This is a genomic window from Endozoicomonas sp. OPT23, assembly GCF_009653635.1.
In the GTDB taxonomy this organism is placed as follows: domain Bacteria; phylum Pseudomonadota; class Gammaproteobacteria; order Pseudomonadales; family Endozoicomonadaceae; genus Endozoicomonas_A.
The window spans coordinates 865,072-922,742 of the sequence record NZ_PPFD01000003.1 but is presented as its reverse complement, the minus strand read 5'-3'; the positions used below and the strand labels follow the sequence as shown (position 1 = coordinate 922,742).

The following is a 57,671-nucleotide window of genomic DNA, read 5'->3' as shown; positions in this document are numbered from 1 at the left end:
GGCACTTAGTCATAGAGCCAGAAACCTTCAGCTTTCCTATCTTAAAGATGTTATCGATCAGTACGACCATGTCGTTCTTATGGGCGATATGAATACCCATGCGGAACAACTGCTTAATAACTCTCCGTTAAAAAACTCTGCGCTTGTCGCTGCCCACGCTGGTATGGGGACCTTTCCGAGCTGGAGGCCGAGAAAGTCTCTCGACCATATTCTTGTCAGCCCATCATTAGATGTTCAACGGGTTGGGGTTCTTAATTTCCCTATGTCTGACCATCTGCCCGTGGCAGTAGATATAAAGTTGCCGGACAGCATCAACCTGATCGAAAAATAGAGCTACAGATCAGCCTGATTCAAATCATTACCGAGTTTTTCAGGTGAGTATTGGTGCTTTCAGGGAGAGTTGTTTAGTGACAGATGGTGTAGAGAGAAGAAAAGAAAAAAGGTCTGATATCAGAGGGGAAGGAGGAGGGTAGACATCAGACCTTACAAAATTCCAACCAGAAATATAGTCAGAGAGTAATTAACCGAGTTCTATATTACTTTCTATCGAAATATTTTGTATTAGTACTTAACAGGTTAACTATACGTAGTCTGACGGATACCATAGCCTTTGTAATAGTTTACAGCTAAAAATGGAGTTTCTTTTTTTTGATGTTTTTAGTGAGAATTATGCTATTAATATCGGTTTTTCGAGGATGTTTGTTCTCTTTGGTCAGGTTTGTTTCTTGATGTTCTGATGTTTTTACTTATACGGTTTTCGTTTTTCGCTGTTTTCAGACTTGACTGATTTTCTCCAAAAGACTGCTTCAGGGTAAACTATCGCTGAGCATCCATGATGGAACAGAAACATATGAAGTTCGGGCGAATCGGCATTTTTGGTTCTGCGTTTAACCCCCCTACACTTGGCCATCTGGACGTTATCGAGCAGGCGGCGAAAGAGTTCGACTGCATATTATTGATGCCCAGTGCGGCACACGCTTTTGCCAAAGACATGCAGCCCTTCCAACACCGACTTTCTATGGCTGAACACTTCGTCAATGAAGCCGAGGTTGATGAATGCCAGCTGGAAGCCAGTGCCATAGAAGCTGAACTGTTGAGAGCTAACCCTGACAAGCCAGTCTATACCTACGACCTGCTTTGTTATCTGGAAAAGCTGTATCCGGAAGCTGAACTGGGTTTTATTCGAGGTCCGGATAATGCCGCACCTGAGACATGGAATCGCTTCTACAAAGCCGCGGAAATAGAAAACCGCTGGCAACTGTTTACAGCCAGCGAGCGGCTGAATATAAGAAGTACAAAAGTGCGAGAGCTTGTGGCAGAAGGCATTGTGAAGAACAAAGAAGCACTCAAGCCCCTTTTGTTTTCCTCTGTCTACCAGTACATTCTTGATAATGGCCTTTATCAACAGGCTTGAGCAATCAGAAGTTCCGGTGACAAATACACCGGTGTATGTGTTGGCACAAGTAATCGAATATATCAATGTCTATTTGCCCGCCGAAGGCAGGCAAATAGACATTTAATTCGTTATGCCAGAACACTTAAAGGTGTGTTATGAAACTGTCCGGTCTTGGTTTTGACGATGTTTGTGTCGAAGAAAAAGAGAAAGCCTATAACGGTTTTCTGAAACTTGTTCGGTACAAGCTCCGGCACGCTTTGTTTAATGGTGGTCAGGGACCAGTACTGAGCAGAGAGGTTGTCCTCAGAGTGCCATCCGTTGGCGTACTGCTCTTTGATCCTGTCGAGGATAAGGTTGTTCTGGTTGAACAGTTTAGAGTAGGCCCGATGGCTGCCGATGATGACCCTTGGTTACTGGAAATCGTTGCCGGTATTTCCGAACCTGGCGAAACTCTGGAGTCAGTGGCTCTAAGGGAAGTGGAAGAAGAAGCCAACTGTCAGGTTGATAAGCTGATGCCTATCACCAATGTTTATCTGAGTCCGGGCGGGTGTAATGAGAGAATGATGCTTTACTGCGGCATCACTGATTCAAAAAATGCAGGCGGTGTCCATGGATTGGAGGAGGAAGGCGAAGATATCAGGGTGCATGTATTTCCTGCATCAGAAACCTTTCAGATGATAGAGGATGGACGTATAGCGAATGCCCCCGCAGTTATTGCTCTGCAGTGGCTCAGGCTAAACCATCAGTCGCTCAGGGGAGAGCAAGGGAAAGATGCTTAGAAAAATACTATTCAGTGTATTTGCCATATTAGTGTTGTCGGGTTGTCAGCAGTTCGGCATCGACAGAATTGGATATATCGGCAAGAACAGTCAGGGGAGCTTGTCTGGAAAGGCAGCGTCTGCCGGGCTTTATAAAGAAGGGCTTCCCGGCACTGCTTCATGGGGTGTTTTGCCCTTTATTAATAACAGTGAAGCGACGGGTGTAACCATTCAGGTTGAGCGTATTCTGATGGTTCAACTGCCATCAAAAGGTGTTACTCAGGCCAGGCTTTACCCTGAATCAGAAGTAACCACCGCTTCAAAACGTTTAGCGGATGCTCACCGTCTTCAAAACGGCAAGCAGTGGGCAAGACTGAATGAAGTCAGTTTCTCCATCTCGGGCGAGATTGATCAGTGGTTTTATAATGATGCCGGTAAGCCTGTAGTGACTCTCAGTGTTGCTGTTACCGACGTTCGTAATGGAGAGGTGATCTGGAGTACCCGAGGGACAGGTGAAGGTAAACAGGGAGATGATTTGTTCGATGCTTGTCGGACTCTGCTCGCTGACTTACTGGATTCGCTGCCGGTTAATGGTCAGATTTGATTGGACTCACGGGAAGGCTCTTCAGTTTTTCAAGGGTCTGCTGACTAATCACTGATAACCGATAACTCTGTTTGTTTTGGAGTAACAGGCTATTGTTCAGCAGATGAGCAGCAGCCTCATTGCTCATGTTATTGAGAGCTTCAGTCCAGTTGAATTTTTCTACGGCCATGACAGCCTCGGGAAGGCAGTTTGCCAGCCTTTCTGCAGCCTCAAGCTGTCGTGACAAATCATAAGGTCTTTGAACGGTAACTTTATATTTTCCACTCGATGACTTTTTCATAGTCACCAGTCCAACTTGTTCAAGGACTCGACAGAACTTCAGCTCGGATACTTCCAACTGTCTGTTTATTTGACGTTGAAAAGGACTGGCAAAAGTAAGTGAGTTAAAAGGTATTGGAAACCTGTTGGCTATTTCCTGAAGTTCAGCCTTAGAAGGCTTCAAATGCAGCCTGATGGCCCAGCGGGTAAGAAAGGGAAGTTGTGGTCTTAGCTGTTTCAGGGCGCGCTTTTTCACTGCCTGGTTCGGTTTAGAAACGGCTGGCCTGATGACACTTGTTGCTCGTTCATGACGGTTAGCTTTAACGCTCCGTTCTGTCAGCGATTTATCATCTACTTGTGTGCCTGCACTCAGAGCAGTTTCTGCAGCAGCAAGCCTCTGGTGAAAATCTTTCGGAAAGGCATATTGAACTTCAAAGTACTCTTTATCTTCAGATTCTACATAAGTAGCCAAACCCTGCCTTACTATCTCTTTTGCTATCTTTGCCTGATCATCATGGATATGAGCTCGGAAGCCATGGGCAGTAAAATTGAACTGTTTTAAGCTTGCTTTTGATGGCTGCTCATTGACCAGAGACTGAAACTGCTGGAAAACAACTTTGTCGATATCGAACTTCAGACTTTTCTTTGGGAGTGCCGGAGTGGTCGACCTTTCAGCAATCGACTTATCAAGCTCACCTTGATGGTTTTTCAGATATTTATTGGGATGAGTTTCATGGGCGCTGATTTTGACTCCACTTGTGGATACGCCTTCAGTGGTTTTGGCTTCATGGTTATTCTCGGGTAATGAGAGAGGAGGTCTTGAACCCTTGCCGGAGTCAGCTTTAAGAGGCATTGGCATCCCTGCTCAATTTAGTGGCCATATTCACTAAGTATTGGAAGCAAAGCTCTGGCTGTCCACCTATTACAGCCGCAGTAGCACATAACTTTTGATCCAGCGCCTGGTTATCTGTTCGCAGACAGCTGCCCTCTTTCTGTATTTCGGGCACTTTCCGTAGGCCAGTTTTCTGCCCACTGTTCCTGATGGAGAATGGCTTCATGGGGAATAATCAGGCTTTTGTCATCAACCCGCATGGGAAAGAGGTAGCCGTTGAGGTGATCAAGTTCATGCTGCATAACCCGCGCAGGAAAACCTTCAAAAGACTCTTCTTTCCTCTGGCCATGCTCATCATATCCAGCCAGAGTAATAGCTGCAGGGCGCTCTATCCATGCTCTTACGCCAGGCACTGAGAGGCAACCTTCCCAAGTCCAGTTCGTTTCTTTGCTGACTTCAATGACTTGAGGATTAATCCAGTAACAGAAAGGGATATAAGGTGCCTTGGGGTATCGCGCATGATTCTCTTTGGAAATTCCGATACTCATCACTCTGACTTCCCAACCAATCTGTGGAGCCGCCAGACCAATCCCTATGGAGTCGAACTGGCTCTGTTTCATCACTTCAAGGTTGTGCTGAAACTCTTCAGAGTGAATCTCATCAATGGTTACCTGACGCTGAGATTTGAACAGTAATGGATGACCCATGATCAGGACATCCGGATTGTCGGGTAACCTTGCCATAGCTGACTCCGTTTTATTGTAAATGTATGCCTATCATAGCAATTTAAGAAGACACTTCTTGCCAATGGGGTATTTGGTATGGGGAGCTATACTTTTGAATAAAAAATGACTCTAGCAAGGATGTGAAAGGCATGCCAAATACTATCCCCCCTAATACCGACCCCGTTTCAGCAACATTATATAGTACACCTGAAAGCTCTGAAAAAAAGAGTTCAGAGACTAGGTCAGCTATTCCTAAAGCGCCTGTTCACACCAGACTCTGGGAACGGAAATCCCTGAAAGATAGAAAACTGACGAAGCTGCAACATTTTGTAGTCTTCTTGAACCGTATTCTTCTCAAGCCATTAAGGATTTTTCAAGGAACCTTCAATGCCTTGATGCCTGATTTCAATATCACTAAAAAAATCACCGAAGTCAAAATCAATAAGTATTGGAAACGGTTTAATGATCCCAATAAGGCTTATGTACTGTTATTTATGAATCCATACGGTGAAAGTGTTCAGCATGCTGCGATAGTGCTGGGGTCTTCTGAAGGAAAACAAGCGGATGATAAATCCAATTACGCTTCATGGAGTTTTGATGATAAAAAAACGGTCGTAGGCCCCTTCCTTGCTTGTTCGAAAAATAATGACTTCAAAAGTGATTTTTTTAATCATGGAAAGCCCGTGATCATAGAATTACCCAATGTAGATACTCAGGCGATGAAGCATAAATGGAAGTTAATTCAGAAACGACATGAATATTATCAGTTAATCGGCTTTAACTGCTCATCAGTTGCAGCAAGATTAATCAGAGCAGGGATTAAGGGGAAGGGGTTGCAGAATGTTTTTAGAGACGTTAGCCCAAAAGGCTACTGGACACCTCGCGATGTCTGTAACCTTGCCGAGACACTGAAGCTCTCTCTGGATGAGAGTTAGCTCCTAATTATTTCTGTCTGAAAAGAGAGGTTTATATACCCAAAGGATCTGGAGATGTGAATAGGTGGCAAACGAATGAAGCCCCATGAGCCTGTAAATAGCAGGTGACTGATGTGAACGAGAGCAGCTAACGACCTCATATCTTCAAAGGCGACGGGTATATATCAATGTTGTGCCGGGTTTGGTGATGCTTGCCATGTTGCGCTATGCCCTTGATGAAGAGCCTATGCGTCTTGATCTACTGAAACAGGCGGATTGGGCCGGTATTGCAACCCTTTCCATTGGTCTTGCGTCATTGGAATTTGTGCTGGAAGAAGGCAACAGAAATAACTGGTTTGAATCCCACGAGATTGCTTTTATATCTGTCGTGTCAGCGGTTTCTCTGGTCAGTTTCGTCTGGTTTCAGCTGACACGGGACAACCCGTTGTTGAACCTGAGAATACTGAAAGACAGACAGTTCTTTCTTGGTAATCTGGCCAACTGTGCTATTGGTCTGGGTATGTATGGTTCGGTGTTTCTGCTGCCCATGTACCTTTCAAGTATTCAGAACTACAACGCGCTGCAGATTGGTGAAGTGATGTTGTGGGGCGGGCTTCCGCAGCTGCTACTGATTCCCCTGATTCCCCTGATTCCACGATTGATGCAATTTATTGATAAGCGCTGGCTCTGCCTGTTTGGATTGCTGATGTTTGCCATCAGCGTCTATCAGAATGCTTTTATGACAGCAGATTACTCCGGTGACCAGTTCCGTTTCAGCCTGGTTCTCAGGGCGATTGGGCAACCGTTCATTATGGTGACTCTGTCGGTTATTGCTCTGGAAAAGCTGGAGATGAAAGATATCTACTCGGCTTCCAGTCTCTACAACACCAGTCGTAACCTAAGTGGTGCTGTGGGAATCGCCATCCTTTCGACCATGGTCGATCGCAGAGGTACGTTGCATGAGTTGCGTATCAGCGAAGGCATTTCACTGTTTGATGCGAATACACAAGAATATCTGTCCAGACTGAAAGAGGCGCTTCCCTCTCTGTCCCAGCAGCAGGATCTTGCCCTGCTGATGGGGAAAGTATCAAAGGATGCAACCATCATGGCTTTCAGTGATGCTTTTCTGGTGATAGCTGTATCGTTGTTTATGGGGTTTCTGGCAGTAATGGTTATTGGTTCAGGAACTAAAGAAAAATCCATGGGGTGATGCGAAGGAACCTGCGAATAAGTGCCTTTCTATTGAATGGATGAATGCCGAGTTCAGGCACGATAGAGAGGCATTAATCCGTTTTCTTTGAGTTTTCCATTGAGCAGGCTCTCTGTGATTGATATAAAGCCGTGGGCTCGAAGAAATATCGGGGTCGAGATAATAATAAACCCAGGGAATAACCATGCGAAGATTACTAGGCGGTCTTGTTACAGCCGTTGCTCTGATGACTACCTCCATGACTGCTTCTGCAGGAACCACGCTGGACGACATTGCTAAATCAGGCGAATTACGCGTTTGTTTTGACGCGGGTTACATGCCATTTGAGATGAAAAGTAAAAATGGTTCCTATGTTGGCTTTGATATCGACATGGGAAAAATGATGGCACGTCAGATGGGCGTGAAATACGTTCCGGTAAACACTGCATGGGATGGAATTATTCCAACGCTGCTGACTGGAAAGTGCCATCTGATCAATGCTGGCATGACCATAAATGCAAAGCGTAATATGCGTGTTAACTTTGCAGAACCGTACATCGTTATTGGCCAGAGTATTCTGCTAAGTCCAAAGCTTGAAGGTAAAGTTAACAACTACCGTGATTTGAATGACTCAAAATACACCATTGCCGCAAAGCTGGGCACTACAGGTGAACAGGCAATCAGTCGTATGATTAGTAAAGCCAAAGTGAACCTGTTTGAGACTCAGGCAGAAGCTTTACTTGAAGTTCAAAACGGTAAGGCCGACGCTTTTGTCTATGACATGCCATTTAACGCGATTTACTCCTCACAGAACGCAGGGGAGTTGGTTCATCTGGATCAGCCGTTTACCTATGAGCCACTAGGCTGGGCAATTGCCCAAGGTGATATGGATATGCTGAACTTTTTGAATAACTATCTTCGTCAGGTCAAAGGCGATGGCAGTTATGACCGTATTTACGCAAAATGGTTTAAAAGTGATGCCTGGTTGAAGCAGGTACAATAGCAGGTACAAGAAAAGTGCATGGGGTATGTATGAAGCATACCCTGATCTATTTATTTGTGTATCAGGCGGATAGAGCCAATGCTTGCTCATCCTGATCAGAAACCGCCAACCACTTTTTATAAGGACAGCGGTTTCGTTTCATAATGCCGCGCAGCTCAACATAACAGCCACAGGCACGGCAGAGTCCTTCGTGAAGGTGATCACAACCTTTGCAGATATCCAGACGCGCCTGATAAGTGATGTCTGTCACTTTCAGTTCATCATCAATCTTTGCGATATACGACTGAAGATGTTTGTAGTGCTCGGCACTTACTTCTTCAACCAGACATCGCTTGCAAAAACGGTTGTTAGGACTCTGACTCATAGTTTTATTCCAGAACCGCTCTGACCATCAGAGCGGTGTATTTCACGATTAAGACTGAATTACTTAACGATCAGGCACACTACGGAAGTAGCAGGCATGGTCAGTTTCAGACCTTTTTCGGTGATTTCGAAGTCGGTGAATTCAACCGTCTTCACAACTTCTGGCTCATCGAAGGTATTATGAGCGTCAACCGTACCGGTCAGAATGGTGGCTTCTACGCTTTCTGGCTTGAACGCTTCGAAGGCAATTTCCAGTGACTGGGAATCTTCCAGAGCTACGTTAGTTAGCGATACAGTGTAGGAACCGTCTTCAGCCTGAGATACGGACTCAAAGATTTCGTTAACGAAGTGATCTTCGTCTTCATCACTGATCTGCTTGATACCTTCCAGCGCAGACTCGATCAGAGTCGCATTGTGGTGCCCCTTGAACATCTTGAAGGCATGGAATGTAGGCGTCTTGATCATCTGATCGCCTTCAGTCAGTACCATGGCCTGCAGTACGTTCACCATCTGGGCAATGTTGGCCATGTGAACACGGTCAGAGTGCTTGTTAAAGATGTTGAAGGTCAGGGAAGCTACCAGTGCATCACGGATAGTGCTCTGCTGGTACAGGAACAGCGGGTTGGTGCCTTCCAGAGCGTCGTACCATGTGCCCCATTCGTCAACCATCAGACCGATGTTCTTCTCTGGGTCGTACTTGTCCATGATGGCGCCGTGCTTAACGATCAGCTCTTCCATCCAGGCTGCTTTGGAAACAGTCGCGTAGTACTCTTCTTCGTCAAAGTCGACGGAATCACCACGGCAGGTGAAGTCACCCGGAATCGCGTAGTAATGCAGCGCCAGACCGGATGGAACACCACCCAGGAAACTTGCGAAATCACCAAATTCGCTACGACCAGCATCAGTACGGGTGATGCCTTCCATTACGGTGTCAGTCCACTTGTAATCATCGCGGTTAGGACCAGATGCGATACGCTTGATCTTGGTATCGGAAGTGAAGTTCATCCAGTCGTAGTCTTTGACAAAGTTATTGTAACGACGGAATTCGCTGGCGTAATGCTCTGGCAGCATATTACCGCCACAGCCCCACATTTCGTTACCGATGCCGAAGTAGTTTACGCGCCATGGCTCTTCGCGGCCGTTCTTACGACGAAGTTCAGCCATTGGAGAAGTAGAGGTGTCAGTCATGTACTGAACCCAGTCCTGCATCTCCTGAACAGTACCACTGCCCATGTTACCGTTGATGTAGGTCTTGCAGCCCAGCTGTTCGCACAGCTCGAAGAATTCGTGAGTACCAAAGTGGTTGTTCTCGATCAGGCCACCCCACAGGGAGTTAACCATAGGAGTACGCTCTGCTTTCGGGCCTACACCTTCCATCCAGTGGTATTCGTCTGCAAAACAACCGCCAGGCCAGCGCAGAACCGGTACACCCATCTCTTTCAGGGCTTCAACCACGTCGGTACGCATACCATTTTTGTTAGGGATCTCGGAGTCTTCGCCTACGTAGATGCCTTCGTAGATGCAACGACCCAGATGCTCAGCAAACTGCCCGTAGATATCTTCGTTAATCTGACTTTTTTTCTTCGATTCATTAATTCGAAGTGTCTTCATGCCGTCCACCTTGATTCGACTAATCGGTAATAGCTTTATTCGGTATACGTCGTCGTTAAGTTATTAAAGACATAACAAACTCAACGATTTAAACAGTTCGCTCATGCACTTTGCGGGGCGTTGTTTGGTCAGCCTCTTGATAGAGAGTCAAAAGAGACATGTTAATAAACAACAGAGCTTGAGGCTCATTCTGGTAAAAATCAGGGAAGCGTTAAAGTGATTTAAATCATAAACGGTCGATCTAACATTTTTGTCCATTTATTTAGCTGATAACGCCATACATTGAGAGGCCTTATCAAATAAAAACGGAATTAATCCATATTTATTAGGCTTATTCTCAGCAATTAAAAGATAGTGACAAAACTTAAATCATTTGATCATTAGCGATTCCATCCATGTTTTCAGCCTGACCAAACATGCCATTCCCTCGCTCATATAAGCAGAATGAATATCAGAAAATTTTTAATGCTTCATAGATAGAGACAGACCATGGGTGAGATGGCAGAAAGCTATGTAATTGGCCTGGACTTCGGTTCCGATTCCGGCCGCGCAGTGATCGTAGATACACATACTGGCAAAGAGCTGGGCTGCGGTGTCTGCAACTATCCACGCTGGATGGAAGGCAAGTACAGCGACGCGGCTGAATCCCGTTTCCGTCACCACCCGCTGGACTATATCGAGTCCATGACTGCCGCTATCAAGAGCGCTTTGCTGGAAGCCGGTGAAGGCGTTGCTGATAAGGTTGTCGGTATTGGTGTTGATACGACGGGTTCTACCCCGGCTCCAGTAGACGAAAAAGGTGAGATTCTGGCGCTGAAGCCAGAGTTCGCTGAAAACCCGAACGCCATGTTCATCCTGTGGAAAGATCACACGTCTGTAGAAGTCGCTGATCGTATTAACACACTGGCGAAGTCCGACAAGTTTGAAGATTACACCAAATTCGTTGGTGGCATTTACTCCTCTGAATGGTTCCTGTCCAAGGCGGCTTATGTTTCCGAACAGGACGAAGCCGTAGCGAAAGCAGCTCACACCTGGGTTGAACTGTGCGACTGGCTCCCTGCCCTGCTGTCTGACAATCTGCACCCACAGAGCATCAAGCGTGGTATCTGTGCTGCTGGTCATAAGGCTTTGTGGCACGAAAGCTGGGGTGGTCTGCCTCCTCAGGAATTCCTGAACGCTATCTCCCCAACTCTGGAAGGTATGCGTGCGAATTACTCCGAAGAGGTTTACACCTCTGAAGCTGTAGCGGGTCGTCTGTCGGCTGAATGGTCTGAAAAGCTGGGTCTGAAAGAAGGCATTGCCATTGCGGTTGGTGAATTCGACTGCCACATGGGCGCAGTCGGTGCTGGCGCTCGTGCCGGTGACCTGGTGAAGGTTATGGGTACATCCACCTGTGACATCCTGATGGTTGAGCCTGAAGAGCTGGGCGATAAAACTATTGAAGGTATCTGCGGTCAGGTTCTGGGCAGTGCCCTGCCAGACATGGTGACTCTGGAAGCCGGTCAGTCCGCTTTCGGCGACATTTACGCATGGTACAAACGTCTGCTGGCATGGCCAATGCAGCAGTGGGCGAAAGATCATCCTGAAGATCAGCCAACCATGGAAAAGCTGGAAGAATCCCTGCTGCCTATGCTGACTCAGGCTGTCAGCCAGCGCGAACCTTTTTCCGACGGTGCTCTGGCTCTGGATTGGCATAACGGTCGTCGTACACCATACGCCAACCAGCGTTTGACCGGTTCCATCAACAAGCTGAATCTGGGTTCTGACGCACCGGAAGTGTTCCACGGTCTGGTTGAGTCCACAGCGTTTGGTGCCAAGGCGATTACTGAAAGCATGAAAGACCAGGGAGCTCCGATCAAGCGTGTTATCGCTATCGGTGGTATCTCCAAGAAGTCTTCTTTGGTTATGCAGATGTGCAGTGATGTCATGGGTTATGAGATTGCTGTCGTTGATTCCGAGCAGTGCTGTGCACTGGGTGCCGGTATCTTTGCTGCGGTTGCTGCGGGTACTTACGCGACAACAGAAGAAGCTCAGAAGGCAATGGCCAGCCCGATCTGTCAGGTTTATCACCCACGTCCTACACGCATGAAGCATTACCAGCGTCGTTACAACGCTTACCAGCAGCTGGGTCAGGCGATGGAAGTTCTGACGATGACTCAGGCTGAAGCTTTTGCTGAAGAGATGGCAGAAGAAAAGGAAGAGGCTCTGGCATGATCAGCGATTTCGTTAAAACTGAAGAGCAGGCTCAGCGCCTGCTTCAGCTGAGAGAAGACGTCTACAAGGCCAATATGGCGTTGCAGGAATACGGTCTGGTGACGTTCACCTGGGGCAATGTTTCCGGCATCGACCGTGAAATGGGTTTGGTGGTGATCAAGCCAAGTGGTGTTGCTTACGAAGAACTGAGCCCTGCCAATATGGTGGTTCTGGATCTGGATGGCAATAAGGTTGAAGGTGAAATGAATCCTTCTTCCGATACCGCTACGCATCTGGTTCTGTACCGCACTTACGAGAACATGAGCGGCGTCGTTCATACTCACTCTTCTTACGCGACTTCATGGGCGCAGGCGAGCCGTGCTATTCCGGCACTGGGTACGACACACGCTGACTATTTCTACGGTGAGATTCCTTGCACCCGTGCTCTGACCAAAGAAGAAATTGAATCCGAGTACGAACTGAATACCGGCAAGGTAATCATCGAGACTATTGCAAATGGTAGCGGTGATGCGATGGCTGTTCCGGGTATTGTGATCAGTGAGCATGGCCCGTTCAGTTGGGGTACTTCTCCAAAGAATGCGGTTCATAACGCGGTAGTGATGGAAGAAGTGGCCAAGATGGCTTTCCGCACTGTGCAGCTGAACCCTGAAGTGACCAATATTCCTCAGCGTTTGCTGGATAAGCATTACCTCCGTAAGCATGGCGCTAATGCTTATTACGGTCAGGGTAAGAAGTGATTCTTTCTTAGCAAATAGATTTTCGCCCTGAAGGGTATTGGTCTTTCCGCTCAACTGACCATCCATGGTCAGATTCGCTAGCAGGCCAATCCATGGCCTTTGAAAGACCAACACCCTTCAGGGCTTTCGCATAAAAAAACCTGCCCTTTATTGGTGGTGGGTTGATTGAATGGAATGAACAAATGAAAGTTTTTGAAAAGCAGGTTTGGTTTGTAACAGGTTCTCAGGATCTCTACGGCCCTAAGGTTCTGGAAGCAGTAGCTGAGCACTCTGAAGAGATGGTTCAGGGTTTTAACGGTTCTGCCGCTATTTCTGCACCTTTTGTTAACAAGGGTACCGTGAAAAGTGCTCGCGAGATCGCCCTGGTTTGTCGTGAAGCGAACAACGACGACAACTGTGCCGGTCTGATCCTGTGGATGCACACTTTCTCTCCAGCCAAGATGTGGATTGCTGGTCTGAAGCAGCTGAACAAGCCTTTCGTTCACCTGCACACTCAGTTCAACGCCGGTCTGCCGTGGAATGAGATCAACATGAACTTCATGAACACTAACCAGAGTGCTCATGGCGACCGTGAATTTGGCTTTATCGGTACCCGCATGAAGCAGGATCGTAAGGTTATTGTGGGTCACTGGCAGGACAGTGAAGTCCATAAGGAACTGGATGACTGGTGTCGTGCGGCTATGGGCTGGATGGAGTCCCAGACTCTGAAAGTGGCTCGTTTTGGCGACAACATGCGTCAGGTTGCTGTTACCGATGGCAACAAGGTTGCTGCTCAGATTCAGTTTGGCTTTGAAGTAAACGCCTACGGTCTGGGGGATCTGGCTGCCTACGTTGATGCCGTAACTGATGAGCAGGTTGCTGCTCTGATCGAAATCTACAAGACAGAATTCACTCTGGCTCCTGAACTGCTGGAAGACGCTGAAACCCTGAAGATCATTCAGCAGGAAGCGCGCCTGGAAGCTGGTATGGAAGCATTTCTGGTTGAGCATGACAGCATGGCATACACCAACTGTTTTGAAGACCTGACCGGTCTGACTGCTCTGCCGGGTCTGGCAACTCAGCGTCTGATGGCTAAAGGTTACGGTTACGGCGGTGAAGGCGACTGGAAAACTGCTGCAATGACCCGTATCACCAAGGTGATGGCTAAAGGTCTGAATGGCGGTACTTCCTTCATGGAAGACTACACCTACAACTTTGCCGAAACTGATCAGGTGCTGGGCGCACACATGCTGGAAGTTTGCCCAACCATCGCTGCTGACAAGCCAAGCGTTCAGGTTCACCTGCACACTATCGGTTGTCGTGCAGACGTTGCCCGTCTGATCTTCACCGGTCAGGAAGGCGACGGCATCAACCTGTCTCTGGTTGAAATGGGTTCACACTACCGCCTGATTGCTAACACGGTTAAGGCTGCTACTCCTGAAGAGATGCCACACCTGCCGGTTGCTTCTACCCTTTGGGAGCCAATGCCGAACCTGAAGACTGCAGCTGCAGCCTGGATCTATGCTGGTGGTGCTCACCACACTACTTACACCCAGGCGATCAGCATGGATGTAGTGAACGACTTTGCTGAAATGGCTGGCATTGAGCTGGTAACCATCGACGAAGACACCAAGGTTAACGAGTTCAAGAAGGAGCTGCGTCACAACGAGATGTACTACAGATTTATGTAATTCCTTGAATGACCAGAATTGATTTCATTAAAAATGGCCGGCTTTAAGTCGGCTATTTTTTTATTTAATAATTAATCATGGATTAAATCTCTATCATCTATGGATTTAATTGTTGTGAAGATTTTTCTTCGCTTTATTAATTACTTTGTGAATTTCTTATTTGAAAATATTTGTTTGATTTTTGAGCAGTATTTTTTAGATATATGTCAATTTTTGGTAAGAATAAATAGAAAATGAAACATTTATTGGACTATGTGAAATATTTACACTTAATGGTTGCCCGTATACTGATCGCAGTTCTCAGATATGAACAGCGAATTTAAAAAAACTCACACAGAGTTTTACAGACCTTCTCGTTTCAAAAGAAATTTATTCCATTTCTTATCATTTATACGATAGCCATCGCTGAAACATATCTGAACAGACCAGGACTTAGCTTTTGCAGTATCAGGTCTTGAATTTTCGGGGGCGTAAAGCAGAAATTCAGAACTGAAAAAAGAATTTAAATCCAGACTGGCAGTATAAAAGGGGCTGTTGGACATGAGCACTATTCGTAAGTTTGCACTGGGGGCTTTGGCCGCATCTATTTCTATGGGTGTAATGGCTGAAGATGCAGCGAAAACCGCTAAAGATGGCAATGCCAAGATTGATGGCGCTCAGTTCAGCATGCCTGCCGGACCTATGTACGATCCGGACTTTGATTTTGCAGTTGCAGCTATTCCAACCATGGTAAATCAGTTTGATGAAGGCTCACGTCCTTCTTTTACTAAATTCACCATGGTTTACGGTTCCAACGATAACTGGAATCTGGGTTTTGAAACTGACTACTATTTCCTGAATGATAACTGGCGTTTCTTGAACTATCTGGGCTATACCGATGCAGATTTCACGTTGTCAGCTGAAAATGGCCAGCTGAACCCCTTTAATACTGTATCAGTGACTGACTGGGGTAGTCTGACCTACAAAGTGACAGACAGTATGTATGCTGGTCTTGCATGGAAATACAGCCAGTTGGAAATGGGCGGACGTGATCCCTCGGATTATACAAATCTAACTAACTATGCAACAGACGATACAACGGTTCAATTTGGCCCTGAGATCAACTACAACACCAGAGATAATAAGTTTTACCCAACCTCCGGTGCTTACGTAAAAGTTAACCTCTTCAAAACCAAACTGGATAAAGAAAAATCTTTGCTTGGTATCAGAGACGGTGAGTTTGAGTACGAGACAGTAAAAATCGATGCTCGTCATTACACGCCACTTTCCGAGAAAACAACACTGGCATTCCGTGGTGGTCTGGAATACAACACCAGTGAAGCCCCGGATAAAGCTGTAACATTGAATGGCACAGTACGAGACTTTCAGGGACTTTCCCGTGAAGGTACTGCTCACAGTGCTGTAACAGGTGAAGCCTACGTTCGTCACTGGTTCAATGATAAGTGGGGTATGTCTACAGGTGTTGTTGTTGCTAAAGGTTTTGGCGGATTTGATGACCAGGTTAAAGAAGCTGGCACAGACAAGACATATATGGCTGGTGTCGTAGGTGTTCGCTACATGCTGATCCCTGAATCCAAGCTGTCCCTGCGTATCGACTTCTCCTACAACAACCAGGAAGATGAAAACAGCCTGCTGTACTTCCGTGTAGGTGAAGCTTTCTAAGCTAAACCAGAACTGATTATCACCTGAAAGAGAGCCGGGAGACCTGCTCTCTTTTTTGTTTACAAAAAAATTAACAATAGAAAGTAGAAGCTGAAGCTCGCATCTCATCAGTGCCAAATTATTACCATAAAAGTACGCAGACCCAGAATATTCACCTATACCTTCCCATATTAATAAAAAACTGGAATGTAGAAGTGAGTAAAAATCGCGAGCTATTGCTGGTTAAGTCCAGTCTTCTGAGCTTTGTACTTTTGTTTAATACTTCTGTGTATTCCCAGCAGAGCGACCTGCCTTTAGATAGTCTGCTCCAGCTACTGATTGCCGGGTATTTATTGGAGACATACCACCAGTCATATAATCCCGTTGATTATGCTGAGTTTCATAATGACTTGCTCGAAGCGACTACAGTGATTGCTGGGAAAGATGCTCTGGATTTAGATCAAAACTGTATTCAGAAAGTTCATCCTAATGATGCTGAAGACATGATAACGAAACTGGCCTCTCCTGATCACTGTCAGCTTATGTTAACGGGAGTCTATTTTATTGATCATAGGGTTGAGATAACAAAACCTCTGACTTCTTCATCCAGTGCTACCTGTGAACTGAGTCTGAGATATGGTCTGGATCAGTCCCTTAAATCGACAGTTATAGACACAGAGACAGGTTTGTATGCACTTGAGTCCACACACTATCCACATAATTTATGTCCTTCGGCAGTGCTGGTTTTTGCCGAGAGAGATCATCTGGGTAGTGCTCTGGTCAAAGCTGGAGTGCAGTTGGACAACGTAGGTGTTGTTGGGCAGGAAAATTTTGCTTTTGAGTCTGATTCCAAAGAGCCAGTAGCGATTGTTACTGCTTTATCTGTTCCAAAAACGACGGAGCTTGCTGTTTATTCAGAAGCCCCTAAAACCATTGTATTCTCGGGGCGGGGGAAGCCTGGCACACCATTTGGAGGAACTACAACCGGTGGGCAGAGTCGGGCTGCAAAAATACAGACTGGGAATCAACTACATGGAATGGCTACAGCAAAGGTACTGGCACGATTCGAAAAACCGCCAGAAGCTTCACTGCCTGGTGGTGCTGGAGATGATGATCCCAAAAAAACAGTGAAAACTCCCCTGGAGGAATTAGAAAGCTATTTCAGTGCTTTCACGAATGATAAAGATAACCCTGTGGCCAGAAAGAGTTTCATAGATGCCTTTAATGGAGCATCTTATATTATTCAGAGAGACTTTGTTCAGGCTCACAAGAGCAACAAAAACTACAAGTCAATCAAGGGGAAACTCATACCAAGGAAAGGTGTTATCCTTTGATTCAAAGTTAATCAACAACCTCACGAGTAGCCTTACTGTCTGGGGTTGCATTACGTAATCCAGTTTAAAAATAGTTACGAAGAGTGTTTCTTCCGATATTCCGAAGGCGACATCTTCATCTGCTTGCGGAAACACCGTGAGAAATACATCTGGTTCACATACCCTAGCTCATCGGCGATCTGGATAATGCGTTTACTGGTATGAATCAGTTTGTTGCAGGCTTCAGCCATACGTTTCTCTTCCCGCCACTGCATCACGCTTACACCGCAATGTTTTTTAAACAACAGTGACAGTGCAGAAGGTGAAAGGCAGGCCGCTTCGGCAATCTTCTCGATACAGAGGTCAGAGAACAGGTTGTCCTCGATAAAACGCACAGCGGTCTGAACCCTTGAATCAATGCGGTGGTAGCCGCCGGATTCGATGATCTGGTTACAGCGTTGCATCAAGAGCTCAATGCAGATAGCTCGAGCTTTAACTTCAGCTGGTTCGACTGACCAACCCTGGCTGGACATAAAATCGATAACGTCTTTAACCTTTTTAAGGTTCTCGCTGCTGCCTGCTTTTATATGGTGAATGCCCGAAGCGACTTCCGGCCAGTTCAGCATTTCCATAATATGGCTGTCAGCCTGAAACATGGTCCAACAGAAGGCCCATTCTTCAGAGTTCTCCGAGCGCCTGGCATCTAGGTAAGCCGTCGGGCTGAACAGCATAATATCGCCGGGTTTTGTGTCCATGGCGGTTCTTACGCAGTTGTAAGTACCAGAGCCTTCCAGAGTGACGTGAATAGTCCAGCCGGCTTTGGCTTCAGGTCTTAGAACGATGTAGTCGTTCCAGGTATCACGGACAAAATGCGTATCACCGGCAACATTTTGGTAATTAAAAAATCGCTGGTCATTTTCCAGCGTGTTAAATACTTGAACCAGAAACTGTTGAGCCTCTTCGTCACTTAACTCCTCATCGGACTCCAGTCTGTCCTTCCATTTCTGAACGACAGGTTCTGCTTTCATGGAAGCCAGAAACTCTTTCATTCTGGAGCCTAAAGGCGTGCCTGTAGTTGAGGTTTCTGTGACTTCTTTTTGAGCAAACAGTCTACTGACAGCCGGACGTACCTGTTCCAGACTGGTATCGCCGCTGTAATACTTAAAAAGAGATCTGGCCACATGCGCCAGTTGCGTTTCCATGAACAGACTCCCGATAGTAAACGACAATGACTCTTCTTTACGAGGTGCAAAAAGAGTCAAGAAATTGAAGCCATACGATAGCTTATTAAGTCACCTGATAAATTCCGTTAATTTACTTATTATTCGCTGATCGATCAGGACTCTTTATGAGGAAGGAATCTGTGCAGCGCTACCTTCACTCGAGGGCGTGAAGGTAGCGAATATGGAAATTATTTCAAGCGTTTCTGTGCTTCAGCAAAACATTTACGAGGAATTTGTGCGTGAATGATCGACCCGCGTAGCGGTCATACTCTTCAACCAGCTGACCATCCTGCATAAACTTACGGTCGTAATGGACGAATACGATTACCAGGCAAATAAAAAGGCCCACCAAAAGGCAGGCTGTAAATTGAATCCGCTTCGTCTATCAGAAGATACTCGGCAGGTTGTCCTGAGTATGATATTCAATGGTCTCCAGAATGGCTCCGGTCCAGTGACGGACAAAGCTTGCAGTAGTCGTTTGGTAGCTCAACCACCCCAGCTTTGGGCTGCCGGAAGTGGAGAACTGATAATACTTGTTCGTGATGATAGAGCTTAACTCTTCGCTGACAGGAAGAACGGTACTTTTTACGGGAGCCGTATTTTTCACCAACGCTCTGGCAAAATGATAACTTTCACCATTAAGTGATTCACCTTCTACATAGCTATGCTTCACTCGATCTCCGTCCAGTTCTGATGACAGAGATGGGTGCAGGAATTCACTGTTAAATACGATGGCAGAGGTATTTTTAGTGTTACTGACAACGTATTGGGCAATCGCTCCGCCCTGTGAAGCTCCGGTAAGTTCGATGTTATAACCATCGTATTTTTCCTGCAGATCTCTCACAACGAATAGAGCTGTCAGAGCTGCGTCCGATGCGGTGCCATTGGCCAAATTGTATGCAGACGTGACACTGGTTATAAAGGCCGAGGGTGAAAAATCTGTGCCTGCGATGGCAACGACTAACTGCTTTTTTGAGTGATGGCGATAGAAGCGCATTTTCAAGCTTACAGAAGGAACTACCAAGCGTTGCTGGGTCTGTTCTTCAAAATACTTTTGCCAGAACGCAGGCAATTCTGATTGGTCGGTGAGAGGAGAAAAACCATCATCACTGAGTAATTCAACACGCTTTTCCAGAGCCGCTTTTTTATTTGCTTTGCTGCTGTCCACTTTGTGCATATCAGCAAAGTAGCTCATCAAAGCGTAAGGGTAGAGTTCAGTCATGGCAGCTTCATCTGCCACATCATTCAGCTCTACCGCTTTATAGCGGTGCTCGATGACTGAGGCAGTTGCATTTGCATTTGTAGCTGAAAAATGGAGGTCGCTACTGCTTAACAGCGATGAAGGGTTTGCTTGTGAAGCAGGTGTTGCAGCCAGAAAAACTGCAGTTAAGACTAATCCTGATAATGTCTTTTTCATTTCCGTCTCCCTGGAAAATTTAGTGCGTATAAATTTTGACCATTGGTGATGCAGGGAGGTTCAACTATAGGAAAACATATTAGAGATAAATATTAATTTTTTTATTTCTAATAGTTATTTACTGCGTGTTGAACGCCTTAACCGCGATTCATTCTAATTGTTCCCAGTTGAATTGATACGGGTCAATGACTGAGTAGTTGTTGATCGGCTCTGATTTTATGTGTGAAAGTGAGGTAAAAAAATATATAGACGATAAAAAGAGATAAATATTAATATCGTAATTAAATTATGTCAGCAGTTTCCACGTTAGAGCAGCAAAACAAGCACGACTCAGAGCATGTGTAGAAAGAGAAAATAACGTACTAGAGTCTTCAATGCTGTTCCGCTGTAGCTGAGCGAGTGTTAGTTAGGAAATTCGTCTTTTCTTCAGAATTTTTAGCTCTCTTGTCCAGCTTTAATGTTGAGAATTCCAATACAGGCCAAAACTTCAGTGCATTTTGGTCATTGAAAAAATCTAAATATAAATGGCAATTCCCAGAGGGGCAGTGGGTATGAAATGTACTCTGAAGTCTTTTGTTGTGACGACTCTTGCAGCAGCTGTGTCTTTCAGCACTTTTGCGGCGGACGATACAAAGACCGTTGATAGTGAGAAAATTGAAGGGATTGAATGGGGGATCGGTGGTGGTCCCATGTATGATCCGGACTTCGATTTTGGTGTAACAGTTACCCCTTCTCTTGCTTACCTGTTTGATACTTCAAAAGCGTCTTCTACCAACGCGATGGCTGCGCACGGTTCTAACAAGAACTGGAATGTTGGTGTTGATAACTACTGGTACATGTTTGATGACAGGGTAAAGGCACAGTTTTATGCTGCTTATACAGATGCAGCTGACCTTACTTTCTTTGATCCGTTTGTAACAAAAAGAGTTCAACCTATAGCTGTTCAGACAATAAGTAGTCGCGGCCATCTAGTTTATCAGGTCTTTGAAAACGCCTATATTGGACCTAGCTTCAGATTTAACAAGCGAACTAATGAGCGTGACTCATCAGAGCCAGGTTCTCTGGGTAATAGTTCCTCTTGAGCAGTTTGGTATTCTTTTTAATTTTGATAATAGAGATTATCAATACGCTCCAACCAAAGGCTTCTTCTTTGAAGCTGAATACTTAAAGTCTAAAGACAGAAAGTATGGCTCTACAGCTACCAGCTGCAACGGGCTATAGCGGCAATGACTGCTTGACTAGCCCTTATGTTCCCGATGAAGGCAGGCAGCAGTGTGTAAACTTGATCCAATCCAGTACTAACACAGAATCTGACTACGAACCCCTTAAGCTGGATGCCAGAACCTACAAAGCGTTCAGTCCAAAAACTACTCTGGCTCTGCGTATTGATCTGACCCAAAGCAACCAGGACGACGAAGCGACACTACTTTACTTCCGTATAGGCGAGTCTTTCTAAGTCTGAACTATCCTCGTGTTATCTTAAATGCTGCCTTCTGGCAGCATTTCTGTATCTGGAACTTTATAGCCACTGATTGGTCAAACCTGCATTTATAATAAATAGAAAGATGCTTGACGCATGATGAGACTTATTTCAAATAAACTCCTATTTATTCCATTGCTTCTTCTCTATGGTTTGGCTGGAATTATTACAGTTGTTGACGCTACTCCAGAACTCCCGGTTTTAAACGATATCAGTCGTTCAGACACGGCCTGGCTTGATTTTAATAGAGTCGATACTGTGGTATTTCCAGTGAAAAGTGCTGACCTTATGAACGGGAAGGGGATAGATAATGATCCTGACACGTTCACAACCGCAGGCATATCAGTTTCCATTAGCGGTGAGCCTGTAATCTTCTATCTTCGGTGGATTCCTAAAGCTAGAGAAGATAAATGCATAAAGCCTGTCATTGTTGCCAAAGGAAAAAACTGGAAATCGTTGGGAGAAAATCTGAAATTCTGGGAAAGAAATTACATCATAGTACAGCAACTTTTGGCTGGAATGAGTCATCGTAAAATGCTGGAATTTATAAGTATAAACTTGAAAAAAATGGAACCTTTCGATCTTTATAAAGTTGATGATGACGAACACGTAATGCTTGATGCGCTGGAGTATCCATTCCGACTGTATCCCAGGTATACAATGAAGCTGTCTGAGGCATCGATACAGACAGGCTGGAAAAGAAAAGAAAAGCTGATGTCATTAGTAGTGACGGATGAATCCGGTGAAATGCAATATGCAGAACTGCCAACTATTAGTTTCCTTGAACAAAACAAAAATTACCTGTACGACGGATTTGAAATGGATGGAGCAAATCTGAGAGCTTTTAAAAAAAGGTTCGGGAATAATGAACTGAACAGTTCAGAACAACTTCATCAATATGCAAGCGATCCAGTGTGTAATAGCTCAATAGAAAGAAATAGATTTAACACTCATTTCTGGAGACAGATTAACAGTGTATTGAGAAGTGATAATAGCCCTGAAACACTCTATTTCAGACTAACTCTCTACCCCTGACTTCTTTCCTCTGAGATTTAACTGCTGATTGTTGTATTGGTCAGATGTTGCTTACGAAAATCAGACGGTGACAATTTCATATACCGCCTGAAGCAGCGAGAAAAATACATTTGGTTAACATAGCCGAGTTCTTCGGCGATCTAGCAAACACGCTTCTCGGTATGAATCAGCCGGTAGCAGGCGTGGGCAATTCGCTTTTCTTCCCGCCACTGGATGGCAGTGACACCGCAATGTTTTTTGAACAGGCGGTTAATGCCAGCTACTGACATGCAGGTGACACTGACAACCTTTTCGGAAGAAAGCTTTTCAAACATTTCTTCTTCCATGTATTTGATAGCAGCGAGTACTCTCGAATCCGTTTGATGAAAATCGGCAGATTCAGCCAGCTGACTGCACCGCAACAATATATGAGTAATGCAGGTACCACGAATCTGTACTTCTATTGGGTCGTTGCTCCAGCCCTGTTTGATCAGCAGATCAATAGCATCCGTTATTTTTTCAAACTCAGCATCATTTCGAGCTTTAAGGTGATAAATACCATCGGCGACCTTGGGTCAATTGATACGATCGATCAGTTCATTGGCCTGAAACAGAATCCAGCTGTAGAACCACTCTTCTGAATTATCGGCTCTGCGGCATTCAAGATAGGCATCGGGACTGAACAGCATAATATCGCCAGCCTCTACCTCAAGGTCGGTTCGAACACAGTTGTAATGGCCATGCCCTTTACGGGTTATATGAAGTACCCAGCCGGCTTTCAATTCAGGCCTGCAGGCAGAATTATCTAACCAGTGGTTTATTTTTTTGTGAGTATTATTGGCAACATTACGGTGATCAAAAATTTCCCGATCTTTCATTTCCAGGCAAAAAAACCTGACGAACAAACTCGGTTGCCAGACGTTCATCCAGTGATTGCGAGGGAGAGAAAAGAAACTGCCAGTCCTTGATCAGAGGTTTAACGGAAGGCTGATCGGCAAAGTGTTGAATCAGGTTTTGAAGATCATCTCCCATTGGAGTTTCATCAAGATTAATGACAGGTCTTCACCAGCGAAGGGTAGTGAAAACTCTCTCTGATTAGTTCTATATCCCTATCACCCGACAGGTAACGGAATATCTTCCTGGCAGATTCAATCATATTCCTCAGGAATATATTCAAGCGGCGGCTCGTGCTTCCATGCAGGCTTTCCCGGTAGCGAACACTCATGCTCATACCAACCCGATTCTTGGTTACCTGCACTTGTGTGGTGTTGGCATAACGCCTGAATGCACACTGAAGATTGGCAAAGGCTCCTACTTTGAAAGTCAGAACCTGTGCATTAATGAAGACGGTTCAGGCTGGATCAAGGCGGACCATGAGATCACCGTTGAATCTGTGAACGGTAAGTTTACTGGCAAGGGTATCGTGAAGTTCTGATCGAATAGATCGTTGTTTTGAAGTTTAATCCCTCTCCCGAAAGGCTTAGGGACTAAACTACTTCCCAGGTTTGTGCAGATAAGTGGCTGATCAGTGTATCGATACCTCTTATAAAATTGGCCTTCTGGGCTTCAATCATTTTCGGGGTGATTTTGTCTCTGTGTTCTGTATCTTCCGGCATAATACAATTCTCCAGATCAATCAGTGTTACCATCTGATCTCTAGCATCAAAACTGAGTAATACGCTACAACCGACAAAGCCGACACTGCAAGCTTCCACGGCATTTTTGAGTCCTTTAAGCTGATTGATCATTTCAACAATTTTGTCTGACTTTGCCAGTTCGTTAAGGCCAGTAAAATCTGCTTTGCCAAAAAGCAATGGAATGAAATCTTTGTCTTGTTTTAATTCACTGAGCTCACGGCCAAGTTTCTTATTGGTGGTTTGAATGGTGACAGCGCTCTTATTAGTTCTCTGTTTGAAACCATGCCAATAGCTTTTCGTGTACCGTCCCCATGAATTTTTGCCATGGAGGAGGTCTCCTTCATAGCAGATCAAATCGCCCAACTTTACATCCAGCGCAGTACCACTGGGAGATGCATTGGTCATTGTTACAGTCATTTCATGTCTTGAGTCGGCAAGATCCAGTATGTCCATGTCTGTGTCAGAAGGCGTGTGCTTTCTCAAGTCGTAAAGGGTGCCGGGCGATGAACCTTGCCATTTCACCTCTGCTGGCAGGTATGCGGTAAGAGGTTCGTTTTGAGGCTCTTGTATTAAACGTGTGTAATTTAAAACTTCCCACTTGGTCATTCTTTTTTCTACATATTCCGAGTCACAGACTTTTACAACACCACGACCCGCCTCAGGTTGGGTAAGTGAGGTAGTAAAGACGTTCGTTTGAGTGGTGGCTGACCTTTGTTTATTGGCTGTATTTTGAGCAGCAGATTGGCGCTTAAGCTTGCCTCGAGCGGCATTGGTTTTTGAAACATCCCACCTGTTCAGCTCTCCTTTGGCTCTGCTATCACTATCTGTAGAGGGGGAGTCATTTGTTTGTCTACCTGCCGAGGATGCACCAGGTCTGGAAGTTGGTTCCATGGAACAGTGCTCTTGCTGTTATTCTTTATTATTGTCGCTGTGCTGGCGATGATCTTTAGGTTCTCATAGCCCAGAGAAAAAGCGGTCACTTTTGTTGATAGAAAGTGACCTGCATTGGGTCAGGCGGCCGACTAATCGAGGCACCGAATACTATCAAAGTTAATATTTTTTCTAGACCATCTTTTGTAAGTCCATTTATCAGCCAGAAGGCTCTTGCATATCTGGCGCCTTGATTTGATAGTGGACCAGGCTCTCGGTTCATTCTCAGGAGCTTCCCAGACAGCACAACCTAGTGAGTCGGTAATCATCAGTTTGCCCTGGCTGGAAATTCCCAGCACGTTGCCTACCTGAACATCGTGCATCCAGTTGTAACTACCCCAGACGAAGTAAGGTGCACCGTTATAGATAGCGAGGGTGCCATTGCCCTGCCAGACAGGTCCGCCCGCCACTTTGGGCTGCCATTCAGGTTTATCGCCACGATAAAAAGTCAGTATTCCGTTATGCCACTCGAGGCGAGCTGTGCCATTGCGAAGCAAAACCAAAGTGTCCGAGCTTGTCTGCCAGTCGAGATTACGGGTTTTGGAGTGGATGACTGAGGTCGGTGCTTTGCTGTCAGAGAGTTTATCTTTCAGTACGTTGTCTGCTTCTGCCATAAAGGTGCCGGTTTCCCAGATAGTTTCACCATTCTGGTTCTGGGCTGTCAGGTTTCCGTTTTGGCTGAGGGTCAGGGTTTTAATAGAGTGCGTGTCATCAGAACTTTGTTGAGTCGAACGTAGGTGGCTCGTTAGCAGCTTTTCTTCAAGGCCCTTGAATTTAAAGTGGGTGCCAGATGGTTTTTCAGGATTATCGGTCAGTTCAAGGTGCCTTCCGAGAGATTGCCATACTGGAATGTAGCCATGATAGAGCCATAAACTGCCTCCACGACCAGTACGAAGATAGGCTTGGCCATTTTTCAGAATCACCCCCTCACTGACAGCAAGAAGTTTATTAGCACTTAGAGTGTGGATGCCATTTGTGTCAATGACTGTTTTGTCGTCAACAGGCTCCAGCTTACGGGCAAGTAGCTGCAAGGAACTATTAAGAATTTTCGTTTGGCCGTTAATGCAGGACTCACTGGAAGTCTCATCCGGCTCTTCATCGTAAGGTATAGGTGCAGCCATCAAGTTGGCAGAAAAATATATAGAAAGGAGGGGGAGAATTCTCTTCATAATCAGTGTCCGTACCGATAGAAATTCAAAAGTGATGAAAGCACCCGCTCAAGGTGCTTATGCTATTGAATTAGCTTAGTACAGCAGTAAAAGAAGAAACGTCAGGCTTGGCCTAACGCGCTGTGGAGCTTTCGATACTCTGAAGGCGACAATCGATCTGGTGGTATTCCATAGATTCAACCAGTTGGTTGCAGCGCAGTAGAATATGCTCGATACAGGTCGATCGAATTCTTACCTCGCAAGGGTCACTGGAATGCCCCTGTTCGCTTTTTGCCTTTATATGGTAAATACCTGTCGCAATTTTCGGCCAGTCCAGCAGAGGAGACAGTTTTTCATCAGGCTGAAACATTACCCAGCTGTATTGCCACTCTTCCTCCCGTATGGGTTCTCCACTGAAGAGGTAGCCAAAACTTAGCTTAACCTGCTCAAATTCAGTCAGACCGGCAAAAAAGCGGTAAACATCTTTTGTGGCAAGTGCCAGATGACTTTCCATAGAAACACCTTAACAACAGTAAACCGTGCAGCGCATAAAGCGACTGTTTTATTAAGTCCATAATCAGACAAGTTAAGATGTCCGATTAAACCCATACTGACGTCGAATTTCAAAACTTTTCATTTCACCTGATCACTTTTGTTGTCAGGAGAAGATAGAACGACAGTCATAGGGGCGATTCTAATGACAGAGAAGACTTTCGAAGGTAACAGCATCTACGGCCAGTGGATGACGAAAGATGACCTGCCAGTGTTTAACTACACTGCAAACCCACTGATCATGCCGGAAGCCGAATGGCATCCTCTGCCTCACCCAAAGACTCGTCGTCACTATCACTTCATTGGTAATCGTGCGGTTTCCTTCCTGATCATCAGGAAGGCGGCACCGGCTTCTCCATCATTGAAGAAGATGGCACGACCTGGAGCACTCAGTTGAAGAACTCACCAGACAATGGTGCTGAAGGAACTAATGTTCCTGAGCGTCATTTTGGTCCTTTCTTCTACTCCGTACACTGCAAAACCAACGGTCTGCGTTTTGAGCGTGACATGACCATGCCTGAAGGTGACGCACCATGGGCGTTTGTCCGTGTTCGTCTGTCTCTTGATGAAGACCAGCCAACCCGTCGCTTCAAGCTGTCTGAAGAGTGGGCACTGAAAACTCTGTACGTTGCCCTGCTGATGGTGCCGGAAGATCGTGAAGAGCTGGCTGAAGAAGTCACCTACGAGCAGGAAATTAACGATGGTAAGGTTAAGGCTCAGGAAGGTATCGACGACGCTGATTTCGCCGGCTCTCCAGCGACAATGATGATCGAATCCCTGAACCAGACTGAATTTACTGCTACCAGTGATGAAGCTCTGCACCCAACTATCACACTGTCTGCTGACGTGGTTCTGGAGCCAGGTGAAACCAAGGAATTCTACTTCCGCTTTGGTCGTTTCTATGAAACTCCTGTTGAAAAGCCTGAAACTTTCTATCAGGAAAATTTTGCAGCCACTAAAGCACGTCTGCCAAAAGCCCACAGCAGTGTTTCTCCACTGACCACTGGCGAGATTTCATGGCACGGTGCTGCTCTGTACGGCATGATGTTCAAAGACAGCGTTCTGGGTGAATACACCATCAATCAGGGTTGTTCCTACGGCTTTGATATCGGTATCAATGGCGCTGCTCGTAACGGTCGTCAGGACTGGGCGTGGAAACATCTGGAAATGATGAGCAACCATACAAAGACTGACGCTTATCCAAATATCTGGGAAGGCGTACTGTCCGGACCGGATGCCTAGAACGCGCCAGAGTCCAAGATTGTTCCTGGATCAAGCTGGGAAGGTTGGGACGTTGAAGTAGCCAAGTACATGTCCATGCAGGCATTCCCTGTGTGCAACGCTCACGCTCACACCAACCCGATCCTAGGTTATGTGCATATTCTGGGCCTGGAAGTAACACCTGAGTGTACTCTGCGAGTGGGCAAAGGCGGTTACTTTGAATCACAGATCCTGTGCATCAATGAAGATGGTTCAGGCTGGATCAAGTCCGACCACGAAATCACCATTGAATCTGTGAACGGTAAGTTTACTGGGAAGGGTGTTGTGAAGTTCTGATGAGCTGAGTAACCCGTGTTAATAAAACCCTCTGCTTTCGGGCATGAGGGTTGTTTTGCTTTGAAGATTTATAGCTCGGACAATCTGTCCCTGAATATTTTTGGACTGACTCCTGCGATTTTCTTAAACACTCGGGAAAAATAAAGCGGATCAGAATAACCGGACATTCTGGCAATTCGGTTCACGGAAATTTGGCTGGTGGTCAGTAGCTGTTTGGCATAGTTAATACGCTGGTCGTTGCGCCACTGAATAATCGTGGTACCCATCTCTTCTCTGAACAGGTGAGCAAGCCGGGAAGCCGACAGGTAAACATGCTGTGCCAGTTCTTCAATGGTGAACTCTCGGCAGATGTCGTCTGTCATCAGGTTGATGATCTGAAGAATACGTGGATCCAGAGCACGGGTCATATTCTCAGGTTGCAGGGTTTTGCAACGAATCAGTAACTGTTCCAGCAGGTTGGTTGCCAGGTCGCGGCTATAAGGCGCTTCACTCTTTGTTGCAGACGCTACATCACAGAAGAGGTTTTCCAGCATTTCATAATGATCAGCTGCCTGGTGACGAGTGACGTATACACCGTTCTGATCATCCTGCCAGTTCATTAGTTCACTCCAGAACCCGCGAGGACGGAAATAGATCCAGCGGTGGTGCCAGGAGTTGTCATCATTGTGTCGGTGGTAGAAGTGTTCGGCATGAGGGGGAAAAAGTAACAAGTCACCTTTACCAACATCAAAGCGCTTATCGCCTCTGAATATTGTGCCTCTTCCTTGAATGGTGATGTTGATGATATAGCCTTTCATACCGTTAGGACGATCGATGATGAAATCCAGGTCGGAGTTTTCTTCGATCGGTGTCAGGCCTGCGACCAGATGAGCATCAAAGTCGTAATCGGGGAGTAGAGGGTTATCAAGCTGCATGGTACACGAGGGGGGTTACATAAGCTGAGTGAATTAAGATTATATCACTCTATTGCCTCAATATCGTAAGTCCCTGTTCGATAAGTGGCAAAAGGGGTGATGTCTAACCGAAGACAGTGAATTATAATGCCGCATCCATGATGTAAGGTCACAACCATGACAACAAGAACCTATCGCCTTTTGATTTCCTGCCCTGATGCCAGTGGTATCGTTGCGTCAGTCAGTGATTTCATTGCCAGCCATGGAGGCTGGATTCTGGAAGCTAATCATCACTCTGACCCGGTGACAGGTCGTTTCTACATGAGAAACGAAATTAAGGCTGACAGCCTGCCGTTTGATCTGGAAGGATTCAGAGACGGCTTTCAACCTATTGCTGAGCGTCTGAATCTGGAATGGAGTATTAATGATTCTGGTAAGCCTCGTCAGGTGGCACTTCTGGCCAGCAAACAGGCGCACTGTTTGTCAGATTTATTGTATCGCTGGAGAAGCGGTGATCTGAACATGGATATCCCCTGTGTGATTTCCAACCATGATGACCTGCGCAGCTACGTAGAGTGGCATGGTATTCCATACCACCATGTTCCGGTGAATAAAGATAATAAGGCTGAAGCCTACAGTCGTATGACCGAACTGTTGGCTGAACACTCTGTGGACACTGTTGTTCTAGCCAGATATATGCAAATCATTCCTCCAGAACTGTGTGATATTTATAAGAACCGGCTGATCAATATTCACCACAGTTTTCTGCCTTCTTTTGTCGGTGCCAAGCCATATCATCAGGCTTACTCCCGTGGGGTGAAACTGGTCGGTGCAACCTGCCATTATGTAACGGCAGAGCTGGATGCAGGTCCAATCATTGAGCAGGACGTTATCCGTGTTGGCCACAACCATCTGCCAGAGGACATGGTTAGACTGGGTAAGGATGTTGAGAAAACAGTCCTGGCTCGTGGACTGCGCAACCACCTGGAAGATCGTGTAATCGTTGATGCGGGTAAGACCATCATTCTTGATTGATCAACCGGATTTCGGATAACTTGTTATCAGTACCCGAATATAAATCTGCAAGGAGGCAGTATGCGATTAGAACCCTGCCCCTGTTGTCTGGGTAAACCTGAAGTGTCTGATATGAGAGTGGCCGGAATACATATGTGGCAAGTGCATTGTACGGTTTGCGGGTTGGCTTCTGAGCTGGATGATGATCGGGTATTTTCTATTCAGAGATGGAATAGAAGGCTGGAACGAGCTCGAATGAAAACCTGGGTAACGTTCCTTGCTGGCGTTCTGCCTTTTTTAGTCGTGATTGCGTTTCTGATTGGCAGCTATACCGGAGCTTTTATTTTCCGGTAAAGCCGTGTAAATATCCGAACATATGAATTCATAGGCTATATCCCCGCCAACGGCAGGGATATAGCCATTTAATATTCGATTATGTGCATCTACACACTTACTGCATTACTTCAGGCAGGTAATAATGTTGCTGACCATACGGTTCAGGAAATTTATGTAGCCGGTAGAGTCGACCCTTATCTCTGTTGCCAGAGGGTCAAGCACTGCCACATTGGTGTTGGTTCCGTTAATAATCTTGTCTATGTAAGCTGGTTGAAACTGTGGTTCTCTGAATACACAGCTGTTGCCAGCCTTAATTAGCTTGTCTCGTAACTTAGCCAGATGTTTCGCGCCTGGCTGTCTTTCCGGGTTGATCGTAAAGTGATCAACAATGTTGAGCTTATAGTGTGCTTTCAGGTAGCCATAAGCATCGTGGAAAACAAACATGGGTTGGTCATGATAATTTTCCAGACGGGCAATATTGTTTTTATCTGCCTGCTGGAGGTTAGTTGCAAACTTTTTGAAGTTTTCCTGATACTGTTTTTTATGTTCAGGATCGACACTGATCAGCTTTTCAGACATGGTTTTTGCCATGGCCAAAGCATTATCCGGACTTAACCAGATATGAGCATCGTATTCACCATGATGATGGTGATGTCCTTCTTCGTGTTCATGAACCTCCCCTTCTTCATCATTTTTTCTCAGGCTCAGACGGGACTGTTCCATTAAAGGGACAGACAGAGTTTTAGGGGCGCCGGCCAGCATCTTTTCCAGAAAGACTTCCATATCCGGACCAATCCAGAACATCACATCAGCATCATACAACTTGCGTGCATCAGAAGGCTTCAAGCTGTGGCTATGGGGTGACGCACCTGGTGGCAAGAGTACATCAGTCGTTGTGACGCCTTCTGTAATAGCCTGAGAAATCAGTTGAATAGGCTTAATAGAGGTCAGAACTTTAAGGGGTTCTTTGGCTGTAACCAGTTGCGGTACTAACAGTAGAGTGCTCAGAAGCCCACAGAAGAGCTTGGTTCGAAATAGTTGCTTCATAAATGCCTTGTCCAAAGTTGTAATGTTATATTATAACTTTTTTTCCGTTTGTGCTTTATCAAGTCAGCGTCTTTCAGCAAATTTTGAAAGTGTATCCATATTCTCTATGCGTCAGTATAGGTAGCTTTGAGATAATGAAGAGATTAATAAGTGAGTGTAGTTATGGCAGAAAAAAAATCAGCCCTGAAAAGGGCTGATTTTATAGAAATGAATGTTTATATGTAGCAGTCTGGTCAGATGTCACTCCAATACTCGGTACCGAAGAAAGTGCTCAGGCGTTTTGTTTCTTCCATGTCTTCAAGCGCCCTACGAATTTTCAGTGCTCTTTTGGAACCACGGTTCGGTAGATCTTCACGATGAATTTCATCTGACTGCAGAAAATCTTTTTTCAGCTGTTCGTCTCTGGGTTGCATGCCCGCACCTCTTTTTTGTAGTTTTTATTTATGATGCTTACAGACTATTTAGAAAATATGAAAAATAGTCTGATTGGGCAAGAGATATTTACTTTTTATGTTGTGGGAAATATCTTACACGGTCATTTAACAGGTAGTTAAATACTCAAATATTCGAATTCATAAGCTATACCCCCGTCAGCAGCGGGGGGGTAGCCACTTAATATTCGACTACGTATGTCTACACGCTTAATCGTCCTTAACCCTGGCGTTATTAAGCCTCTTTTTAATGTTTTTCAGTTGCTGGCTTAACTCTGGTTCTTTCTTCATAGCGACACCCGTCGCCAATACATCAATCACTACCAGATGAGCGATTCTTGATGTTAGAGGTGTAAATAACTCGGTGTTTTCTTCTGCTGCTATTGCCATAGGTTGAGTGCACAGCTTTGCTAAAGGTGTGTCTTTCGGGCAAATACCGATCACGCAGGCTCCCTGTTTTACCGCCACTCGAACACTCTGCAGCAATTCTTTGGAGCGGCCTGATTGGGAAATAGCCACGACAACAGAGGTTTCATTCATGGTTGAAGCAGAGATCAACTGAATATGTGGGTCTGTGATAGCCATGGAAGAAGGCTGAAGGCGGATGAACTTATGTCTGGCATCTTCAGCAACAGCTCCTGAAGCACCAAAGCCATAAAACTCGACCCTGTGTGCTGCCGCAAGAGAATCAATGGCAGACTCTAGCTCGGTGGGGTTCAGTAAATCCCTGACGTTTATCAGTTCTCTGACTGTGCCGTTGAATACTTTTCTGGCGATATCATTCGTGGTGTCCTCTTGATTGAGTTTGAGCTCTGCAAACCGGGAACCACTGCCCAGGCTTTGTGCCAGCTTTAGCTTAAATTCCTGGTAACCATTACAGCCAATAGCTCTGCAAAAACGCACAACGGTTGGTTCGCTGACTTCTGCTTTTTTAGCCAGTTCTGCAATGCTGTACTCCAGGCTTGTAGAAGGTGACTTGAGAATAAAGTCAGCTACTTTTTTTTCCGAGCGGCGAAGTGAAGCATATCCCTGCTTCAAGGCTACAAGTGGATCTTCAGGAAACATGTACAGAGTCTTGTTGTCGTATTTATTATGTAATCAGGACTGAACGGTGCAGCTAACCTTCGCGATTAGTTTTGATGTGCTTACTCAGTTTGTCTTGTAGTTATACTACAAAACTCTGTCAGTTTGACAGAGTGGCTTGATAGTCAGACAAAATTCTAACCAGTTGCCCTTCAGGAATAGGTGGACTGATAAAGTGTCCCTGCACTTCGTCACAGCTGTATTCCTTGAGCAGATCAATCGTTGCCTGTTTCTCAACGCCCTCAGCAACAACCTTCAGATCCAGCTTATGTGCCATGGAGATAATACTTTCCAGTACAGCCCTGCCTTTAGAGCATTCAGTGACGTCTCTGATAAAGGATCTGTCGACTTTGAGGCTGTCTACGGAGAGGTTTTTCAGATAACACAGTGATGAATAACCGGTTCCAAAATCATCAATACTGGTTTCAAGCCCCAGTTTTTTAATTTCCTGCAGTGTCTTCATCGCATCGTCAAACTGTTCGATGAGCACTGACTCAGTCAGTTCCAGCTCAAGCGAACCGGTGCAGAGACCTGTTTCATTCAGACTATTCTTTATTTGTTTTATCAGGCGTTCGCTATGAATGAGCTGAGTGGTAGACAGGTTGACGGAAACCCCTGTATCAAAGCCTAATTGCTGCCAGCGACTGGCATCACGACAGGCTGTTTGAATAACAAATTCGCCCAGCTGATGAATAAGCCCGGTTCGTTCAGCCAGAGCAATAATATGAATAGCAGGAATATAACCAAAATCAGCATGATGCCAACGAATAAGGGCTTCTGCTTTGGTAATCTGTTGCTGCTTAAGGCTGTATCTGGGTTGGTAATACACTTCCAGCTGGTTGTTATCCAGAGCTGTTTTCAGGTCGGCTTCCAGTTGATTTTGTTTACTTTGGTCGTTTGCCTTGGCTTGAGGTGAACGCAGTTTACTGGCGAAGCCAATGGCACTGAGAGCAACCAGCCAGCCTGCAATCCAGCTTAGAGGGATTGCTTCTGAATGCAGACCAATAAACAGAGCAAAAGGGCTGGCGAGGGCACCCGTATAGCCAACAATACTACGAAAATCGGGTGCAAGAAGCAGACTGGCACAGGCAGAAAGAGCGGTAATAACTAACGGAATAATAAACAGCTGCTGCACATCGAGTAATGAGAGGGTTAGTACCGGAGCCGCTCCCGTGAAAAGGCCTAGAGCGCAACTATGCAGAAGTCGTTTGTTGGATATTTCCAGTGTCAGTTTTGGAGAGAGCCATTCAAAAAGAGTAAAGCCGGCAACCCAACCCAAAAGAATCAGAGGGTTCAGGCTGCCTAAAAACAACATGGCTAGTGCCAGTAAAGCTGAAGAGGAGAATAGTGATAGTTGGCGATAGCCGTGCGCGAATTTTTTTTCATCGCTGTGATTGTCACCCCTGTTACCAGTAGATGACGGAAGACTTATGTTATTCAGATGGGTGTCTGTATAGAATTTGTCCTGCTGTTTGATTCCCATTAATGCAATATCTTCAGCGTTCGGCAGCTAGGACCAGGATTCATTCCAGGGTCTGGGTGCGCAATGTTAAGTTAAGTGTCTCGACTGGCTGCGTCCTGCAGCGAATGAGTCATCTTTCACCCAAGGCCGCACAGTATCAACTGACTGCATACCAGTTTCAATACTCCTATGTTCACCAATTAGGTAAACTGTGATTTTATTCAGTGATTTAACGGCTGAATGTTGCAACTCACAGCCATAATGCAAGTCGTTGTGGCGAACATCTACCAGTGGAACCCTCATATCCGGCTATGGACGTAACTCCCATTATCGACTCCCTGAACGATGCCCAGCGTCAGGCAGTAACCAACCCACCGGGCTCCATGCTGGTGCTGGCGGGAGCTGGTAGTGGTAAAACCAGAGTACTGGTTCATCGAATTGCCTGGCTGGTTCAGGTAGAGGCTATGTCGCCATACTCTATCATGGCGGTAACCTTTACCAACAAAGCTGCAGCAGAGATGCGTTCCCGTATTGAAGAGCTGTTGGGTATTCCTCCCAGAGGTATGTGGGTAGGCACCTTCCACGGTTTGTCTCACCGTCTTTTACGGGCTCACCATGCCGATGCTGGTTTACCAGAGAACTTCCAGATACTGGACAGCGATGATCAGTTGCGGGTGATTAAACGACTGATGAAAGCTATGAATCTGGACGATCAGAAATGGCCGCCCCGTCAGGCTCAGTGGTATATCAACGGTAAGAAAGACGAAGGTTTACGTCCGGATTACATTGATCCCGGTTATGACCCTTTTGAACGAACCATGCTGGACGTTTACCGAGCTTATCACCAGTACTGTGATCAGGTTGGTGTCGTAGATTTTGGGGAATTGCTGCTGCGTTCTCACGAACTCTGGCTGAAAAAACCGGATATTCTCAAGCACTACCGTGAACGCTTCCGCTATGTGCTGGTGGATGAGTTTCAAGATACCAACGCTATTCAATACGCCTGGTTGCGAATGCTGACCGGTGATGAAGACAAGATGATGGTAGTCGGTGACGATGACCAGTCTATCTATGGCTGGCGTGGTGCCCGTATCGAGAATATTCGACAGTTCTCAAGGGATTTCCCAAAAGCCGAAACCATACGACTAGAGCAGAATTACCGTTCGACTAGTAATATCCTTCGTGCGGCTAACGCTGTCATCGCCAACAACCCGGATCGTCTGGGTAAAGAACTCTGGACTGAAGGCAATGAAGGCGAGCCTCTACAGGTTTATGCTGGCTTTAACGAGATGGACGAAGCCCGTTTCATTACTGATCGAATCCGTGATGCAGCCAGTCAGGGAATGGCTCGCAGTGATATGGCCATTCTTTATCGCTCCAATGCTCAGTCACGTGTGCTCGAAGAAGCCATGTTGCGCTCATCCATTCCTTATCGAATCTATGGTGGTCAGCGGTTCTTCGAACGGGCAGAAATCAAGAATGCTCTGGCTTACCTGAGACTGGTGAGTTCGCCGGAAGACGACACTTCTATTGAGCGTGTTATCAATATTCCCGCTCGTGGTATTGGTGAGAAGACGGTTGAAAAACTGCGTGAAACAGCACGTTCTCAAGAGTTGAGCCTCTGGCAGGCTATCAAAAGTGTGATTGCCGCCAAGGCTATTGGCGGTAAGGCTGGACGATCACTGGCTGAGTTTGTCGAGATGATTGAATCTCTTGGCAAGTCGGGCGAAGAACTGGATCTGGGTGAACTGACTGACCATGTTATTGCGGTATCGGGTTTGATCGAACATCACCAGAAAGAAAAAGGCGAGAAAGCCAGAGCAAGAGTTGAAAACCTTGAAGAACTGGTTAATGCCTGTGGCGAGTTCGACATAGACGACTTTGAGCAGGATGAAAACAGTGTTCCTTTGTCGACACTGGATGCCTTCCTTGCCAATGCAGCGCTGGAAGCGGGTAATAATCAGGCCGATGAATTTACCGACAGTGTTCAGATGATGACTCTGCACTCTGCCAAAGGCCTGGAATTTAAACTGGTATTCCTCTGCGGTATGGAAGAAGGTTTGTTCCCTCATAAAATGGCGTTGGAAGAAGGTAATTTGGAAGAAGAGCGCCGTCTTTGTTATGTAGGCATTACCCGTGCCATGGAAAAGCTTTATATCACCTATGCCGAGAATCGCAGACTCTACGGCAATGACACAATGAATCGCCCTTCCCGCTTTATTCGGGAAATTCCTTCAGAGCTTCTGCAGGAAGTGCGGCTGGGTGGCAGCATTACTCGCCCGGTTGTGGCTAAACCTTTGGGACAGCCTGACCATGGTTTGTCACTGGGGCAGCGGGTTCATCACGATGTATTCGGTGAAGGGATTGTTCTCAATTATGAAGGAGAAGGTTCTCAGGCCCGTGTGCAGGTGAACTTTGACTCTGAAGGATCCAAGTGGCTGATGATGGCTTATGCCACTCTGACAGCACTGTAAAAATCTACGATGCACGACAGAAGAATCCGAATCCTGTCGTGCAAACTTTCCCACTTATTCCAGCGGCAGTCACGTGCTTTGCTGTTTTCTCCAGTAAACCACAGATGCCAGCAAGGCCAGAATGACGGGAATGGTTACCAGCAGTAAACCGTTCCAGCCTAACCAGTGTAAGACTACTCCTGATAATAATGCACCACTGGCCTGAGTGGTGAACACCAGTACATCGTTCAATCCTTGTGCCTGATGTTTCTCGTCCGGGTTATAAGTACTGGGTAGCAAAGAGGTGCCAGCAATAAAGAGAAAGTTCCAGGCAACTCCCAAAATCAGTAAAGCCCACCAGTAATGCATAAAGCTCCGATCTATCAGTCCAACAATGATGCAGATTCCGAGCATCATCAAGCCTGTGACAATCATCGTGGCATGACCCAGTCTTTGGATTAGATACCCTGAAAACAGTGATGGCAGGAACATAGCGGTTATATGGCTCTGGATTACCCACTTGGTGTCTGTGAGAGAAAAGTGATCCATGTCGTGCATACTGATGGGCGTTGCCGTCATGATAAAGCTCATAACACCAAACCCGACTGCTGCACTGGCAGATGCGATCCAGAATCCCTGACGTTGAAGCAGCTTACTTGTGTGAAGAGGCATCAGTTCGGCTGATATTTTTATCTCGGCCGGGTTTTGAAAACCACTGGCTATGATGATAAACGACAGAATAAAAAGCCCGGCTAGCAATAGAAAAGCACCACTAAATGTGTCGTTCAGCAGTGATTGACCTATTGGGACCAGTTCAGGCCCTACCCAGGCTGAGATAAGCCCGGCGACCATCAGCCTTGCTGCCGCTTTTGGCATTATGTCTGGAGACACTGACTCCATGGCAGCAAACCTAAACTGCTGGCCAACAGCAACGACGACACCCATCAGGGTGCTGGAAAGAACGAAGCCGAAAAATGATTGTTCCTGCAACGACAACATAGCCAGGAGTGATGCACAACAACCAATCAACATGCCTGTCATGAACACTGTTTTTCTGCCCAGAATTTTTGAAAAATACGACGCAGGGTAAACAGAGCAGGCTGTACCAATAACCAGGGCTGCTACAGGCAGTGTGGCCCAAATGGATGACTCGACAATTTCCCGACTGGCCAGAGCGCCTGAAAAAACCATGAGAGGTGCTGCGCACATGGCAAGCGCCTGTGCAAAAAAGAGTGTCCATACGTTGGCAGGCATGCCGTTAACTTCCTGTTGGTTTTTTCGGGATTATGCCCACTATTTCCGTGGTACAACATCATTATCTATCCAGACGTCTTGTGCCTGTACGTATAACCACCTAACATGCGAAGAGTCTGAAGTACCAACAAAAAATAATAAAACAACAGAGAGCAGGCTGACATGAAACGCCGTAATCTTCTCGCATCGATGGGACTCGCAGCTGCCGCTGTCGTTCTGTCCGGATGTAATCAATCTGAAAAGCAAACAGCTGCCGCTGAAGCTGCTCCTGCACCACAGCAGCAAACCTATGAGTGGAAGCTAGTCACCTCATGGCCGAAGAACTTCCCTGGTCTGGGTATGGGGCCTGAACGCTTTTCGTCTCTCGTGGATGAAATGAGCAATGGCCGAATGAAGATCAAAGTATACGGCGGTGGTGAGCTGGTGCCACCTCTGGAAGTCTTTGATGCAGTGTCTAATGGTACCGCTGAAATGGGCCATTCCGGTGCCTATTACTGGAAAGGTAAAACAGCACCTTCCCAGTTCTTCGCAACCGTTCCTTTTGGCCTTAATGCTCAGGAAGTCAGCAGCTGGATTCATTACGGCGGCGGTCAGGCACTCTGGGACGAGCTCTATCAGCCATTCAACTTGAAGCCTTTCGCTGGTGGTAACAGTGGTGTGCAAATGGCAGGCTGGTTCAACAAGGAAATCAACTCTCTGGATGACCTGAAAGGTCTGAAGATGCGTATTCCTGGTATGGGTGGTGAGGTATTCAAACGTCTTGGCGGCGTTCCTGTGAATCTTCCTGGCGGTGAACTGTTCACAGCTCTGCAGACCGGAACTATTGATGCTACAGAGTGGGTAGGCCCATATAACGACTTGGCCTTTGGTCTCCATAAAGCGGCCAAGTACTACTACTATCCGGGTTGGCACGAGCCAGGCACTATGCTGGAATTCACCATGAATCTGGATAAATGGAACGAGCTGCCTGCTGACCTGAAGGCCATTGTTTCTACAGCGGCACGTGCAGTGAATCAGGACATGATTGATGAATACACCGCTCGCAATAACTCAGCGCTTAAGCAGCTGGTTAATGAACACGGTGTTCAGTTGAAGCGTCTTCCCGATGATGTTCTGAAGCAACTGAAAGAGATTTCTGCAGAAGTGGTTGCTGAAGTTCAGAATGACAGTGATGTTGCCAAGCGTATTTATGACTCCTACGACGCTTTTCGTCAGCAGTCTAATGAGTACCACAACATTTCAGAAGTTGCTTACTACAAGGCTCGTGACCTTTAAGTAGCCTTCAAGCTGTAGGTTGAATTGCAAGATTTAACCTACAGTTCCCTCACTTCCTTAAAACCCAGTTTTTTTAGTGCAGGTTCCAGACCTTCAACCGTATTCTGGTCACCGCTGTACACGAAAATGTCGGATTTCCCTCTATCTTCAATGTCTTTTCTTTCAAGCAAGCTGTCGACTCTGCGAGCAATAGCCTCCCCTGAATCAACCCATCTCACAGGTAAGGGTGATGCTTCTTCAAGCAATTCTTTCACCAGCGGAAAATGAGTGCAGCCCAGAACTATGCAATCTGGTTGCTGCTTGCCAGAAAAGAAGGGAGAGATAATATCCTTGATAGCTTTGAGTGATACCGCTTTTCCTCGAAGGTGATCTTCTGACAGCTGAACCAGTTCGCTACTGCCGACTCGGACTACTTCACAATGATTGGCAAAATCTCGAACCAGTTGGTCGGTGTACTTTCTTTTCACGGTCCCCGGTGTTGCTAAAAGGCCGATGCAACCATTTTTAGAAGCAACTCCTGCAGGTTTAATGGCAGGAACAACACCAACAACCGGAATATCCAGAAGGTTTCTGGCTCTAGGCAATGAAATCGTACTGGCGGTGTTACAGGCAATGATAGCCAGCGAAGGTTGATATTGATTAGCCAGTTTTTCCAGACAGTGAAGAGTACGGTCAACGACTTCGTCTTCAGGGCGTGGACCATAGGGGAAGCCTTCGTTATCCGAACAGTAAACAATAGGCAGACCGGGAAGCTTCTTTTTAACTTCCTGATAGATACTCAGTCCGCCTATGCCGGAATCAAAAATAACGATGGGCTTTTGCATTGGCTCTCTTATTAAGTCTCTTTGTTAAGGCTGGAACTTTCATTCCAGCAAATAGCATAGATTAGGCAATTCTCAAGGCTTTGCAAATCACTGCTGCAACATAGAGCCCGATTTACCTGTTTGATAGTTTATTTATTAAGTACGTCTCGTTTTGCGAATGTTTGATAAGCGGAACTGCTTACTGGACACCGCTACAGATTAAAGTATGGTTATTTTCCGTACATTATTGTAATGGTTATTCGCCATGCAGACACAAGCCGTCTTTCAGGAAAGAATTTCCGCATTTCCCGCTGAAGCCACTGCCATTCTGGCAGACATCACTCGTCAGGAAGGTATGCTGACGGCTGAGCAGGTCTCGCAACTTAAATCCATTCTCGATTTCTCCACGACAGCTGACCTGATGGTCAAACTGTTGCCCGTTGCTGCTGCGATCAGCGTAGCTCCGGTGTCCGAATTTTACGTAGGCGTTGTCACTGAAGGTGTTTCCGGAAACCTTTATTTTGGCGCTAATATCGAATTTCTTCATCAGCCATTGAAAGTGACCCTGCATGCCGAGCAATGTGCAGTTCTGAATGCCTGGCATAAAGGCGAGAAGAGGCTGGTTCGTTTGGTAGTGAATGAAGCTCCATGCGGCCACTGTCGTCAGTTTCTTAATGAACTGAACTCGGCTGATTCTATCGAAGTCATTGTTCAACACGCTTCTGAAGGTGTGGTAAGACAGTATTCCATGGAAGATCTGCTGCCTAAATCTTTTGGTCCTGCAGACCTTGGCCTGACCGATGCGCTGATGTCTCCCGAGCAGTTTGATCTGACCCTGCCGGAAGAGCATGCAAACGATGATTTGGTTAAGGCAGCGTTTGAGGCAGCCGTAAACTGCCATGCTCCTGTGTGCAAAAGTCCTGCTGGTGTCGCTTTCAGACTGAAGAGCGGAAAAATTGTTGCTGGCCGATATGCTTCTAATGCAGCTTTTAATCCGGGAGCTACGGCTATGGAATCAGCCATGGTGAACTGGCGCCTCTCACTGCTTAACTCAGTGCAGGATGATGTGGTTGAAGCTGTTATGGTTGAGCAGCCTGCCAAGGTTACCCAGAAAGAACTGGCTGAGTCTCAGTTGAAAGACTACGGCGTAGAGCTGCGTTATATCTCTGTCTAGAATCAGAATATAGAGCGCTGGGTTAAAGAACACACAAGGTACAGCAGGGACGCTTAACCTATGAAGATAGAACCTCCAGTCGCGGCAGGAATGCCTGATTACAGTGAAGAGAGTGACCAGCAGTCTGGTGAGCAGAGAAAGGGTTCACAGCATCAGAAGGCTGACTGTAAGCCTATGGTTCCCCACGGTTCTAATACTTCAGAAACAGTCAGAGACCTTAAGTCTCGTAAGGCATCCCGCCGTAAGGAAAAAAGTAAGAGAAGAAGAAAAATTGCTGAACGAAAAGCTCGGCAAGAGCGCAGCAATGAAGAGTAAATAAGAAAATATAAAAAACTGCTTATAAGACCTTTCTATATATCTCGATGAACTAACCCTGCCATTTTTTGTCTACAAATAAAGGACCAACTTGTTCAGAAATAAAGGAAGGCAAAGGAATGGACGGGAAAAGTAGCAAGTGCAGTTTGATAATCTGTAGTACTGTCACTTTGTGCCTGATGCTTGGCAGTGGAAAGTTGATGGCAGAGCCACAACCATTTGTTCAGGGCAGTATTGTTAGCCCTGCCGGCTCCCCTGGTACGGAACTTATTGTTCCAAATCGCACAATTGAACCTGTCGTTACCCTCTCGCCTATATTGTACAGCTACCCTTCATTTCTGCTTAAAGAAGCACGAGGTAGCGACAGTGTAATAGATTTTCTGATGCAGCCCTTTGTGGATACAGCGATAGCTTCAATTCTGGCCACCATTAAAAAGTCTGGTCTTGTCTATGGCAAATACCTGTTCAGTAATGAAACGTATGCCGCTTATATTCAGGCAGCTGTAGGCTTGGTCGGGGCTTATTTTGGCTCTGCTAAAATGCCTGTTGAAACAACACTTGAAGCATCTATTGTTGAAAGCAGTATTCAAAGTTTTGCTGTGCTTAGAGACAAAGGTTTTCAGTTTCATAACACCGACAGTGAACCAGTTCCCCCATCTATTACTGATAGCATTCTTACTGCTCTTTCGCCTGAAAAGAGTATCAATCTGATTGAAGACTCGGCAAACCAGGTAGAAGGCTACGGTAGTCTGATGAAAAGATATCTTCCTAAATTAGGTTTGTTGGGTCATGCGATCACAACCGGTAAAGCAATCTATACAAGAACTCAGGAGCAAATGTATGCGCTTGGCTTTACAGGTGACAGAATTCAGTTGCTTGATGATGACGGTAGCACGGAAGAAATTGCAGATATTTATTTTGTTATACCATCAGGCAGTAAACCAAGCCTTTTTCCTTTTGCCAGTCACTCAGACGAATCAGGGAAAGAATCTTCTTTTATCCCTGAGAGCTTTGAAAGGCGAAGCCTTTATCAACCACATATTGAAATTAACCCGGTTGTAAAAGAAGTGAGTGAAGAGTCACATGATTACGGAAATTCTTTTATTAAGGCTCTGAACAATCTTACTGATGTGATACCTGAACATCACTCGCTTTATTTATTTCCTGAGGTGGATCCACAAACGGCAAGACTGACCTTTGTGCTCGGTCTTTTAGACCTTGATAGAGTTGGTGACAAAATTGATATCAAGTGGTTAACCATTGAAGGTGACTGGAGAGACAGTACGGAATATGAATGGCTTACGGAGCGTTTGGCTCGTCGCTCATTAGTGGAAGTCAGATCAAAGTCTATTTTTTATGACTATGTCTGGGGTGATGAGAGAAACAGCCTTCCAATTCTAAATCCGCTCAGTGCTGAGATGCTGAATAATATCACTGCCGCGCTTGAGCATTATCACAACACGGGTGAACTCAATACACTGGCCGCTGAAGATGTCTCACCAGCTGTTGTTAAGCAGTCAGGCAATTATCTGGCTGCGGTAGATTCAGGAGAAATGGTGTTGTACGTAGATACTTTTGCCTCCCAAAAAACAGAAAGCCCACGGATGGTAATGAAAAGAGCTGATATTCAGGATGTAGATGAGGATCTGTTGGCTACATTGGATAGTGAAAGAATTTGGCGATATTCAGAAGTTATTATGGGAGAAAAGCCATTTGATCCTGCCCGTTGGCAAATGGAACGACTTCTGTTCCGAGTACTGGTTGGTGAGGCGGTTGGTAACTATGCTGATGCGATAGCCAGATATACTACGGGTATGGAAAAGATTCAGTATGGTGACTCGTTTGGAGGTCCTCTAGGCAGTTTGATGTTTTTTAAAGATTTTTCAAAAAGGTCTCAATGAGTCGGACAATTTGTTAACAGATCTGAGTGCTGGCCCTCTTTGTTTGTCTCTTATAAACAATTCAGTTAGAACAACCTTTAATGACGACTTTGATGCGTAGATAATGGCTCGCATAGTTCTATTTAATATTCGATTGCGTGTGTCTACACACTTAAGCATACAGGCAGGATGATGACTGAAGTCAACGGTGCAGAGCATTACGAAGTGCTGATAATTGGTGGTGGTATGGTGGGGTCTGCCATTGCCTGTGCCCTTGGCCAACAGAAAATCAGAGTTGCAGTATTTGATCGTTTGCAGCCAGAAGTATTTGATAAATCCCAGCTTCCTGACTTGCGAGTTTCTGCCCTTAGTTACGCATCTGAACAGTTCTTACGAAACCTGAATGCCTGGCAGCATATCGAACAGATGCGAACTTGCCCCTACCGTCGAATGGCAGTCTGGGAAAAGCTGCACCTTCCAGGAGGTAAAGAGCTGGATAAACGGCCTAATCAAACCCTGTTTGATGCTTGTGAAATAGACCATGAACAGCTGGGGTTCATTGTTGAAAACAGAGTCACTCAATTAGGTCTTATTAAATCCCTGCAGCAACTGGAAACCGTTGGCCTGTATTGCCCAGCCACTATTGAAAGCATGAGTTTTTCCGAACAGAACTCAAGTATTACTCTTTCTGATGGCAGAACATTCACAGGTAATCTTGTGATTGGTGCTGATGGTGCAAACTCGCAAGTTCGTCAGCAGGCGGGCATAAGGCTGGATTACCGTGATTACGAACAGCAGTGTATGGTTGCAACCGTTGAAATAGAAGGCGGTGTACAGGATATAACCTGGCAGGCATTTACGGAAACAGGCCCAGAGTCTTTCCTGCCACTTCCGGATATAGACGGTAAAAGTTATGCGTCTGTCGTCTGGTATAACCTGCCTGAGAACATCAGTCGATTGATGAAGTTGTCCGATCAGGAATTTATCGACGAGCTGACTCGCACTTTTCCAATAGAGCTTCCCGGTATTGTGAAACTGCATGAGCGAGGCTTCTTTCCTCTGGCTCGACGCCATGCTCTGGAATACCACAAGAATGGTGCAGTTCTGGCAGGTGATTCAGCTCACACCATAAACCCCCTGGCTGGACAGGGAGTAAACCTTGGCTTTCAGGATGCTGCCTGCCTTGCAGAAATACTGATTGAAGCCCACAAAGCCGGTGAAAGTCTTGGCGATTCAGAAGTGCTTGGGCGATACGAGAAAGCTCGTAGACAGGGTAACCAACTGATGATGAGCACTATGGACGCTTTTTATCATGCATTCAGCAATGATATTAAGCCCCTGAAGATGGTTCGAAATCTGGCATTGGGACTGGCGGGTGCAACCAAGCCAGCCGTTAAGGAAGTAATGAAATACGCTATGGGTATTTCAGGCGACTTACCATCTCTTGCTCGGAAAAAATAAACAACGCACCATTAAAAAAGCGGCCAACAAAAGTTGACCGCTTTATAGTGTTCCCCGGTTTACTTCTAAGTCTTACAAAGCTTCAAAAATAACCGTTTCGGTAAAATCATAAGACTTCTTGTTGCCAGCCTTATCGTACAGAGTCATCTCTGTCAGTCCCCAGGTGCCCGGTGCAGAGCCTTTTGGCAGGGTTTCTGTCGCTGTGTACTTCTTCCAGGCTGTTGGCTCGCCGTTAAAGAACAGCGTATGAGTATTATCATGACTGGCATAGTAGAAGTGGTTTACACCCTGAGGGTCTCGCAGGTTGTACGACACAGTTCCAAGACCTGACTTATCATCACGAACCCAGTAACTCAGAACAACATTAGTTTCCCCATCCGGTTTGGATGGGTTGGTTGGCGTTCCTTTAATGGAAATACAACGATCAACACCATCTGCACAGGGTTGAATGTTCATTTCTGGTGGCTGGTTGTCAGGGTTACCACCAGAGTTATCAAGGCTTACCTTTGGTGAGGCTTCCCGGTCCGGGTGATTATCAGAGAACTGAGAGCTCTTACGGTTCAGGGCTCTATCCTGCATGGATACATGAGCAACACGATATTCACCGGACTGGTAATACTCAGTCGCGGTTACTTGTGTCTGACACTGGCCATCAATGATGCCCTGAACATTTTTCTGAAACTCCCCATATTCATCCATGGAGTAGTTTGAGTAGGATTGATGGGCAAAACGAGAGAAACAGGCGTTGCTGTCTTTCATTGCCACATCTTCATCAACATCCCAGCGAGCAGTGATAGTGCGAATTACACGACAGCTTGAACCCTGGCCGCTGCAGTTATCGGTATTGAGGTCAGCGGTCTTTCGACCATTAGCCACAGTAATTGCTTTTGAATCACTCAGGCTGAGAGTCAGGGAATCATTGATATATTCAGGTGGAGTAATATCTTCATCGGGATTATTGATAAACATCTGCCAGCCATAATCAGTACTGCGCTGATAGCGTTCATTACCCAGCGGGTCAGTGATAGTAATCTGGGCCGGTGCCCACCAACCGTTCTTTGCCGTATCAGGCAGTGTAAAGGTAGCTCTCAGATGGTCTGATTGACTGCCTCGGCCTGATACCGGGTAGAAATAGATATCTTTGAAGGTATCAATCTCACTGAAGATTCGGGTAAAGGCCAAAGAGGCGCCTTCAAGACAGGAGTCTTTTTTGCAGGAGCTCTTGGTGGTATGAAGTTTCAGGTCGATGGTTACACGTTTGTTGTCCTGAGCTTCCCCCACAACATCGATATTAACTTCCTTGATCTTGCCCGGATAAATGTAGTCAGGATGCAAATTCAGAACTTCAAAAGTCAGGTCGTCACGGATTTCCTGAAGGTACATCACGCCAGCCATCAAGCTGTCGCGAATAAACTCATACTTCGCTGGAGCCCGTGAACGAAGTTTGTCCGGATTCATCAGGAAGTAGGAAACACTTTCTGCCAGATCTTCATTAGGATTTTTCAGCTGTGCATAACCGGAGACAAAGTTAGTGGTTTTGCGTGCTGACCAGCCATCAGAAGCTTCAACATTAATGTTTTGATTGTCAGGGTTATAGCTGGAACCGTGTGTATGTGAAGCGCCACTATTTTCGGTGCTGTACGGCAAATCATTCAGATGACCATCTTCTGCGCCATCCACTCGATACCATTCAGAGAAAGCCAGCCACTTTAGTTTTTGCTGCTTGCTGACATTGTAGTGCCACAGGAAGTGAGTTTTCTCATGGAGTACCAGCCTTTGCATATGTTCAAGGTTGCTGCCCTTGAAGGCTTTTTCCATAAACTCGATATAGCCAGCGCCAGGCCAGGCAACAGCAGGAGCATCCGGATAAAGTGGGTGATCATGACCATTAGCGCGGCGGAACAGATATTTCAGGCCTTGCTTGTTGTTGGCTCCACCACGAATGATATGCATGCCAGAGGGCAGCTCTTCAAACTGGTTGATGATCAGCAGAATTTCTTCTGGCGTAAATGATTGCCATGCAGAGGCATCACGATCTTCACTGGTTACAGCAATATTGTTGTAAACAGAATTCAGGTTTGAGTGACCGGTGTTCTTGCGGGTATCAATTGTGACACCAAAGCGCTTTTCAAGAATGTAGTTAGCCTTGGCAAGGTTCTGACCACCATCCGTCATCTGGCGAATCAGCGCATGATGAAGGCGTTTGGAGAAGTAACGACCACGGCGACCATCAACCGTAGCAATTTTTGGTTCAGCGTAAGTGAACGCCTTAGCATCCAGAGTTACAGTGCCATTGCTGGTTTCAATATCATTAGTGACGGGGGAACTGCTCAGTTTCCAGACAGTTTTTTTAATATTGTTTCTATCCGGCTTACAAGACAGACCGAGTACAGACTGGTCCAGAGAGCAGTGCTTTTGTGGTATCTGTCGTAGAGTTTCCAGTAGACGATACGCATGAGCCTGAGTCCATTGAAGGCTACCGGTGTTGTTCAGCACCACCCGGTAATCCCTGTAAAGCATCTGGGCTGCCGCAATGTTTGGGATTTTACGTTCTACACCTTCGATGTCGACAGTTACAGGCTTGTTAACCTTGGATGCATACTCCAGGCCGCTGACAGTCTGACCATCATCTTTCCATGTGTAAGTGAACTTGCCATCAACATCAGGTGAAGGTTGTTCTTCAACATTCAGGGATGCAACACCGCCAGGTTTACTTTGTACACTGCTGAGCTGCTTATAGCCTGGAGCCTGTACTTTCAGGGAGTATTCAATATTGGGTGTCAGGTTACTGAAACCGTAAGCATCGCCCTGAAGTGTTGCTGTGTGAAGCTCGCCATTGCCGCTTGCTGTAACTGTAGTATCTTCAGGTGTCAGGCCGTTAAGGTTCACAGTGAGTGAACGAACTACCGGCTGGGCCGGTCCTGAGCCGGAACTATTGTCTGCCCCTGAATCAGTAGGGCCAGGGTCCGGTGTATTGGGTGTTGAATCAGGGGCCGAAGAATTTGGGTTGTTGCCCTGTTCAGATTGAGGAGTGGATGGAGAGTCAGAGCCTCCACTGCCTCCACCTTTACAGCCTGCAATCGATAGAGCCAGAAGGCAGGCTCCGGCAATCTTTAAATAGTCCATTTGATTCAACTTCCCGTCAATACCATGAGATCTGATGACAGCGTTTTTGCACGACTTCTGTCATTTATGTTTTGTTATTAATATGTGGAATTATTACTGTTTGGAAATTGCACGAATTACACCGTCATGACCATGAACAAACAGGTAGAACGTGACGGATTACCGAAAATACTGCGGCTTTTGTGATGCTGAACACTCTTTATAGAAGGGCTGTCTCTGTTAGGCGTAAATACAAAACTCCTCGGCGAACGCGGCATTCTTTTGCGTCAATTCCTGATTCACTGCAAGGCCTTTTGGCATATAGGCTAGAGAGGAAAGTTTTACAGTAAATCAGGAGACAGTCCTATGCGTTTTGCCCTGTCAGCATTGCTGAAAGTTACTGCAATTGTGTCGCTGGGATTCTGGTGGCTCTGGCTCTTTGTCGGCACCGGATATTATTATCTGGGGCTGAAAGCCTCTCTATGGACCGCGGTACAGTCTGGAGCGGGTTTTGCATTGGTGATTTTTGTTATTGGGATGCTTAGTTCCCACGTATCTGAAATTCTGGTTCCGGCGGAAGATCAGTAAAATAAAATCTTCTATCGTCGTAAGTACCCAGATGTATGAATTCGTGGGCTTATTTGCCCACCTGCGGCGGGAAAATAGCAACTTAAGATTCGATTACGTGTGTCTACACACTTACTTTTCAGGGATGAACATTGTCTTTATTTCCAAGAGCCATTCTTGGCTGCAGTATTGTTCTGCTCTCTATTTCTGTTCAGGCCGCTCCTCAGAGCTTCAGTCAGGCCAAGCGTGAAGCTAGCAAAATTTATCAGACTCATCGCGAGAGCTTCTATTGTGGTTGTGACATTGAGCGCAAAGGCAAGAAGCTAATTCCTGACCTGTCTTCCTGTGGATACAAAGTCCGTAAGCAGCTTAAGCGAGCTTCACGCATTGAGTGGGAACACGTTGTTCCAGCCTGGGAGTTTGGTCATCAAATGCAGTGCTGGCAGAATGGTGGCCGTAAAAACTGTAAGAAGAACAGCAAGTTTAAACGTATGGAGTCAGACCTTCATAACCTTGTTCCCGCCATTGGCGAAGTAAACGGAGACCGTTCCAATTTCCGCTTTGCCATGCTGAACAGCACACCCGATATGTATGGGCAGTGTGACTTCAAGGTTAACTTCAAGCAGCGTAAGGCTGAGCCTCCCAGAGATAAACTGGGCAATATCGCTCGTATCTATTTCTATATGGCTGATCAGTATGGTCTTCGTTTGAGCAAACAACAGCGCAGAATTTATGAAGCCTGGGATCGCATGGACCCTGTATCTGACTGGGAAAAAGAGCGTGATCGACGCATTTCCAGAGTTCAGGGCTGGAGTAACCCTTACATAAACGGTAAAGATAAAGGCTGAATATTTTTACGCAACCTGCGTTCCCGGTTTATCATAGTTCGACTCGATCATTATTAGCGGCTATGTCGCTCGCCACAGTTTGATTGGCTGTGTCGTTTGAATGATAAACCCTTCTCTGGAATCAGGTTCATACAAAATATGGAACAGACCTTCATCGGCGACGATGGAATTGAGCGCCAGTCTTTGAGGGCTTACACAGAGAGTGCATACCTGAATTATTCCATGTATGTCATTCTCGACCGTGCCCTTCCTCATTTAGGCGATGGCCTTAAACCCGTTCAACGCCGTATTGTTTATGCGATGAGTGAGCTTGGCCTGAAAAATACCGCCAAGTTCAAAAAGTCCGCTCGTACGGTGGGTGATGTACTGGGTAAGTTCCACCCTCATGGCGACTCAGCCTGCTATGAAGCCATGGTGCTGATGGCGCAGCCGTTCTCCTATCGCTATCCATTAGTCGACGGTCAGGGTAACTGGGGCTCGCCAGACGACCCCAAGTCCTTTGCAGCCATGCGTTACACCGAATCCCGTCTGACTAAGTACTCTGACGTACTGTTGGGTGAGCTGGGTCAGGGAACGGTGGACTGGACACCAAACTTTGACGGTACGCTGGACGAACCTTCTATCCTTCCTGCTCGCCTCCCTAACCTGTTGCTGAATGGCACCACAGGTATTGCTGTTGGTATGGCAACGGATATTCCACCCCATAACCTGCGTGAAGTGGCCAATGCCTGCATCCATATGCTGGAGAACCCTAAGGCGACTGCGGCAGAGCTAATGGAGCACGTTCAGGGACCTGACTTCCCGACCGATGCCGAGATTATTACGCCTCGTTCCGACATTCAGAAAATGTACGAACAGGGTCGTGGCTCTCTGAGAATGCGGGCGATCTACAGCAAGGAACAGGGTGAGATCATCATCACTGCCCTGCCTCATCAGGCATCTGGTGCCAAGATTCTGGAGCAGATTGCTGCCCAGATGCAGGCCAAGAAACTGCCGATGGTTGCTGATCTGCGTGATGAATCAGACCACGAAAATCCGACCCGTCTGGTGATTGTTCCCAAGTCGAACCGCATAGACGTTGATGGTTTGATGAACCATCTGTTTGCTACCACTGATCTTGAAAAGACCTACCGGGTCAACATGAACATGATCGGTGTTGATGGCAAACCTCAGGTTAAGTCGCTGAACGGTATGATCAGTGAATGGCTGGAATGGCGTACTGAAACAGTGCGTCGTCGTCTGCAGCATCGTCTGGATAAGGTTCTGGCTCGCTTGCATATTCTTGAAGGCCTGCTGGTGGCTTTCCTCAATATTGATGAAGTGATTGAGATCATTCGGACTGAAGACAAGCCTAAAGCGGTCATGATGGAGCGCTTTGGCCTGTCTGATATTCAGGCTGATGCCATTCTGGAAATCAAACTGCGGCAGCTGGCGAAACTTGAAGAGATCAAGATTCGTGCTGAGCAGGAAGAACTGGAAAACGAGCGTAAAAAACTGGAGCTGCTTCTTAGCTCTGAGCGACGCTTGAAGTCGTTGGTAAAGAAAGAAATCAAAGCTGATGCTGACGAGTACGGTGATGATCGCCGTTCACCTATAGAGGTACGTCAGGAAGCTCAGGCGCTGTCTGAAACTGATTTGATGACGTCTGACCCTGTGACCATCGTTCTTTCAGAGAAAGGCTGGGTGCGTTGCGCTAAAGGCCATGACGTTGATCCAACGACACTGAACTATAAAGCCGGTGACAAGTATCGACTGTCTGCCAAAGGCAAGAGTAACCAGTCGTCCGCCTTTATCGACTCAACAGGTCGCGCTTATTCCATTCAGACGCATACGCTTCCTTCTGCCCGTGGTCAGGGTGAACCTTTAACAGGCCGGGTTAACCCACCGTCCGGTGCAACGTTCGAAGGTTTGTGTGTGGGTGAAGAGAAGGACTGCTATCTGTTAGCCAGTGATGCAGGTTACGGTTTTGTGGTTCAGCACTCGGACATGGTCAGCAAGAATAAGGCCGGTAAGGCGCTGCTGACGTTGCCGAAGAACTCACAGGTGATGTCTCCTATCACCATCGAAGGTGAGAACCAGGTGCTGGCTGCTGTGACTAATGAAGGCCGGATGCTTGTGTTCCCGCTGTCTGAGCTGCCAAAGCTGGCACGAGGCAAGGGCAACAAGATCATCAATATCCCTGCTGCCCGGGCTGCGGATCGTGCGGAAACCATGATTCATCTGGCGGTGCTGGGTGCTGATGACTCCCTGACTCTCAACGCTGGCAAGCGTCATGTGACGCTTAAACCGGCGGATCTTGAGCATTACCATGGTGAGCGTGGCCGTCGTGGTAACAAGCTGCCTAGAGGCTTCCAGAAAGTGGATAGCCTTGAAGTGCAGAAGTCTGATTAAGTTCTATTGAATGAAAACTACCAGTAGTAATCAGCTGCTGGTAGTTTTTAATAAATCCTGAAAAATACGTTCTGTTTTTTCAACACTAACCAGTCCCTGAAGTCTGAACCACAAAGCAGATAAATAATCTAACTGCTGTGTAGCTTTAGGCAGTGCTTCTTCAAGTTCTGATCCTCGAAAGTACTTCTCAAGAAAGAAAGCCTTATCGTCAGAATTAATTTCAAGTTGTTGGAGAAAAGAGGCTATATCCCAACAGGGATGACCCGCCGCCGCATATTCCCAATCCATCAGATACATCTTTTCAGCTTCCAACCAGTTGGCAGGCACCGTATCCATATGGCACAGACTCAATGCTCCATCCAGCCCGTCTCCAAGCAGTGTTTGGAGAGCCTGTTGCATGGATAACAAAGGTTTGTTTTCAGGGTGATTCGCCAGCTGTTGCCAGTAATGCTCTGCTTTTTCCCCCGGAATGAGTCTGGGTATATCAGCAGGAACAGGCAGGCTGTGAAGTTCTCGAAGAACGCCAGCTACTTGCTCAAGCTGGTGGCGGGAAAGGCCTTTTTCAGGCAGTGGCTGTCCTTCAATAAACTCTCGAACCCAATATCCCTTATCCAGACTGCGAAAAAGAACTCTGGGTGTGAGGTCTGCTTTATTGGCAATCTCATGAACCCTGAATTCAGTTTCCCTGTCCAGCCCGAGAATCTCAGAGTTAGATGCTTCAAGACGTATAAGAAGCCTTGAAGCATCAGTCGTCAGAATAAAGCTGGTATTGGTATTACCGGCAGAGATCTGAATGCAGTCCTTTACAGACGGCTGCTGTGAACACAGCTGCCACTGTTGCCAGTCCTGCAGACAGTTCTCAAGGCGTTGATGCAATTCCTGTTCAGCCAAGTTCTTAGTCGATTGCTTCTTCGATTCCGAGTTCATCCCAGATGTCGTCTACTTTGTTTTTAACTTCGTCGGTCATGGTGATGGTTTCACCCCACTCTCGGTCGGTTTCTCCAGGCCACTTATTCGTAGCATCAAAACCAACCTTGGAGCCGAGGCCTGCAACAGGTGAGGCAAAATCGAGATAATCAATGGGCGTGTTTTCGATAAACACGGAATCTCGCTTTGGGTCCATGCGAGTGGTCATAGCCCAGATTACATCGTTCCAGTCCCGTGCGTTGACGTCATCATCGCAGACAATCACGAACTTGGTGTACATAAACTGTCGCAGGAACGACCAGACACCCAGCATCACACGTTTAGCATGCCCCGGATATTCCTTTCGAATGGTCACTACGGCCATACGGTAAGAACAGCCTTCCGGTGGCAGATAGAAATCCACGATTTCCGGGAACTGTTTCTTGATAAGTGGCACAAAGACTTCGTTCAGTGCCACACCAAGAATGGCAGGTTCATCCGGTGGACGACCTGTGTAAGTGCTGTGATAAATCGGATCACGACGATGAGTAATGCACTCTACGGTGAAGACAGGAAACTTTTCTGTCTCGTTGTAATAGCCCGTGTGGTCACCAAACGGACCTTCTACTGCCATTTCATCGGGATAGATAAAGCCTTCCAGAACAATCTCGGCACTGGCAGGAACCTGAAGATCGTTAACCTTACTCTTCACCAGCTCGGTTTTACCGCCTCTCAGCAGGCCAGCAAAAGCATACTCGGAAATACCATCAGGAATTGGAGTAACAGCCCCCAGAATCGTCGCGGGGTCAGCACCCAGAGCAACCGACACAGGGAAAGGTTCGCCCGGATGTTTCAGCTGCCAGTCACGGAAGTCCAGCGCACCACCACGGTGAGACAACCAGCGCATGATCAGCTTGTTTTTGCCAATCAACTGCTGACGATAGATGCCCAGGTTCTGGCGATCTTTCTCAGGCCCTTTAGTGATCACCAGTGGCCATGTCACCAGAGGTGCGGCATCGCCGGGCCAGCAGTGTTGAATAGGGATCTTATTCAGGTCGACATCGTCGCCTTTCAGAACTACTTCCTGACAGGCAGCTGATTTGACAACCTTGGGCCCCATGTTCAGAACCTGTTTGAAGATAGGCAGTTTGGAGAGTGCGTCTTTGAAACCCTTCGGTGGATCAGGCTCTTTCAGGTAAGCCAGCAGTTGCCCGACTTCTTTCAGAGCTGTTACGTTTTCCTGCCCCATACCTAATGCCACACGCTTTTCTGTACCAAACAGGTTGGTCAGAACCGGCACGTCGTAGCCTTTGGGGTTTTCGAACAGAAGTGCCGGGCCTTTCTTGCGCAAGGTACGGTCACTGATTTCTGTCATTTCCAGATACGGATCAACTTCTTTTGTGATGCGCACCAGCTCGCCCTGCTTTTCCAGCAGTTTGATAAAGTCTCGGAGATCCCTGTATTTCATGGGCAGTGATTTCTATAAAAATGCAGTGTTGTGCATTTCCAGCTCATGGCTGTTGTTGTTCTTTGAGGTGGGGAGTGCAGGAGTGAGGGTTTCACTCCTGCGACAGGCATTCAGCAGGCAGTTTTACTTGCGCTTCATAGCCTGGAAGAACTCTTCGTTGGTCTTGCTGTGCTTCATGCGATCCAGCAGGAACTCAATAGCGCCGATTTCATCCATTGGATTCAGAATCTTGCGGAGAATCCACATACGCTGCAATTCTTCTTCAGTGGTCAGGTACTCTTCACGACGGGTACCTGACTTGTTGAAGTTGATAGCAGGGAATACACGCTTTTCGGCAATGCGACGATCCAGATTCAGTTCCATGTTTCCGGTACCCTTGAATTCCTCAAAGATAACCTCGTCCATTTTGGAACCAGTGTCTACCAGAGCGGTAGCCAGAATAGTCAGAGAACCGCCGTGTTCGATGTTACGAGCTGCACCGAAGAAACGCTTAGGACGTTCCAGAGCGTGAGCATCAACACCACCGGTCAGTACCTTACCGGAGGAAGGAATAACCGTGTTGTAGGCACGAGCCAGACGGGTGATGGAATCCAGCAGGATTACCACGTCTTTTTTGTGCTCAACCAGACGTTTGGCCTTTTCAAGAACCATTTCCGCAACCTGAACGTGGCGTGATGGTGGTTCGTCAAAGGTAGAAGCAACCACTTCACCACGAACGGAACGGGACATCTCTGTCACTTCTTCCGGACGCTCATCGATCAGCAGAACGATCAGGTGGCATTCAGGGTTGTTACGGGCGATGTTAGCTGCGATGTTCTGCAGCATCAGGGTCTTACCCGCCTTCGGAGGCGATACGATCAGACCTCGCTGGCCTTTACCGATAGGAGCAACCAGGTCGATGATACGGCCGGTCAGATCCTCGGTAGAGCCATTACCTATCTCCATGATCATGCGATCTTGAGGAAACAGTGGCGTCAGGTTTTCAAAGAGAATCTTGTTACGGGCGTTTTCAGGCTGGTCGAAGTTAATTTCATTAACTTTCAGCAGGGCGAAGTAACGCTCACCTTCTTTTGGTGGGCGAATCTTGCCGGAGATGCTGTCGCCAGTTCTCAGGTTAAAGCGGCGAATCTGGCTGGGTGATACGTAAATATCATCAGGGCCGGCCAGGTAGGAGCTGTCTGCTGAACGCAGGAAGCCAAAGCCGTCCTGCAGGATTTCCAGCACACCATCGCCATAGATGTCTTCACCGCTGCGAGCATGACGCTTCAGGATGGAGAAGATTACGTCCTGCTTCCTGGAACGGGCCAGGTTATCCAGGCCCATTTCATTAGCGATCGCTAGAAGTTCAGGAACAGACTTTTTTTTCAGTTCGGTAAGATGCATAACAGTTTGCGAACGTTAAATTGAAAGGTAATGGCCGTCGTAGTTGCAGGAAGATCAGATATTATTGAGATTATTTTTTTCAGCATCGTTAAATATTGATGCCTGCTAAAGCTCATTAAGATCGCTTTCAAGCTGGAGCCAGATATTGCGAGAGGCGAGCTTGAGACAAACGTGGCCGGAGTATTTTGTAACTGCTTATCAGGGTCTGTGGCTTGTCATTCAAGATTAAGTCCCTTGGTTATTCCAACAGGTTAAACCCGTTCAGAATCACTCACAAACCTGACAACTCTCGATTTTACAGCCCGATTCCACAGTCTATATCCTTTTCTGGAAAGTAATCAATAACTGGGAGTACGTCAACTTTATTACAAGTAATTTATCAAAAACGCTGGATGAATAGCGTCCCGGAAAGGGCTGGTAAAAGTGAGTGTGATAAACATTAAAAGAGTTAACTGGCGCCAGACAATCATTTGTCCTTTTGCGCCAGTAACAGTCCTGTTAGAACTCAATAATCGTTCTATCAGAACAATGGTATAGCAGTAATTAGAGGTTGCTGTCCAGAAATGCAGTCAATTGAGACTTGGACAGGGCACCTACTTTAGTGGCTTCAACGTTGCCGTTTTTGAACAGCATCAGTGTTGGAATGCCACGTACGCCGTATTTTGGCGCAGTTGCTTCGTTTTCATCGATGTTCAGTTTGCAGATTTTCAGCTTGCCGGCATAGTCCTTGGAAATTTCATCCAGAACCGGAGCAATCATCTTGCAAGGGCCACACCATTCCGCCCAGTAATCAACCAATACAGGACCTTCTGCTTTCAGAACGTCCTCATCAAAGCTAGCGTCTGTCACATTGACAATTTCGCTCATGGAATGGATCTCCTGACCATTTTGTCTAGTGTCAGAGCAGAAGTCATAGCGTGTAAAGTTTCAGCTACCCTGCCCTAAACAGTTCAGTAAATCCTGTAGTTTACCCTGTTATACCCGTTTGTATACATCCGAATGATCAATGCGGTTAATTCCTATGAAGAAAGCGAGCTGTTATATTGCGCTTCTCCGGCGGCTGTTGTTCCATATATTTATTAACAGTTTCGGTGCAGCCGATAGCTGAACAGTAAGAGCCTGTTCTTACCTTTTGCATGAAAATTATGAACAGGTTTAAAGGCGATAGTGCTGTATTAAAATCGTAAAGCCAGTAGGTATGTTTTTCTTTCTTTTAAATGCTGGTGACTGAAAGGTTGCAGAACAACATCATGACAGTTCAAGGTCGTAAAGAGGCTGCAGGACAGCCGCTGGTGGCAGCTATTGATTTGGGCTCCAACAGTTTTCACATGATTGTTGCCCGGGTTGAACAGGGAGAGATTCGCCCTGTTGAACGTTTGGGTGAAAAAGTTCAGCTGGCTGCTGGTCTCAGCAAAAATGGGCTGCTTTCAGCTCAAGCCATGGGCCGGGGTTTGAAGTGTCTGGCACAGTTTGCTCAATACATCTCAGGTCGTGATTTTCAGGCGATCAGAGTTGTTGGCACCAATGCCCTTAGAAAGGCGAAAAATAGCCACGAATTTGTAGAAAAAGCAGAGGAAATCCTCAAACATCCCATAGAAATCATTGCTGGCAGGGAAGAAGCACGTCTGATCTATCTCGGGGTTGCGCAAACTCAGTCTGATGATCAGGAAAGCCGTCTCGTGGTTGATATTGGCGGTGGCAGCACAGAACTGATTGTCGGTGAAAAGTTCGAGCCGAAATTGCTCGAGAGCCTCCATATGGGCTGCGTGACCTATACCGACAAGTTCTTCCCTTCCGGTGAACTCAGCCCTGAACGTTTTCAGTCAGCTTATTATGCGGCACGCCTTGAACTGCTCAATATTGAGCAGGGTTACAAAGAACTGGGGTGGGTGGATTCAGTTGGCTCATCCGGCTCTATTCGTGCCGTAAGCAGTAT

Annotated in this window: 56 protein-coding genes (2 of these 56 only partly in view); 31 read left to right on the top strand and 25 right to left on the bottom strand. The window is 46.5% G+C overall.

Features of this window, described 5'->3' with window-relative positions; translation table 11 throughout:
• The 4 genes from EOPP23_RS09990 to EOPP23_RS09975 form a co-directional block, all read left to right on the top strand.
• Positions 1-331 carry the final stretch of an endonuclease/exonuclease/phosphatase family protein gene (locus EOPP23_RS09990; protein WP_153765796.1) on the top strand. 536 nt of this gene lie to the left of the window's left edge, so only the last 331 of its 867 coding nucleotides appear in the window; its start codon lies beyond the left edge, outside the window; its stop codon occupies positions 329-331.
• 501 nt (positions 332-832) lie between these two features.
• Entirely contained in the window at positions 833-1,414 is a 582-nt protein-coding gene (locus EOPP23_RS09985; protein WP_153765795.1) for an adenylyltransferase/cytidyltransferase family protein, read from the top strand.
• A gap of 137 nt (positions 1,415-1,551) precedes the next feature.
• On the top strand, positions 1,552-2,175 hold the full coding sequence (locus EOPP23_RS09980; RefSeq protein ID WP_153765794.1) for an NUDIX domain-containing protein: 624 nt from the start codon (positions 1,552-1,554) through the stop codon (positions 2,173-2,175).
• Positions 2,168-2,758: a hypothetical protein gene (locus EOPP23_RS09975; RefSeq protein WP_153765793.1), complete on the top strand. Its 591-nt coding sequence runs from the start codon at positions 2,168-2,170 to the stop codon at positions 2,756-2,758. The genes EOPP23_RS09980 and EOPP23_RS09975 overlap by 8 nt, the downstream gene beginning before the upstream one ends.
• Here the strand turns inward: EOPP23_RS09975 and EOPP23_RS09970 are convergent.
• Positions 2,742-3,869 carry a hypothetical protein gene (locus EOPP23_RS09970; protein ID WP_153765792.1) on the bottom strand — a complete coding sequence of 376 codons (1,128 nt, stop codon included), beginning with the start codon at positions 3,867-3,869 and terminating at the stop codon, positions 2,742-2,744. The genes EOPP23_RS09975 and EOPP23_RS09970 overlap by 17 nt on opposite strands.
• A 110-nt stretch (positions 3,870-3,979) precedes the next feature.
• Positions 3,980-4,591, bottom strand: coding sequence for a peptide deformylase (def, locus tag EOPP23_RS09965; RefSeq protein ID WP_153765791.1), 612 nt, complete (start codon positions 4,589-4,591; stop codon positions 3,980-3,982).
• A gap of 131 nt (positions 4,592-4,722) precedes the next feature.
• On the opposite strand from def, the gene EOPP23_RS09960 reads away from it, so the two are divergent.
• The 3 genes from EOPP23_RS09960 (at position 4,723) to EOPP23_RS09950 (ending at position 7,679) form a co-directional block, all read left to right on the top strand.
• Positions 4,723-5,508: a hypothetical protein gene (locus EOPP23_RS09960; RefSeq protein WP_153765790.1), complete on the top strand. Its 786-nt coding sequence runs from the start codon at positions 4,723-4,725 to the stop codon at positions 5,506-5,508.
• A 172-nt stretch (positions 5,509-5,680) separates the two neighbouring features.
• Entirely contained in the window at positions 5,681-6,697 is a 1,017-nt protein-coding gene (locus EOPP23_RS09955) for an MFS transporter (protein WP_370514737.1), read from the top strand.
• A 184-nt stretch (positions 6,698-6,881) separates the two neighbouring features.
• Positions 6,882-7,679: a transporter substrate-binding domain-containing protein gene (locus tag EOPP23_RS09950; RefSeq protein WP_153765788.1), complete on the top strand. Its 798-nt coding sequence runs from the start codon at positions 6,882-6,884 to the stop codon at positions 7,677-7,679.
• 61 nt (positions 7,680-7,740) lie between these two features.
• Here EOPP23_RS09950 and EOPP23_RS09945 read toward each other — a convergent pair whose 3' ends face one another.
• Positions 7,741-8,043 (bottom strand): DUF6171 family protein, encoded by a 303-nt coding sequence (locus EOPP23_RS09945; protein ID WP_153765787.1) that lies wholly within the window; start codon positions 8,041-8,043, stop codon positions 7,741-7,743.
• A 59-nt stretch (positions 8,044-8,102) separates the two neighbouring features.
• Positions 8,103-9,653, bottom strand: a complete 1,551-nt coding sequence (locus tag EOPP23_RS09940; RefSeq protein WP_153765786.1) for an alpha-N-arabinofuranosidase — start codon at positions 9,651-9,653, stop codon at positions 8,103-8,105.
• 489 nt (positions 9,654-10,142) lie between these two features.
• Between EOPP23_RS09940 and EOPP23_RS09935 the strand changes: the two genes are divergently transcribed.
• The 5 genes from EOPP23_RS09935 to EOPP23_RS09915 all read left to right on the top strand — a co-directional run bounded on the left by EOPP23_RS09935 (position 10,143) and on the right by EOPP23_RS09915 (position 17,249).
• Positions 10,143-11,867, top strand: a complete 1,725-nt coding sequence (locus tag EOPP23_RS09935) for a ribulokinase (RefSeq protein ID WP_228550644.1) — start codon at positions 10,143-10,145, stop codon at positions 11,865-11,867.
• Positions 11,864-12,604 (top strand): L-ribulose-5-phosphate 4-epimerase, encoded by a 741-nt coding sequence (locus tag EOPP23_RS09930; protein ID WP_153765785.1) that lies wholly within the window; start codon positions 11,864-11,866, stop codon positions 12,602-12,604. The genes EOPP23_RS09935 and EOPP23_RS09930 overlap by 4 nt, the downstream gene beginning before the upstream one ends.
• A gap of 182 nt (positions 12,605-12,786) precedes the next feature.
• Positions 12,787-14,274 (top strand): L-arabinose isomerase, encoded by a 1,488-nt coding sequence (araA, locus tag EOPP23_RS09925; protein WP_153765784.1) that lies wholly within the window; start codon positions 12,787-12,789, stop codon positions 14,272-14,274.
• Positions 14,275-14,814: 540 nt separating this feature from the next.
• Positions 14,815-15,936, top strand: coding sequence for a BamA/TamA family outer membrane protein (locus tag EOPP23_RS09920; protein ID WP_153765783.1), 1,122 nt, complete (start codon positions 14,815-14,817; stop codon positions 15,934-15,936).
• A 194-nt stretch (positions 15,937-16,130) separates the two neighbouring features.
• Complete coding sequence (locus tag EOPP23_RS09915) at positions 16,131-17,249, top strand: hypothetical protein (protein ID WP_153765782.1); 1,119 nt, start codon at positions 16,131-16,133, stop codon at positions 17,247-17,249.
• Positions 17,250-17,323: 74 nt separating this feature from the next.
• Here EOPP23_RS09915 and EOPP23_RS09910 read toward each other — a convergent pair whose 3' ends face one another.
• The gene (locus EOPP23_RS09910; RefSeq protein ID WP_153765781.1) at positions 17,324-18,430 is read right to left on the bottom strand and encodes a helix-turn-helix domain-containing protein; all 1,107 of its coding nucleotides are present in this window, start codon (positions 18,428-18,430) and stop codon (positions 17,324-17,326) included.
• A gap of 406 nt (positions 18,431-18,836) precedes the next feature.
• Positions 18,837-19,868: a hypothetical protein gene (locus EOPP23_RS09905; RefSeq protein WP_153765780.1), complete on the bottom strand. Its 1,032-nt coding sequence runs from the start codon at positions 19,866-19,868 to the stop codon at positions 18,837-18,839.
• A 551-nt stretch (positions 19,869-20,419) separates the two neighbouring features.
• Here EOPP23_RS09905 and EOPP23_RS09900 point away from each other — a divergent pair.
• From EOPP23_RS09900 to EOPP23_RS09890, 3 genes are all read left to right on the top strand, one after another.
• On the top strand, positions 20,420-20,950 hold the full coding sequence (locus EOPP23_RS09900) for a hypothetical protein (RefSeq protein WP_153765779.1): 531 nt from the start codon (positions 20,420-20,422) through the stop codon (positions 20,948-20,950).
• A 104-nt stretch (positions 20,951-21,054) separates the two neighbouring features.
• Positions 21,055-21,324: a hypothetical protein gene (locus tag EOPP23_RS09895; RefSeq protein WP_153765778.1), complete on the top strand. Its 270-nt coding sequence runs from the start codon at positions 21,055-21,057 to the stop codon at positions 21,322-21,324.
• Positions 21,325-21,444: 120 nt separating this feature from the next.
• A complete protein-coding gene (locus tag EOPP23_RS09890) occupies positions 21,445-22,383 on the top strand; it encodes a hypothetical protein (protein WP_153765777.1) in 939 nt (312 codons plus the stop codon).
• Positions 22,384-22,400: 17 nt separating this feature from the next.
• On the opposite strand, the gene EOPP23_RS21770 is transcribed toward EOPP23_RS09890, so the two are convergent.
• The 4 genes from EOPP23_RS21770 to EOPP23_RS21340 form a co-directional block, all read right to left on the bottom strand.
• Positions 22,401-22,523, bottom strand: a complete 123-nt coding sequence (locus EOPP23_RS21770) for an AraC family transcriptional regulator (protein ID WP_370514749.1) — start codon at positions 22,521-22,523, stop codon at positions 22,401-22,403.
• Positions 22,524-22,697, bottom strand: a complete 174-nt coding sequence (locus EOPP23_RS09880; RefSeq protein WP_153765775.1) for an AraC family transcriptional regulator — start codon at positions 22,695-22,697, stop codon at positions 22,524-22,526. It abuts the gene before it with no gap.
• Between the two features lie 240 nt (positions 22,698-22,937).
• A complete protein-coding gene (locus EOPP23_RS09875; RefSeq protein WP_194842562.1) occupies positions 22,938-23,240 on the bottom strand; it encodes an AraC family ligand binding domain-containing protein in 303 nt (100 codons plus the stop codon).
• Entirely contained in the window at positions 23,218-23,394 is a 177-nt protein-coding gene (locus EOPP23_RS21340; protein ID WP_194842561.1) for a hypothetical protein, read from the bottom strand. Before EOPP23_RS21340 ends, EOPP23_RS09875 begins: the two co-directional genes overlap by 23 nt.
• 163 nt (positions 23,395-23,557) lie before the next feature.
• On the opposite strand from EOPP23_RS21340, the gene EOPP23_RS09870 reads away from it, so the two are divergent.
• On the top strand, positions 23,558-23,797 hold the full coding sequence (locus EOPP23_RS09870; RefSeq protein ID WP_153765773.1) for a hypothetical protein: 240 nt from the start codon (positions 23,558-23,560) through the stop codon (positions 23,795-23,797).
• Positions 23,798-23,849: 52 nt separating this feature from the next.
• Here the strand turns inward: EOPP23_RS09870 and EOPP23_RS09865 are convergent, their stop codons facing one another.
• The 3 genes from EOPP23_RS09865 to EOPP23_RS09855 form a co-directional block, all read right to left on the bottom strand.
• Positions 23,850-24,890 (bottom strand): inositol polyphosphate kinase family protein, encoded by a 1,041-nt coding sequence (locus tag EOPP23_RS09865; protein WP_153765772.1) that lies wholly within the window; start codon positions 24,888-24,890, stop codon positions 23,850-23,852.
• Positions 24,891-25,021: 131 nt separating this feature from the next.
• Positions 25,022-26,050, bottom strand: coding sequence for a hypothetical protein (locus tag EOPP23_RS09860; RefSeq protein WP_153765771.1), 1,029 nt, complete (start codon positions 26,048-26,050; stop codon positions 25,022-25,024).
• Positions 26,051-26,210: 160 nt separating this feature from the next.
• A complete protein-coding gene (locus EOPP23_RS09855; RefSeq protein ID WP_153765770.1) occupies positions 26,211-26,591 on the bottom strand; it encodes a hypothetical protein in 381 nt (126 codons plus the stop codon).
• 183 nt (positions 26,592-26,774) lie between these two features.
• Here EOPP23_RS09855 and EOPP23_RS09850 point away from each other — a divergent pair, with 183 nt between their 5' ends.
• The 3 genes from EOPP23_RS09850 to EOPP23_RS09840 all read left to right on the top strand — a co-directional run bounded on the left by EOPP23_RS09850 (position 26,775) and on the right by EOPP23_RS09840 (position 28,186).
• Positions 26,775-27,026 (top strand): hypothetical protein, encoded by a 252-nt coding sequence (locus tag EOPP23_RS09850; protein ID WP_153765769.1) that lies wholly within the window; start codon positions 26,775-26,777, stop codon positions 27,024-27,026.
• Positions 27,023-27,871: a hypothetical protein gene (locus EOPP23_RS09845; protein ID WP_153765768.1), complete on the top strand. Its 849-nt coding sequence runs from the start codon at positions 27,023-27,025 to the stop codon at positions 27,869-27,871. Before EOPP23_RS09850 ends, EOPP23_RS09845 begins: the two co-directional genes overlap by 4 nt.
• Before the next feature lie 69 nt (positions 27,872-27,940).
• A complete protein-coding gene (locus EOPP23_RS09840) occupies positions 27,941-28,186 on the top strand; it encodes a hypothetical protein (protein WP_153765767.1) in 246 nt (81 codons plus the stop codon).
• A 68-nt stretch (positions 28,187-28,254) separates the two neighbouring features.
• Here EOPP23_RS09840 and araC read toward each other — a convergent pair whose 3' ends face one another.
• A complete protein-coding gene (gene araC, locus EOPP23_RS09835) occupies positions 28,255-29,100 on the bottom strand; it encodes an arabinose operon transcriptional regulator AraC (protein WP_153765766.1) in 846 nt (281 codons plus the stop codon).
• Between the two features lie 156 nt (positions 29,101-29,256).
• Between araC and purU the strand changes: the two genes are divergently transcribed.
• On the top strand, positions 29,257-30,114 hold the full coding sequence (gene purU / locus EOPP23_RS09830; RefSeq protein ID WP_153765765.1) for a formyltetrahydrofolate deformylase: 858 nt from the start codon (positions 29,257-29,259) through the stop codon (positions 30,112-30,114).
• 60 nt (positions 30,115-30,174) lie between these two features.
• Positions 30,175-30,447 carry a Lar family restriction alleviation protein gene (locus EOPP23_RS09825; RefSeq protein ID WP_153765764.1) on the top strand — a complete coding sequence of 91 codons (273 nt, stop codon included), beginning with the start codon at positions 30,175-30,177 and terminating at the stop codon, positions 30,445-30,447.
• A gap of 105 nt (positions 30,448-30,552) precedes the next feature.
• Here the strand turns inward: EOPP23_RS09825 and znuA are convergent, their stop codons facing one another.
• From znuA to EOPP23_RS09805, 4 genes are all read right to left on the bottom strand, one after another.
• Positions 30,553-31,476, bottom strand: a complete 924-nt coding sequence (gene znuA, locus EOPP23_RS09820) for a zinc ABC transporter substrate-binding protein ZnuA (RefSeq protein WP_153765763.1) — start codon at positions 31,474-31,476, stop codon at positions 30,553-30,555.
• Positions 31,477-31,709: 233 nt separating this feature from the next.
• Positions 31,710-31,889 carry a PA3496 family putative envelope integrity protein gene (locus EOPP23_RS09815; protein ID WP_153765762.1) on the bottom strand — a complete coding sequence of 60 codons (180 nt, stop codon included), beginning with the start codon at positions 31,887-31,889 and terminating at the stop codon, positions 31,710-31,712.
• A 228-nt stretch (positions 31,890-32,117) separates the two neighbouring features.
• The gene (locus EOPP23_RS09810) at positions 32,118-32,972 is read right to left on the bottom strand and encodes a MurR/RpiR family transcriptional regulator (RefSeq protein WP_153765761.1); all 855 of its coding nucleotides are present in this window, start codon (positions 32,970-32,972) and stop codon (positions 32,118-32,120) included.
• 118 nt (positions 32,973-33,090) lie between these two features.
• Positions 33,091-34,305, bottom strand: a complete 1,215-nt coding sequence (locus EOPP23_RS09805; protein ID WP_194842560.1) for a bifunctional diguanylate cyclase/phosphodiesterase — start codon at positions 34,303-34,305, stop codon at positions 33,091-33,093.
• Positions 34,306-34,763: 458 nt separating this feature from the next.
• Here EOPP23_RS09805 and uvrD point away from each other — a divergent pair, with 458 nt between their 5' ends.
• Positions 34,764-36,926, top strand: a complete 2,163-nt coding sequence (gene uvrD / locus EOPP23_RS09800) for a DNA helicase II (protein WP_153765932.1) — start codon at positions 34,764-34,766, stop codon at positions 36,924-36,926.
• A gap of 69 nt (positions 36,927-36,995) precedes the next feature.
• On the opposite strand, the gene EOPP23_RS09795 is transcribed toward uvrD, so the two are convergent.
• Complete coding sequence (locus EOPP23_RS09795) at positions 36,996-38,159, bottom strand: MFS transporter (protein ID WP_153765759.1); 1,164 nt, start codon at positions 38,157-38,159, stop codon at positions 36,996-36,998.
• A 162-nt stretch (positions 38,160-38,321) separates the two neighbouring features.
• Between EOPP23_RS09795 and EOPP23_RS09790 the strand changes: the two genes are divergently transcribed.
• A complete protein-coding gene (locus tag EOPP23_RS09790; RefSeq protein WP_153765758.1) occupies positions 38,322-39,434 on the top strand; it encodes a TRAP transporter substrate-binding protein in 1,113 nt (370 codons plus the stop codon).
• Positions 39,435-39,472: 38 nt separating this feature from the next.
• On the opposite strand, the gene murI is transcribed toward EOPP23_RS09790, so the two are convergent.
• On the bottom strand, positions 39,473-40,258 hold the full coding sequence (gene murI / locus EOPP23_RS09785; RefSeq protein WP_153765757.1) for a glutamate racemase: 786 nt from the start codon (positions 40,256-40,258) through the stop codon (positions 39,473-39,475).
• A gap of 244 nt (positions 40,259-40,502) precedes the next feature.
• Between murI and cdd the strand changes: the two genes are divergently transcribed.
• The 4 genes from cdd (at position 40,503) to EOPP23_RS09765 (ending at position 45,067) form a co-directional block, all read left to right on the top strand.
• Complete coding sequence (gene cdd, locus EOPP23_RS09780) at positions 40,503-41,411, top strand: cytidine deaminase (protein WP_153765756.1); 909 nt, start codon at positions 40,503-40,505, stop codon at positions 41,409-41,411.
• Positions 41,412-41,471: 60 nt separating this feature from the next.
• Positions 41,472-41,726, top strand: coding sequence for a hypothetical protein (locus EOPP23_RS09775; protein WP_153765755.1), 255 nt, complete (start codon positions 41,472-41,474; stop codon positions 41,724-41,726).
• A gap of 200 nt (positions 41,727-41,926) precedes the next feature.
• Entirely contained in the window at positions 41,927-43,627 is a 1,701-nt protein-coding gene (locus EOPP23_RS09770; RefSeq protein WP_153765754.1) for a hypothetical protein, read from the top strand.
• A 168-nt stretch (positions 43,628-43,795) separates the two neighbouring features.
• Positions 43,796-45,067, top strand: coding sequence for an FAD-dependent monooxygenase (locus EOPP23_RS09765; protein WP_228550643.1), 1,272 nt, complete (start codon positions 43,796-43,798; stop codon positions 45,065-45,067).
• Between the two features lie 72 nt (positions 45,068-45,139).
• Here EOPP23_RS09765 and EOPP23_RS09760 read toward each other — a convergent pair whose 3' ends face one another.
• Complete coding sequence (locus EOPP23_RS09760; protein ID WP_153765753.1) at positions 45,140-48,193, bottom strand: hypothetical protein; 3,054 nt, start codon at positions 48,191-48,193, stop codon at positions 45,140-45,142.
• Between the two features lie 345 nt (positions 48,194-48,538).
• Between EOPP23_RS09760 and EOPP23_RS09755 the strand changes: the two genes are divergently transcribed.
• The 3 genes from EOPP23_RS09755 (at position 48,539) to parC (ending at position 51,978) form a co-directional block, all read left to right on the top strand.
• Positions 48,539-48,760, top strand: a complete 222-nt coding sequence (locus EOPP23_RS09755; protein WP_153765752.1) for a hypothetical protein — start codon at positions 48,539-48,541, stop codon at positions 48,758-48,760.
• Positions 48,761-48,891: 131 nt separating this feature from the next.
• Positions 48,892-49,587 carry an endonuclease gene (locus EOPP23_RS09750; RefSeq protein ID WP_153765751.1) on the top strand — a complete coding sequence of 232 codons (696 nt, stop codon included), beginning with the start codon at positions 48,892-48,894 and terminating at the stop codon, positions 49,585-49,587.
• Between the two features lie 138 nt (positions 49,588-49,725).
• The gene (gene parC, locus EOPP23_RS09745; RefSeq protein WP_153765750.1) at positions 49,726-51,978 is read left to right on the top strand and encodes a DNA topoisomerase IV subunit A; all 2,253 of its coding nucleotides are present in this window, start codon (positions 49,726-49,728) and stop codon (positions 51,976-51,978) included.
• A gap of 30 nt (positions 51,979-52,008) precedes the next feature.
• Here parC and EOPP23_RS09740 read toward each other — a convergent pair whose 3' ends face one another.
• The 4 genes from EOPP23_RS09740 to trxA all read right to left on the bottom strand — a co-directional run bounded on the left by EOPP23_RS09740 (position 52,009) and on the right by trxA (position 56,602).
• Positions 52,009-52,905, bottom strand: a complete 897-nt coding sequence (locus tag EOPP23_RS09740; protein WP_153765749.1) for a phosphotransferase — start codon at positions 52,903-52,905, stop codon at positions 52,009-52,011.
• A complete protein-coding gene (gene ubiD, locus EOPP23_RS09735; protein WP_153765748.1) occupies positions 52,874-54,352 on the bottom strand; it encodes a 4-hydroxy-3-polyprenylbenzoate decarboxylase in 1,479 nt (492 codons plus the stop codon). Before ubiD ends, EOPP23_RS09740 begins: the two co-directional genes overlap by 32 nt.
• A gap of 123 nt (positions 54,353-54,475) precedes the next feature.
• Positions 54,476-55,735, bottom strand: coding sequence for a transcription termination factor Rho (gene rho / locus EOPP23_RS09730; RefSeq protein WP_153765747.1), 1,260 nt, complete (start codon positions 55,733-55,735; stop codon positions 54,476-54,478).
• Between the two features lie 543 nt (positions 55,736-56,278).
• Entirely contained in the window at positions 56,279-56,602 is a 324-nt protein-coding gene (gene trxA, locus EOPP23_RS09725; RefSeq protein WP_153765746.1) for a thioredoxin TrxA, read from the bottom strand.
• A gap of 383 nt (positions 56,603-56,985) precedes the next feature.
• Between trxA and ppx the strand changes: the two genes are divergently transcribed.
• On the top strand, positions 56,986-57,671 hold the 5' portion of the coding sequence (gene ppx / locus EOPP23_RS09720; protein ID WP_153765745.1) for an exopolyphosphatase. 808 nt of this gene lie beyond the right edge of the window; the window shows 686 of its 1,494 coding nt (coding positions 1-686); the start codon lies at positions 56,986-56,988; its stop codon lies off the right edge, out of view.

Coding starts and splice junctions, on each gene's coding strand:
- EOPP23_RS09985 (WP_153765795.1), top strand. CDS start 833: ATGATGGAACAGAAACATATGAAGTTCGGGCGAATCGGCATTTTTGGT.
- EOPP23_RS09980 (WP_153765794.1), top strand. CDS start 1,552: ATGAAACTGTCCGGTCTTGGTTTTGACGATGTTTGTGTCGAAGAAAAA.
- EOPP23_RS09975 (WP_153765793.1), top strand. CDS start 2,168: ATGCTTAGAAAAATACTATTCAGTGTATTTGCCATATTAGTGTTGTCG.
- EOPP23_RS09970 (WP_153765792.1), bottom strand. CDS start 3,869: ATGCCTCTTAAAGCTGACTCCGGCAAGGGTTCAAGACCTCCTCTCTCA.
- def (WP_153765791.1), bottom strand. CDS start 4,591: ATGGCAAGGTTACCCGACAATCCGGATGTCCTGATCATGGGTCATCCA.
- EOPP23_RS09960 (WP_153765790.1), top strand. CDS start 4,723: ATGCCAAATACTATCCCCCCTAATACCGACCCCGTTTCAGCAACATTA.
- EOPP23_RS09950 (WP_153765788.1), top strand. CDS start 6,882: ATGCGAAGATTACTAGGCGGTCTTGTTACAGCCGTTGCTCTGATGACT.
- EOPP23_RS09945 (WP_153765787.1), bottom strand. CDS start 8,043: ATGAGTCAGAGTCCTAACAACCGTTTTTGCAAGCGATGTCTGGTTGAA.
- EOPP23_RS09940 (WP_153765786.1), bottom strand. CDS start 9,653: ATGAAGACACTTCGAATTAATGAATCGAAGAAAAAAAGTCAGATTAAC.
- EOPP23_RS09935 (WP_228550644.1), top strand. CDS start 10,143: ATGGGTGAGATGGCAGAAAGCTATGTAATTGGCCTGGACTTCGGTTCC.
- EOPP23_RS09930 (WP_153765785.1), top strand. CDS start 11,864: ATGATCAGCGATTTCGTTAAAACTGAAGAGCAGGCTCAGCGCCTGCTT.
- araA (WP_153765784.1), top strand. CDS start 12,787: ATGAAAGTTTTTGAAAAGCAGGTTTGGTTTGTAACAGGTTCTCAGGAT.
- EOPP23_RS09920 (WP_153765783.1), top strand. CDS start 14,815: ATGAGCACTATTCGTAAGTTTGCACTGGGGGCTTTGGCCGCATCTATT.
- EOPP23_RS09910 (WP_153765781.1), bottom strand. CDS start 18,430: ATGGAAACGCAACTGGCGCATGTGGCCAGATCTCTTTTTAAGTATTAC.
- EOPP23_RS09905 (WP_153765780.1), bottom strand. CDS start 19,868: ATGAAAAAGACATTATCAGGATTAGTCTTAACTGCAGTTTTTCTGGCT.
- EOPP23_RS09900 (WP_153765779.1), top strand. CDS start 20,420: ATGAAATGTACTCTGAAGTCTTTTGTTGTGACGACTCTTGCAGCAGCT.
- EOPP23_RS09895 (WP_153765778.1), top strand. CDS start 21,055: ATGGCTCTACAGCTACCAGCTGCAACGGGCTATAGCGGCAATGACTGC.
- EOPP23_RS09890 (WP_153765777.1), top strand. CDS start 21,445: ATGATGAGACTTATTTCAAATAAACTCCTATTTATTCCATTGCTTCTT.
- EOPP23_RS09880 (WP_153765775.1), bottom strand. CDS start 22,697: ATGTTTGAAAAGCTTTCTTCCGAAAAGGTTGTCAGTGTCACCTGCATG.
- EOPP23_RS09875 (WP_194842562.1), bottom strand. CDS start 23,240: ATGAAAGATCGGGAAATTTTTGATCACCGTAATGTTGCCAATAATACT.
- EOPP23_RS21340 (WP_194842561.1), bottom strand. CDS start 23,394: ATGGGAGATGATCTTCAAAACCTGATTCAACACTTTGCCGATCAGCCT.
- EOPP23_RS09870 (WP_153765773.1), top strand. CDS start 23,558: ATGCAGGCTTTCCCGGTAGCGAACACTCATGCTCATACCAACCCGATT.
- EOPP23_RS09865 (WP_153765772.1), bottom strand. CDS start 24,890: ATGGAACCAACTTCCAGACCTGGTGCATCCTCGGCAGGTAGACAAACA.
- EOPP23_RS09860 (WP_153765771.1), bottom strand. CDS start 26,050: ATGGCTGCACCTATACCTTACGATGAAGAGCCGGATGAGACTTCCAGT.
- EOPP23_RS09855 (WP_153765770.1), bottom strand. CDS start 26,591: ATGGAAAGTCATCTGGCACTTGCCACAAAAGATGTTTACCGCTTTTTT.
- EOPP23_RS09850 (WP_153765769.1), top strand. CDS start 26,775: ATGACAGAGAAGACTTTCGAAGGTAACAGCATCTACGGCCAGTGGATG.
- EOPP23_RS09840 (WP_153765767.1), top strand. CDS start 27,941: ATGTCCATGCAGGCATTCCCTGTGTGCAACGCTCACGCTCACACCAAC.
- araC (WP_153765766.1), bottom strand. CDS start 29,100: ATGCAGCTTGATAACCCTCTACTCCCCGATTACGACTTTGATGCTCAT.
- purU (WP_153765765.1), top strand. CDS start 29,257: ATGACAACAAGAACCTATCGCCTTTTGATTTCCTGCCCTGATGCCAGT.
- EOPP23_RS09825 (WP_153765764.1), top strand. CDS start 30,175: ATGCGATTAGAACCCTGCCCCTGTTGTCTGGGTAAACCTGAAGTGTCT.
- znuA (WP_153765763.1), bottom strand. CDS start 31,476: ATGAAGCAACTATTTCGAACCAAGCTCTTCTGTGGGCTTCTGAGCACT.
- EOPP23_RS09815 (WP_153765762.1), bottom strand. CDS start 31,889: ATGCAACCCAGAGACGAACAGCTGAAAAAAGATTTTCTGCAGTCAGAT.
- EOPP23_RS09810 (WP_153765761.1), bottom strand. CDS start 32,972: ATGTTTCCTGAAGATCCACTTGTAGCCTTGAAGCAGGGATATGCTTCA.
- EOPP23_RS09805 (WP_194842560.1), bottom strand. CDS start 34,305: ATGTTGTTTTTAGGCAGCCTGAACCCTCTGATTCTTTTGGGTTGGGTT.
- uvrD (WP_153765932.1), top strand. CDS start 34,764: ATGGACGTAACTCCCATTATCGACTCCCTGAACGATGCCCAGCGTCAG.
- EOPP23_RS09795 (WP_153765759.1), bottom strand. CDS start 38,159: ATGCCTGCCAACGTATGGACACTCTTTTTTGCACAGGCGCTTGCCATG.
- EOPP23_RS09790 (WP_153765758.1), top strand. CDS start 38,322: ATGAAACGCCGTAATCTTCTCGCATCGATGGGACTCGCAGCTGCCGCT.
- murI (WP_153765757.1), bottom strand. CDS start 40,258: ATGCAAAAGCCCATCGTTATTTTTGATTCCGGCATAGGCGGACTGAGT.
- cdd (WP_153765756.1), top strand. CDS start 40,503: ATGCAGACACAAGCCGTCTTTCAGGAAAGAATTTCCGCATTTCCCGCT.
- EOPP23_RS09775 (WP_153765755.1), top strand. CDS start 41,472: ATGAAGATAGAACCTCCAGTCGCGGCAGGAATGCCTGATTACAGTGAA.
- EOPP23_RS09770 (WP_153765754.1), top strand. CDS start 41,927: ATGGCAGAGCCACAACCATTTGTTCAGGGCAGTATTGTTAGCCCTGCC.
- EOPP23_RS09765 (WP_228550643.1), top strand. CDS start 43,796: ATGATGACTGAAGTCAACGGTGCAGAGCATTACGAAGTGCTGATAATT.
- EOPP23_RS09760 (WP_153765753.1), bottom strand. CDS start 48,193: ATGGACTATTTAAAGATTGCCGGAGCCTGCCTTCTGGCTCTATCGATT.
- EOPP23_RS09755 (WP_153765752.1), top strand. CDS start 48,539: ATGCGTTTTGCCCTGTCAGCATTGCTGAAAGTTACTGCAATTGTGTCG.
- parC (WP_153765750.1), top strand. CDS start 49,726: ATGGAACAGACCTTCATCGGCGACGATGGAATTGAGCGCCAGTCTTTG.
- EOPP23_RS09740 (WP_153765749.1), bottom strand. CDS start 52,905: ATGAACTCGGAATCGAAGAAGCAATCGACTAAGAACTTGGCTGAACAG.
- ubiD (WP_153765748.1), bottom strand. CDS start 54,352: ATGAAATACAGGGATCTCCGAGACTTTATCAAACTGCTGGAAAAGCAG.
- rho (WP_153765747.1), bottom strand. CDS start 55,735: ATGCATCTTACCGAACTGAAAAAAAAGTCTGTTCCTGAACTTCTAGCG.
- trxA (WP_153765746.1), bottom strand. CDS start 56,602: ATGAGCGAAATTGTCAATGTGACAGACGCTAGCTTTGATGAGGACGTT.